The sequence below is a fragment of the Shewanella hafniensis genome (assembly GCF_019655335.1).
Taxonomy (GTDB): Bacteria; Pseudomonadota; Gammaproteobacteria; order Enterobacterales; family Shewanellaceae; genus Shewanella; species Shewanella hafniensis.
In genome coordinates this window covers 1-48,052 of the sequence record NZ_BPFD01000033.1, presented here as the reverse complement: position 1 = coordinate 48,052, position 48,052 = coordinate 1, and the positions used below count along the sequence as shown (strand labels likewise).

43 protein-coding genes, 2 pseudogenes and 1 riboswitch are annotated in these 48,052 nt (G+C 46.2%); of the genes and pseudogenes, 24 read left to right on the top strand and 21 right to left on the bottom strand.

Annotated elements, in window-relative coordinates; genetic code table 11:
* Positions 1-364 precede the first annotated feature (364 nt).
* Entirely contained in the window at positions 365-928 is a 564-nt protein-coding gene (locus tag K5Q99_RS11130; RefSeq protein ID WP_220776907.1) for a porin family protein, read from the top strand.
* A 143-nt stretch (positions 929-1,071) separates the two neighbouring features.
* On the opposite strand, the gene glnG is transcribed toward K5Q99_RS11130, so the two are convergent.
* The 8 genes from glnG to ppnP all read right to left on the bottom strand — a co-directional run bounded on the left by glnG (position 1,072) and on the right by ppnP (position 8,473).
* Positions 1,072-2,484, bottom strand: coding sequence for a nitrogen regulation protein NR(I) (gene glnG, locus K5Q99_RS11125; RefSeq protein WP_006079736.1), 1,413 nt, complete (start codon positions 2,482-2,484; stop codon positions 1,072-1,074).
* Positions 2,485-2,511: 27 nt separating this feature from the next.
* Positions 2,512-3,558: a nitrogen regulation protein NR(II) gene (gene glnL, locus K5Q99_RS11120; RefSeq protein ID WP_063884937.1), complete on the bottom strand. Its 1,047-nt coding sequence runs from the start codon at positions 3,556-3,558 to the stop codon at positions 2,512-2,514.
* Positions 3,559-3,711: 153 nt separating this feature from the next.
* Entirely contained in the window at positions 3,712-4,218 is a 507-nt protein-coding gene (locus tag K5Q99_RS11115) for a DUF4124 domain-containing protein (protein WP_220776906.1), read from the bottom strand.
* 192 nt (positions 4,219-4,410) lie between these two features.
* Positions 4,411-5,037: a glutathione S-transferase family protein gene (locus K5Q99_RS11110; RefSeq protein ID WP_220776905.1), complete on the bottom strand. Its 627-nt coding sequence runs from the start codon at positions 5,035-5,037 to the stop codon at positions 4,411-4,413.
* Positions 5,038-5,171: 134 nt separating this feature from the next.
* Positions 5,172-5,864: a type 1 glutamine amidotransferase domain-containing protein gene (locus tag K5Q99_RS11105; protein ID WP_220776904.1), complete on the bottom strand. Its 693-nt coding sequence runs from the start codon at positions 5,862-5,864 to the stop codon at positions 5,172-5,174.
* Positions 5,865-5,935: 71 nt separating this feature from the next.
* Positions 5,936-7,093: an iron-containing alcohol dehydrogenase gene (locus K5Q99_RS11100; protein ID WP_220776903.1), complete on the bottom strand. Its 1,158-nt coding sequence runs from the start codon at positions 7,091-7,093 to the stop codon at positions 5,936-5,938.
* A gap of 183 nt (positions 7,094-7,276) precedes the next feature.
* Positions 7,277-7,873: a TetR/AcrR family transcriptional regulator gene (locus K5Q99_RS11095; RefSeq protein ID WP_220776902.1), complete on the bottom strand. Its 597-nt coding sequence runs from the start codon at positions 7,871-7,873 to the stop codon at positions 7,277-7,279.
* 288 nt (positions 7,874-8,161) lie between these two features.
* On the bottom strand, positions 8,162-8,473 hold the full coding sequence (gene ppnP / locus K5Q99_RS11090) for a pyrimidine/purine nucleoside phosphorylase (RefSeq protein WP_063884943.1): 312 nt from the start codon (positions 8,471-8,473) through the stop codon (positions 8,162-8,164).
* Positions 8,474-8,833: 360 nt separating this feature from the next.
* On the opposite strand from ppnP, the gene K5Q99_RS11085 reads away from it, so the two are divergent.
* Complete coding sequence (locus K5Q99_RS11085) at positions 8,834-10,789, top strand: methyl-accepting chemotaxis protein (RefSeq protein WP_220776901.1); 1,956 nt, start codon at positions 8,834-8,836, stop codon at positions 10,787-10,789.
* Between the two features lie 139 nt (positions 10,790-10,928).
* On the opposite strand, the gene ovoA is transcribed toward K5Q99_RS11085, so the two are convergent.
* Complete coding sequence (gene ovoA, locus K5Q99_RS11080) at positions 10,929-13,043, bottom strand: 5-histidylcysteine sulfoxide synthase (protein WP_220776900.1); 2,115 nt, start codon at positions 13,041-13,043, stop codon at positions 10,929-10,931.
* A gap of 353 nt (positions 13,044-13,396) precedes the next feature.
* On the opposite strand from ovoA, the gene K5Q99_RS11075 reads away from it, so the two are divergent.
* Positions 13,397-13,792 carry a hypothetical protein gene (locus K5Q99_RS11075; RefSeq protein WP_011845532.1) on the top strand — a complete coding sequence of 132 codons (396 nt, stop codon included), beginning with the start codon at positions 13,397-13,399 and terminating at the stop codon, positions 13,790-13,792.
* Between the two features lie 40 nt (positions 13,793-13,832).
* Here the strand turns inward: K5Q99_RS11075 and K5Q99_RS11070 are convergent, their stop codons facing one another.
* A complete protein-coding gene (locus K5Q99_RS11070; protein WP_006079747.1) occupies positions 13,833-14,015 on the bottom strand; it encodes a hypothetical protein in 183 nt (60 codons plus the stop codon).
* 359 nt (positions 14,016-14,374) lie between these two features.
* On the opposite strand from K5Q99_RS11070, the gene K5Q99_RS11065 reads away from it, so the two are divergent.
* The 4 genes from K5Q99_RS11065 (at position 14,375) to K5Q99_RS11050 (ending at position 18,495) form a co-directional block, all read left to right on the top strand.
* Positions 14,375-15,226, top strand: a complete 852-nt coding sequence (locus K5Q99_RS11065) for a PfkB family carbohydrate kinase (RefSeq protein WP_220776899.1) — start codon at positions 14,375-14,377, stop codon at positions 15,224-15,226.
* A 317-nt stretch (positions 15,227-15,543) separates the two neighbouring features.
* The gene (locus tag K5Q99_RS11060) at positions 15,544-17,004 is read left to right on the top strand and encodes a sensor domain-containing diguanylate cyclase (RefSeq protein WP_220776898.1); all 1,461 of its coding nucleotides are present in this window, start codon (positions 15,544-15,546) and stop codon (positions 17,002-17,004) included.
* 135 nt (positions 17,005-17,139) lie between these two features.
* Positions 17,140-17,829: an MOSC domain-containing protein gene (locus K5Q99_RS11055; protein ID WP_220776897.1), complete on the top strand. Its 690-nt coding sequence runs from the start codon at positions 17,140-17,142 to the stop codon at positions 17,827-17,829.
* A gap of 309 nt (positions 17,830-18,138) precedes the next feature.
* Entirely contained in the window at positions 18,139-18,495 is a 357-nt protein-coding gene (locus tag K5Q99_RS11050; protein WP_006079751.1) for a DUF4870 domain-containing protein, read from the top strand.
* Between the two features lie 76 nt (positions 18,496-18,571).
* On the opposite strand, the pseudogene K5Q99_RS11045 reads toward K5Q99_RS11050, so the two are convergent.
* Positions 18,572-20,477: pseudogene (locus tag K5Q99_RS11045) on the bottom strand (methyl-accepting chemotaxis protein).
* A 348-nt stretch (positions 20,478-20,825) separates the two neighbouring features.
* Positions 20,826-22,475: an electron transfer flavoprotein-ubiquinone oxidoreductase gene (locus tag K5Q99_RS11040; RefSeq protein WP_220776896.1), complete on the bottom strand. Its 1,650-nt coding sequence runs from the start codon at positions 22,473-22,475 to the stop codon at positions 20,826-20,828.
* A gap of 247 nt (positions 22,476-22,722) precedes the next feature.
* Positions 22,723-22,856, top strand: a riboswitch (molybdenum cofactor riboswitch).
* Here K5Q99_RS11040 and moaA point away from each other — a divergent pair.
* From moaA to K5Q99_RS10985, 11 genes are all read left to right on the top strand, one after another.
* Positions 22,844-23,824 (top strand): GTP 3',8-cyclase MoaA, encoded by a 981-nt coding sequence (gene moaA / locus K5Q99_RS11035; protein ID WP_220776895.1) that lies wholly within the window; start codon positions 22,844-22,846, stop codon positions 23,822-23,824. (Overlaps the previous riboswitch by 13 nt.)
* Before the next feature lie 141 nt (positions 23,825-23,965).
* A complete protein-coding gene (gene moaC, locus K5Q99_RS11030; protein WP_373317054.1) occupies positions 23,966-24,397 on the top strand; it encodes a cyclic pyranopterin monophosphate synthase MoaC in 432 nt (143 codons plus the stop codon).
* A 23-nt stretch (positions 24,398-24,420) separates the two neighbouring features.
* The gene (gene moaD, locus K5Q99_RS11025; protein ID WP_220776893.1) at positions 24,421-24,672 is read left to right on the top strand and encodes a molybdopterin synthase sulfur carrier subunit; all 252 of its coding nucleotides are present in this window, start codon (positions 24,421-24,423) and stop codon (positions 24,670-24,672) included.
* A 1-nt stretch (position 24,673) separates the two neighbouring features.
* Positions 24,674-25,141, top strand: coding sequence for a molybdopterin synthase catalytic subunit MoaE (moaE, locus tag K5Q99_RS11020; RefSeq protein WP_212600243.1), 468 nt, complete (start codon positions 24,674-24,676; stop codon positions 25,139-25,141).
* Between the two features lie 79 nt (positions 25,142-25,220).
* Positions 25,221-26,024 carry a molybdate ABC transporter substrate-binding protein gene (gene modA / locus K5Q99_RS11015; protein WP_220776892.1) on the top strand — a complete coding sequence of 268 codons (804 nt, stop codon included), beginning with the start codon at positions 25,221-25,223 and terminating at the stop codon, positions 26,022-26,024.
* On the top strand, positions 26,024-26,704 hold the full coding sequence (modB, locus tag K5Q99_RS11010) for a molybdate ABC transporter permease subunit (RefSeq protein ID WP_105251087.1): 681 nt from the start codon (positions 26,024-26,026) through the stop codon (positions 26,702-26,704). Before modA ends, modB begins: the two co-directional genes overlap by 1 nt.
* Positions 26,685-27,797, top strand: a complete 1,113-nt coding sequence (locus K5Q99_RS11005; protein WP_220776891.1) for an ABC transporter ATP-binding protein — start codon at positions 26,685-26,687, stop codon at positions 27,795-27,797. The genes modB and K5Q99_RS11005 overlap by 20 nt, the downstream gene beginning before the upstream one ends.
* A gap of 294 nt (positions 27,798-28,091) precedes the next feature.
* The gene (locus tag K5Q99_RS11000; protein ID WP_006079762.1) at positions 28,092-28,613 is read left to right on the top strand and encodes a hypothetical protein; all 522 of its coding nucleotides are present in this window, start codon (positions 28,092-28,094) and stop codon (positions 28,611-28,613) included.
* 60 nt (positions 28,614-28,673) lie between these two features.
* A complete protein-coding gene (locus tag K5Q99_RS10995) occupies positions 28,674-29,351 on the top strand; it encodes a response regulator transcription factor (RefSeq protein ID WP_006079763.1) in 678 nt (225 codons plus the stop codon).
* Between the two features lie 49 nt (positions 29,352-29,400).
* On the top strand, positions 29,401-30,657 hold the full coding sequence (locus tag K5Q99_RS10990) for a sensor histidine kinase (protein ID WP_106648404.1): 1,257 nt from the start codon (positions 29,401-29,403) through the stop codon (positions 30,655-30,657).
* Positions 30,658-30,691: 34 nt separating this feature from the next.
* Positions 30,692-31,384: a TIGR01621 family pseudouridine synthase gene (locus K5Q99_RS10985; RefSeq protein ID WP_220776890.1), complete on the top strand. Its 693-nt coding sequence runs from the start codon at positions 30,692-30,694 to the stop codon at positions 31,382-31,384.
* Between the two features lie 49 nt (positions 31,385-31,433).
* On the opposite strand, the pseudogene K5Q99_RS22830 reads toward K5Q99_RS10985, so the two are convergent.
* Positions 31,434-32,603, bottom strand: a pseudogene (locus K5Q99_RS22830) (GGDEF domain-containing protein).
* A gap of 263 nt (positions 32,604-32,866) precedes the next feature.
* On the opposite strand from K5Q99_RS22830, the gene K5Q99_RS10975 reads away from it, so the two are divergent.
* Positions 32,867-33,034, top strand: coding sequence for a YqaE/Pmp3 family membrane protein (locus K5Q99_RS10975; RefSeq protein ID WP_006079767.1), 168 nt, complete (start codon positions 32,867-32,869; stop codon positions 33,032-33,034).
* Between the two features lie 70 nt (positions 33,035-33,104).
* Here K5Q99_RS10975 and K5Q99_RS10970 read toward each other — a convergent pair whose 3' ends face one another.
* A complete protein-coding gene (locus tag K5Q99_RS10970; RefSeq protein WP_220776889.1) occupies positions 33,105-35,279 on the bottom strand; it encodes a TonB-dependent receptor in 2,175 nt (724 codons plus the stop codon).
* Positions 35,280-35,731: 452 nt separating this feature from the next.
* Between K5Q99_RS10970 and K5Q99_RS10965 the strand changes: the two genes are divergently transcribed.
* Positions 35,732-35,935 (top strand): DUF2986 domain-containing protein, encoded by a 204-nt coding sequence (locus K5Q99_RS10965; protein ID WP_220776888.1) that lies wholly within the window; start codon positions 35,732-35,734, stop codon positions 35,933-35,935.
* Here the strand turns inward: K5Q99_RS10965 and K5Q99_RS22725 are convergent.
* From K5Q99_RS22725 to K5Q99_RS10950, 4 genes are all read right to left on the bottom strand, one after another.
* Positions 35,930-36,058 (bottom strand): hypothetical protein, encoded by a 129-nt coding sequence (locus K5Q99_RS22725; protein ID WP_259511837.1) that lies wholly within the window; start codon positions 36,056-36,058, stop codon positions 35,930-35,932. The genes K5Q99_RS10965 and K5Q99_RS22725 overlap by 6 nt on opposite strands.
* 10 nt (positions 36,059-36,068) lie before the next feature.
* Entirely contained in the window at positions 36,069-36,581 is a 513-nt protein-coding gene (locus K5Q99_RS10960) for a M23 family metallopeptidase (protein WP_220591757.1), read from the bottom strand.
* Positions 36,582-36,620: 39 nt separating this feature from the next.
* Positions 36,621-37,211, bottom strand: coding sequence for a hypothetical protein (locus K5Q99_RS10955; RefSeq protein ID WP_220776887.1), 591 nt, complete (start codon positions 37,209-37,211; stop codon positions 36,621-36,623).
* Between the two features lie 345 nt (positions 37,212-37,556).
* Positions 37,557-38,642 (bottom strand): MBL fold metallo-hydrolase, encoded by a 1,086-nt coding sequence (locus tag K5Q99_RS10950; protein WP_220776886.1) that lies wholly within the window; start codon positions 38,640-38,642, stop codon positions 37,557-37,559.
* A gap of 167 nt (positions 38,643-38,809) precedes the next feature.
* Between K5Q99_RS10950 and K5Q99_RS10945 the strand changes: the two genes are divergently transcribed.
* On the top strand, positions 38,810-39,421 hold the full coding sequence (locus K5Q99_RS10945; protein WP_106648398.1) for a TetR/AcrR family transcriptional regulator: 612 nt from the start codon (positions 38,810-38,812) through the stop codon (positions 39,419-39,421).
* A 67-nt stretch (positions 39,422-39,488) separates the two neighbouring features.
* On the opposite strand, the gene K5Q99_RS10940 is transcribed toward K5Q99_RS10945, so the two are convergent.
* On the bottom strand, positions 39,489-40,832 hold the full coding sequence (locus K5Q99_RS10940) for an anaerobic C4-dicarboxylate transporter (RefSeq protein WP_220776885.1): 1,344 nt from the start codon (positions 40,830-40,832) through the stop codon (positions 39,489-39,491).
* 264 nt (positions 40,833-41,096) lie between these two features.
* On the opposite strand from K5Q99_RS10940, the gene K5Q99_RS10935 reads away from it, so the two are divergent.
* Positions 41,097-42,275 (top strand): PrnB family protein, encoded by a 1,179-nt coding sequence (locus K5Q99_RS10935; protein ID WP_106648396.1) that lies wholly within the window; start codon positions 41,097-41,099, stop codon positions 42,273-42,275.
* Positions 42,276-42,279: 4 nt separating this feature from the next.
* Positions 42,280-43,401: an aminotransferase class V-fold PLP-dependent enzyme gene (locus K5Q99_RS10930; protein WP_220776884.1), complete on the top strand. Its 1,122-nt coding sequence runs from the start codon at positions 42,280-42,282 to the stop codon at positions 43,399-43,401.
* A 179-nt stretch (positions 43,402-43,580) separates the two neighbouring features.
* Here the strand turns inward: K5Q99_RS10930 and K5Q99_RS22480 are convergent, their stop codons facing one another.
* Positions 43,581-43,838, bottom strand: coding sequence for a YceK/YidQ family lipoprotein (locus K5Q99_RS22480; RefSeq protein ID WP_251068942.1), 258 nt, complete (start codon positions 43,836-43,838; stop codon positions 43,581-43,583).
* A gap of 593 nt (positions 43,839-44,431) precedes the next feature.
* Between K5Q99_RS22480 and K5Q99_RS10920 the strand changes: the two genes are divergently transcribed.
* Positions 44,432-45,436 (top strand): TIR domain-containing protein, encoded by a 1,005-nt coding sequence (locus K5Q99_RS10920; RefSeq protein WP_220776882.1) that lies wholly within the window; start codon positions 44,432-44,434, stop codon positions 45,434-45,436.
* A gap of 253 nt (positions 45,437-45,689) precedes the next feature.
* Here K5Q99_RS10920 and glnA read toward each other — a convergent pair whose 3' ends face one another.
* Positions 45,690-47,099: a glutamate--ammonia ligase gene (gene glnA, locus K5Q99_RS10915; RefSeq protein WP_106648392.1), complete on the bottom strand. Its 1,410-nt coding sequence runs from the start codon at positions 47,097-47,099 to the stop codon at positions 45,690-45,692.
* Positions 47,100-48,052 lie beyond the last annotated feature (953 nt).

Below are 48,052 nucleotides of genomic sequence, written 5' to 3'. Positions count from 1 at the left end.
TCAATCAGTGCCTTAGAGGCCAGCATCAAGCTGTTTAATCGTTTTAGGTGAAGTTCTGGGCAGTATTGGTGTAAAGAATGTTGTAGGATATTGGCTTCGCGCATCTTGTTGTCCAAGTGTAGTTTTTGGCGAAACCATTTGATCATGCAACAAGATGCGCTTCCACCCTAATTTGATGATTTATTTGTAAATCATCAGGGGATTCTTCAGTACATAACGAATAACTATAACTTCCATTTTTCGACTCAAGCTGAATCAATGCTGTATGGTTTGTACTTTGATAATTTAAACAATGACACTTATTAATCGCTTATTGTAATATCCGCGCCATCTAATACTTACGTTAAATCCTTATGGAAATATGATGAATAAATTATCAATTGTTGCTATCTCTTTACTATCTGCATTAGCGACAGCTCAAGCTTCTGCTGCAAATGACACCACAGGTTTCTATGTGGGCGGAGCCCTGAATAAAGTAACGCTTGATGGCGATGACGTTACTGACTCACGCTCTGGTACTGGCTTAGGTGCTTACGGTGGCTATAACTTCAACGAGTGGTTTGGTTTAGAAGCTAACCTATTCGCCACAGGTGACTTAGGCGATAAGGATATTGATGTTAGCGCTGGCGCATTAAGCTTTACACCTAAATTTACTGCACAAATCAATGATATTTTCTCTGCCTATGCCAAAGTGGGTATCGCATCTATGGCGATAGTACTTGATGGAAATGGTATTGATGAAGACTTGACTGGTTTTGGTTGGACTTACGGTGTAGGTGTAAACGCCGCAGTAACAGAGCACCTAAATATCCGCGTAAGTTACGATGTGACTACGGGTAAGTTAGATGCTGATGATAACTATCTAGGATTGAAAGATATTGACACTGATATTAAGCAATTCGCTGTAGGTGTGCATTATCAATTCTAATTTTTTGATTTGGCATATTTAATTAATGCCAATGAAAATAAAATCAGCTGCAAATAAAAAGGGATATGAAGATATCCCTTTTTATTATTTGGTTATGAATGAGCTTGTATTGATATAACGAGTAGTAACGTTATTTTATTTACTCAATCCATCGACAGTTCTTTTAATTTCCGCGTTAAGGTATTTCGTCCCCAGCCTAAACGTTTCGCCGCTTCTTGTTTATGGCCTTGAGTATGGCGCAGCGCAGTTTCTAGCAGTATGCGTTCGAATGCGGGTTGCACCTCAGTTAACAGATCGCTGTTTCCTTCCGAGAGTTTTTGATCTATCCACTCAGTCAGTGCCGATTGCCAATCTTGGCTGCCTTTCGCCGTGTGGGTGACACTTACAGGATCTTTCAGTAATTCTGGCGGTAAATCTTGGGGTAAAATTTCTTGCCCCGATGCCATTACGGTTAACCAACGACAGGTGTTTTCGAGTTGCCTGACATTACCGGGCCAAGGTAATTGGGAGAGTTTTACCGCAGTCTCCTTGGTCATGATCTTAGTTTCCACGCCAATTTCCTTTGCTGCAGAGGCGAGGAAATGGGTAGCGAGCTGGGGAATGTCTTCCCGTCTTTGTGACAGTGGCGGCAAGTGCACGCGGATTACGTTGAGGCGATGGAACAAGTCCTCCCTAAAGCCACCTTTTTGCACCAATAATTCAAGATCTTGGTGGGTCGCCGCTATGATGCGCACATCCACTTGCACCGCATTATGACCACCGACGCGGTAGAACTGACCATCGGCAAGTACTCTGAGTAACCGTGTTTGTACGTCTAACGGCATATCGCCGATTTCATCTAAAAAGAGCGTGCCACCGTTTGCTTGCTCGAAGCGACCTTGGCGGACATTGGCTGCGCCAGTGAAGGCGCCTTTTTCGTGGCCGAATAGCTCAGATTCGATCAAATCCTTAGGGATCGCTGCCATGTTCAGCGCGATAAACGGCTTATCTTTACGTGGGCTGTGCTTGTGTAACGCGCCAGCCACTAACTCTTTACCCGTTCCCGATTGACCATTAATCAGCACGCTGATGGATGAGCGTGAAAGCCTGCCTATGGCGCGAAATACTTCCTGCATCGCTGGCGCTTCACCTATGATTTCGGGTGTTTTTACTTGGGCTTCCTGCGCGGGTGCTGGGCTTTGTTCAGTGGCGTGTGTCAGTGCGCGCTCGACCAGAGAGATAGCCTCATCGATATCGAAGGGTTTAGGCAGATACTCAAATGCGCCCGCTTGATAGGCACTGACTGCGCTGTCTAAGTCTGAGTGCGCCGTCATAATGATCACGGGAATATGGGGATAATGCACCTGCAATCGTTCTAGCAGGCTTAACCCGTCCGTGCCGGGCATACGGATGTCCGACACTATCACGTGCGGTTGCGATATTTCTAAGGCCTGCCACAGGGATTCGGCGGCGGCAAAGCTGGCGGTACTGAGCTTGGCACCTTGAAGTGCCTTTTCGAGTACCCAACGTATCGAGCTGTCATCGTCGAGGATCCACACTTGTTCACTAATTCGCATCTTGCTTCCTCATACGGTATGTCGAAATTATTTCGCGCCTAAAATAGGTAATGAAATGATGAATTCGGTGTGCCCAGCGCTGGAGAGGCAATCGATTCTTCCCGAGTGTAAACGGGCAATATTATGGGCAATTGAGAGGCCTAAACCTGAACCTTGCTCACGACCTGTCACCATGGGATAAAATAAGGTGTCCATTAGCTCGGGCGGTATGCCGGGGCCGTTGTCGATAATCGATAGGGTTAACACTAGCTTGTGGCGCTGTGAACCTATGGTGACTTGGTGCTGAGTACGAGTGCGGATCAAAATCTCGCCGCCCGTATGCTCAAGCGCCTGCACCGCATTTTGTAAAATGTTCAGCACTGCTTGCTGCATTTGGTCAGGGTCCATCTCGATATCGGGAATGGATGGATCGTAATCCCGTTTAAGCTGAATGTTAGCGGGCAGCGCCATTTCAACTAACTTATAGACCTTCTGCACCACTTGATGGATGTTGTGCAGGCTATGCTGTGTCGGTCTTTGAGGGCCGAGCAGACGGTCTACTAAATTACGCAGCCGATCGGCCTGCTCTATGATGAGGGTAGTGAATTCCTTTAGCGCCGGATCATCCAGCTCCCGCGATAACAACTGCGCCGCACCACGCAGGCCGCCTAAAGGATTTTTGATTTCATGGGCTAAGTTGCGCACTAAAAACTGTGCCGCTTGCTGCTGGGCATCTTGACTCAGTTGCTGATGAATGCGTCTTTGTTGGTCGACTTGGCGCAGTTCGAGCAGGCTGAGTTCAGCCTCATCATCGAGGGGAATAAGCGTTAAATCAACGGTATGGTGCTGACCATCGAGCGTGACTAGGGCCGCTGTATTGACCGTTAAGCCTTGGCCAGCGGTTACTGCATCCATCAATAACTGGGCTTCGACACCGAGGATTTGATAATGTTCAGGTAAAGTTTGTTCAACGAGTCTATGGCTGCCAACACCTAATAATTGCTCTGCTGCTGCGTTGGCATAACAAGGTTTAAGATCCTTATCTATGACAAGTACGGCGGTAACTAAATGATTGAGCAGTGTCTCTTTATCCATCGACCGTTCCTAGAAATAGGGTTGCACCACTATGGTGCACCAATCTGGTGCAAGCTGCAACTTGTCTTCATCAAACGGTTTAGTCTGGTGCGGTTAATCTAACTCTATGTATTTAAAGTTTTAATACTAACTTTATCTATGCAATGAGTGGCCTTAACGCTTAGCTGCTTGATGAAGAAATATCTTTCTTGGTGAACTTGATGCAAAGACTTTGCCGTTTTGAGTCAAAGCGTCAACGACTAAGGTATGTTCACCTCGGTCGATGTTTTTGAGTTTAAAGGTACCGCCAATTTGCGGTTGACCTATGGGGTTGCCATCGAGTTTGAGGGCCATTAAATACTGGCTTTTTAGCTCAGGGGTGATAGTCGCAACGACGTCGAAATCGCCATTATTATCTCTGACGGTTTCTTCTTCTGCTGGGGAAGTGATATTAACTTGATATTGAATGGATTCAATTGCTTGGTTTGCGTTATTTGACTCTGTTTTGGGCAGAGGAAGGGCAATTTGATTTAAGGTCTTCTCTTTGAGCTCAACGACTTGGGCATTGGGCTGCGGTTCATCTGAGTAATGGACTTTGCCATCCTTATCGACCCATTTATAAACAGTCGCTTGCGCTAACATGCTAAATAGCACTAAGCCGATGAGTGTGAGTGAACGCATGCTAAAGTCCCTGTAGCCTTGAGATAGAGTTAATCAAGATTAGTCTCTTTTACATCAAAAATCATGGTGTTTGTTATGCGGCGTCGCCACTTGGAAGGCGTAAAACGCGACAGGAAAGGGGAGCTAGAAACTGGACTGAGTTGAACGAGCTGAAGTTCGGGCACACTAATGTGCCCGAACTCGAGTTGCAAATTACACGCTTGCGTCGAGTTGTTTCTCGATCTCACTCGCTTTAACCCAAGCGGCATGCTGGGATAATTGAGTAGCATAGCGTTGAATGTGTTCGAATTTTTCAAGGTCGCCACTGTTCGCCAGTAGCTCAACTACGAAGGACATCATGATATCCGCGCCTGTGAGCTTGTCTGCAACCAGATAGGTTTTATCGGCCAACCTATCATTGAAGTAGTGGCTTATCTTACTGACTTCTATCGCCGCATAACCTTCAAGGAAGTTGGTTTTGCAGCCGTCCTTTTGCACGAACATACGCAGTAACAAAGGTAGCATGGCTGAACTTTCGGCAAAGTGTAGCCATTGTAGATAATCGACGTAGTCAGCGCTGTCTCTTGCTGGCGCTAAGGTGTCTGCCGCATATTTTTCAATCAGATACTCAGTGATCGCGCCTGACTCGGCAATCACTTGACCGTCCATTTCGATAACGGGTGATTTGCCCAATGGATGAATTTGCTTGAGTTCGGGTGGCGCGAGAAAAGTCTGGCTATCACGCTGATAACTCTTAATTTGATAAGGTTGACCGAGTTCTTCTAGCAACCAGATGATACGTTTAGAGCGTGATTTATTGAGATGGTGCAAGGTGATCATTGGCTTCCCTTTTGCTGTGAGAGTACATTTTTAGCTATCGCACCATTATGGTGCGATAGCTATTTCTACCGTATTTAGCACACTCGCGCTTGTCATTATGTACTTCAAGCTGAGTATGTTACGTCATTTATCGCTTAGCCTCTGGCGTTCAATTGCGCGACTATGGCCTGCGCAACGGCTTCGGATGATCCTGGGTTTTGACCTGTGATCAAATGGCCATCTGCGACAACAAAGCTTGTCCAATCATCACCTTTGACATAAGTGCCGCCGTTTTTCTGCAGCATGTCTTCGACTAGAAATGGCACGACATGAGTGAGTTGCACGGCTTCTTCTTCAGAATTACTGAAACCGGTAACGCGCTTGCCGCTGACCAATGGCTTACCATCACTGGCTTTAGGGTGCAGCAGTGCCGCAGGCGCATGACAGACAAGTCCTAGGGGTTTATTCGCTTGATAGAACTGTTCAATCAAGGCGATAGAATGTTTATCTTCGGCAAGATCCCACAGTGGGCCGTGGCCGCCTGGATAGAAAACCGCATCATAATCCGCTGCGTTAATTTCACTTAAGCAAGTGGTATTTGCTAGCCGTGCTTGTGCCTCAGGATCTTTGCTAAAGCGCGCAGTGGCTTCAGTTTGAAAGTCTGGCTCATCACTTTTAGGGTCGAGCGGGGGTTGACCGCCCAATGGCGAGGCTAAGGTAATGTCAAAACCTTTATCTTTAAACTCATAAAAAGGTGAGGCGAATTCTTCGAGCCAAAAGCCGGTTTTTAAACCTGTGTCGCCGAGTTTATCGTGTGAAGTTAGTACCATTAATATATTAATTTTCATACCTTTACCTTAGTTGCTCACATCTATACGTGTGAGCTTTGGGTTTAGTTCAATCAGGATACGGTTTGGCGTTATAGGGCTAAGGTCAAAATGTCACGACTCATTGCTGGGTCAATATTGCCGTGTTCGCCAAGAGCCACCATGCCGTGCAGTTCAAGCTGTTTTACTAGGATATCAACGTGGCTGGCATCGAGATCATAGGCAGATAAATGTGTCGCTATGCCCATGGCTTCGAAGAAATCCTTGGTTTTTGCAATAGCGGCATCGATGCGCTCGTCATCTGTACCTGTGTTGATGTGCCACACACGGTCGGCGTACTGGAGTAACTTTTCGCGCTTAGCTTCTTTGGTACATTGCAGCAGAGCAGGCAGTACGATTGCCAATGTACGCGCATGGTCGATGTCGTAAAGTGCAGTCAGTTCATGGCCTATCATGTGGGTTGCCCAATCGTGCGGAACGCCTACGCCAATCGTGCCGTTGAGTGCCATAGTGGCGACCCACATTAAGTTCGCGCGAATGTCGTAGTCTTCGGGTTGAACTAGCACTTGTGGACCAAGCTCAATCAAGGTTTGTAACAGACCTTCGGCAAATCTGTCCTGTACGGCGGCGTTGACTGGGTAAGTGAGGTATTGCTCTGTGATATGTACAAAAGCATCGACGACACCGTTGGCCACTTGGCGTTCTGGCAGGGTGAAGGTTTTCGTCGGGTCGAGTATTGAGAATTGTGGATAAACCAAGTCATTACGGAATGGCAGCTTAGCTTGCAGTGATTTACGGGTCACTACGCTGGCGTTGTTCATTTCTGAACCCGTCGCAGGCAAGGTTAATACAGAGCCAAAAGGCATAGCTTGAGTCACTTTTGCGCCCCAGCTAGTGAGGATGTCCCAAGGCTCGCCTTCGAATACCGCAGCCGCGGCAACAAATTTAGTGCCATCGATAACTGAACCACCACCCACTGCGAGGAGAAAATCGATATTCTGCTCACGCACTTGGGCGACGGCTTTCATTAAGGTTTCATAGGTTGGGTTGGGCTCAATGCCATCGAACTCGACGACGACACGGTTGCCCAATGACTGTTTAACTTCATCTAGCGTGCCGGTTTTTCTGGCGCTGCTGCCACCAAAGAGGATCATGACTTTAGCATCGCTCGGTACTAAAGCATCAATTTCGGCGATAGTGTCTTTACCAAAACGGATACGGGTTGGGTTGTAATAGTTAAAATTTAGCATGGATGATTTATCCCTTATTACTTTAAGTGAGTTACTTTAAATTAGCAGTGTTAAATGCGCTGCGTTAATTAATCGCCTATCAAATTAGTAGACCAGTCGTCTAATTTTGGGGCGTGAGAATGTATTCTTTAAAAATCTGGGCTGACTGATATCAGCCAATATTAGTTTTGAGTCGGTATTAGGTTAAAGGGCCGTTTTAGGCGTTAAAATGGCTTTAGTCGTCACTAGAGCGCGTTCGAGTGCCGCAGGGCTGTGGCCTAATTTATTCATTAAGCTGGCGCCTAACCACATGTGATACAACATTTCTGCGGTCGATTGCGGATCTTGCTCGGCGATTGAACTGTCGTTTATGCCAACTTGAACACAAGTGGTTAACCTGTCTATGATGCCGGCGGAACCTTTAAGTAAGGCAACTCGCATGGCTTCGGATAAATCGGCCACTTCAGCGCTGAGTTTCACGACTAGGCACTTTTGATCTACGCAGCCATCGGCTTGTACGTGCAACCATTGTTGCCAGTACTGCATCAAGCGTTGATAGCCCGTCAGCGTCGAGTTATTGAATAATGCGTCTAAATCTAATTGATATTTTTCAAAATAATCAATTATGAGCGCTTCGCCAAATTGTTCTTTGGATTTGAAGTAATGATAAAACGAGCCTTTAGGCACTTCGGCGGCTTGCAGCAGTAGCGATAAGCCGACGCTGGAGAAGCCTTTACGTACGATCAGCTTGTAGCCGATGTCGAGAATGTGCTGGCGAGTGGATTGAGTTTCAATTTTCATGTGAGTTAGGATAAAACAAATTAGACCGGTCGTCTAGTGTTGTTTTTATCGGCGATTTTCAACACGCCCAATTTAGTCTTCTTTAAATCGCGAGGTTTAAACTGTCTTGGATCTGCCTAATAAAGCTATCAAATTGATAAAAAGCCAGACGGATAAAGTGTTCCGATACTGAAAATGTGGCAAGGAGAAATGGTTCGGTAGGACAAAATACCCACAGTGTTGAGATAAACCGTCACAGTGGGCATTAGATTCATCATCGATATTGAAACTTTTACTCAATCAAGATGATTAGAGATAGCTGCAACAATATTCAGCAATGGCTGTGTTACGAATTTTAAAGCTGACATTTGCAGCCAGTTCAAATTGAGTTCCTTCGCTAAATTCTTGCCAAGTTGTTGTTTCTGGCAGTAACACCTCAAAACGGCCGCTAGTCACTTCCATGATTTCGCCTTGAGAAGTCGAGAACTCATATTCTCCTGGTAATACAACACCTAAGGTTTGCTTGCTGCCATCTGCAAAAAATACGCTACGGCTAGCCACTTTGCCATCAAAGTAAATATTGGCTTTTTTAGATACTGACACTTGCTCGAGTAAACTCATTATTAATCCTCTTTAAATTGGCTTGAGGTGAATTTATATGCATATTTAATAATTTTCAATGCGTCATTTGTGGTGTGCATGTGCGTATTGAATATAAGTTGATGCTAACGTTCAGTTTATAAAGTGTTTTCCACTCTATCATTTTGTTTGAAATGGTCGGTATGGCTTGGCTGTCATTTAAAGTTATTAATCATTTTTCTATTTAAAAATAATGAGCTAGCAGCATTTAGGTGAACTTTTGATTAAAATAGTCTGCGCTGCTTTGTTTAGCTGAGATTCTTCTCCTATAGTTTTAGGGCAGATTTAATTTTGCAAGAAAAGTGAATGAATGGAATTAGAAGCGCGACAAGGAGTCTCCCCATGGGTTTTACTCGTAAAATTCAGCTGATCAGTTTATTGATTGTCCTATTACCCCTCATATTTGCAACCGCGATAGTCACTTACATTGCTCGGGATGAATTGTTTGCCGAGGCTCAGTCTCGTTTAGTGGCTGTGCGTGAGATCAAGCAACGGCAGATTGTTGGCATGTTTCAGGACTTTTCCGATAACCTGCAGGCCGTCAGCGCCGTAATTGCTAGCCAAAAAAGCCTCGATACTCTTACTGACATAGATCAAACCTTGCAGTCATTAAATAAATCCCTCGGTTTTTATGACCTATTTATTATTAGTGACGATGGCACCGTTTTATATACAGTGGCGAAGGAGTCTGATTTCGGCACCAATTTGCGTACTGGACCCTTCCATGATTCGGGATTAGCACAGTTATTCAATAAGGCATTGGGATCGGCGGGCACAGTATTACTACAAGATTTTTCCGCATACGCGCCTTCAAATGGTCAACCTGCGGCATTTATTGGCCAGTCGATTCAGTTCAATCAGCAAAGATTGGTGGTGGCAGCTCAAGTATCAATTGATCGCATCAATAGAGTTATGCAAATTCGTGAGGGTATGGGGCAAAGTGGCGAGACCTATTTAATTGGCCCCAATAATCGCATGCGTTCCGATTCTTTTCTTGACCCGATTAATCGCACAGTGACCGCTTCCTTTGCTGGAACGGTTGCACAGAATGGTGTTGATACGCTGGCGGTAAAGGAGGCGCTGGCTGGTAAATCGGGTGTGATGCAAGTGAATGACTATAACAATAATCCCGTTTTATCCGCTTATTCTCCTGTCGTTGAGCTCGGTTTACGTTGGGGTTTGATGGCTGAAATTGATGTGAGTGAAATAGCAGCTCCCGCCTACCGTATGATGTTTATCGGTTTATCTGTTTGTGCAGCAGCCTTAGTGTTGGCGTTCGCTGCCGCTAAGTTAGTTACAGGGTTTGTATTAAAGCCGATCGGCGGTGAGCCTGAGGACATGTGTAACTTGACCAGTATGATCGCCTCTGGCGATTTAACTCATAATTTACCGCATGTTCAAACGGATAATCACCTGATGAGTTGGTTGGCGCGGATGCAAACTAAGCTCAAAGAAATCATCAGTCAGCTGGTGGGCGTTGGGCATGAACTTGAATCAGCCGCCGAACAAAACTCTGCCGCTATGACACAAGCCGATTGCAGTATTCAGATGCAGGCCAAAGAAACCGATATGTTGGCCACTGCAGTTGAAGAAATGAGCTATGCCGCAGCTGAAATCAGCACGAATACGATGAGATCCTCCGATGAAGTGTCCGCCTGTACCCATTCGAGTGAAATTCTTTCGCAAAACTTGGCCAGTACTCGTAAAAGCTTAAAAGTGACCTTGAGCAGTTTTGCAACTATTCATCAACAGGTGGGCAGTCTTGAGGCGGATAGTCAGAAAATCGGCTCAGTATTAGCTGTGATAAATGCGATTGCGGAACAAACTAATCTCTTGTCTCTTAATGCGGCGATTGAAGCTGCGAGAGCTGGCGAGCATGGTCGTGGATTTGCTGTGGTTGCCGATGAGGTGCGTCAGTTAGCGGTGAAGGTTCAATTAGCAACTCAGGACATTGGCCAAGTACTAAAAGGCATTCAGCAGCAGTCTGGTGTGCTGGCGCTGCATAGTGTGACTTGTACTACTGAAGCCTCTAAAACCGCAGAAGATGCCGATGGCATGCAAACCGCAGTGGATGACATAGCTTTGCGTTTGGAAACCTTAAAAGCACTAATGATCCAAACCGCCACCGCCGCTGAGGAGCAAACAACAGTTTCGGCAACGATTGCACAGGGGATTGCGGACTTGAGCGTGGCGGCGGAAGAAAATAGCGCGGCGATCAGCCAAGTGGCGGCGAGTACGCGCAGTTTGTTAGGGTTAGCGAATCAGCTTGGTTTAACTACGGCACAGTTTAAGGTGTAGGTATTTGCGCGGTATTTGCCGTATTCAACCTTAGTTGATGCTGCAAATATGACTGAGCTGGATGTTACACATCCGCCAGAAATGGATTTCTGGCGGATATTTTTATTGAGACTTCAGCTGGTTATCCCATGAGTGACAATTAGCGCTTACGCCAAATGGTCATTTCTGAGATGGAATGTTGGAATTTACGTTTTGTCTCGCGGATGACGAAGGGAATCTCCTTCACTGCGACTAGCTCAAATTGGCCGATCAAGGTTTCGGTCAGGCCATCTAAGGTGGTGAAGTTCTCTCCTTTGACTTTAACGCCACCGAGCCATTTATCCTTGGGCGTATAATCCTCTAGCCAAGTATAGGGCGAAGCAATCACAAGGTATCCACCTTGATTAATCCGCTGGGCAATACTGGTTAAAAAGTGCTTAGGTTCGTTCAGTCTGTCGATAAGATTAGAGGCATAAACCAAGTCATAACCTGTGTACATTGGCTTTAAATTACAGGCATCACCCTGCATAAAGTTGACCTTTTTCGCCTCAAGCTCATATCCCAGTTTCGCGAGACTCGCACTCTTAAATTCTTGTAAGTCGCCTTCGGTACGTATGGTGTAACGTTTTTCACCTTGTTCGGTCAGCGCATAGGCCTGTTGAATAAAGCGCGCCGAAAAGTCGATACCATCAACATGATCAAACACTTTTGCCAGTTCAAAACTCGCTCGGCCTACGGAGCAGCCGATGTCGAGGGCTTTGGCGGTATGGGTAAGCTGAATTTCACTGAGCGCTTGTTGCACGCCATTGACGCAGAAGTTAGCCACCCCGAAATATTCGGCACCATAGTGAAACTCAAGGTATTGGGAAATCAGTTCATCGGTTTCGTACACATTGACCTCGGCCATTTGGGCAGGATTTTGCGTGGATTCCACATAGCGGAAGCCAGCGTGTTGATAAAAATGTCGACGAAACGCATAGCGAGACGAAGCAATGGCTTCATTACCCGTGGAGATCCACGAGCCACCTTTGATGAGATTATGTTTACCATCGAAGGTTGGGGTCGAAAAATCATCGTAGAGTGGATGTACGGCAAAACCGTTAAAGCCGTCGATTGCGGTTTCTGTCCATTGCCAAACATTACCGACAATATCGAAAAAGCCATTATGCTCGAAGCGATTGACTGGGCAGGAAGAGGCGTAATAAGCCAAACCAATATTGCCCGGCACTTCATGCCAGTCTGGCGCATCGGCAGGTACATTCTCACGTAATATGTACCATTCGGCTTCCGTCAGTAGGCGAATATTGCTTTGCTTTTGCTCGGCTTTCCAATTGCAGAAGGCTTTAGCTTCGAGCTGATTCACTTCTACTGGCCAGTTTAATGGCAGCGGGATTTCTTCGGTTAAGTTACGTTGCCACCATTTGTCTTGCTTTAAGCGCCAAAAACGTGGCATTTGAGCTTGGGTATAAGCGAGCCAAGCTTGGCCTTCTTCATTCCAAAATTTGGGGGAGCGATAACCGCCTGCCTCGACGAATGCGAGATACTCTTGATTCGAGACTAAGAATTTAGAGGCCTTAAAGTCGGCAACATTAAAGATTTTATGGCCGTATTCGTTGTCCCAGCCGTAGGTTTGATCTTGTTCAGTTTTACCTAAGGTCACTTTTTGCCCTTTTACAGCTAATAAACTGTTGGTCTCGGCAGGGGCGGTGTCTTGGCAAGCAGGCCAGTAGCTGTTAGGTGCGACAAGTTCCAGTGGCAGTTGGCGGATGATCACCGATGAGGTTTCTAAGTGAATACGCTCATGTTCAATGCCCATTAAAATGATCCAAGCTGGGCTGTCTTGAGTGATCGGCAGCGCCAGCGGCATTTCATCAATCACGCGATTGACGACAGCGTTAACTTGCTGGCGATAGCTGCGCACTTCTGTCACGTTCGGCCATGGATAATGTTGCTCGTTCAGATCGTCCCAAGACATTTCATCGACACCAATGGCAAACATGGATTCGAAGTTATCGTTTACCCGTTCGTCGAGAAATTTGCCGAGTTTGAGCTTGTTGATATAGAAAGTGGCCGTATGGCCAAAATAAAAGATCAACGGATGACGCAGCGGCTCGGCTTTGAGGTAATAGGCGCTATCTTCTTGGATCAAATCAAACAGTGACTCGTACAGAGCCCATGTCTGATTAAAGTACTGCTTCAGCTCTTGACGCTTTCCTGCCTCAGTTTCACCAATGAGCTTAAGGGTTTGAGGGGGTTGCGTTATGGGCTTATCCATAGGCAAGTAAACTCCGTATTTATCGGCCTGCGCTGCAAGCATGGGGACATGAATCTATCGTGTGTGACTCTATACGCGATTACTGGGCTCAGGATCACTTTGTCAGCTTAATGTGTCGATTTGATTTACAAACTAACAGAAACACGAATTGAGTCCAACATCAGCCACTGGCGCTAAAACATCTCGGATATGACCTTTAGAGTTAAGATTATCTTACAAAGGAAGTGAGCACTGCGTTTTGTGATGCCAGCCTTTTTAGGATTAAAATTATTTTATCCCTGAAGAGTATTTTCTCTGTCGGGGTTAAGGCAGAATGATCCCGTCCGTAAAAATATTATGCAGGATATAACGGGATGACAATTAACGCATTATGGATACCCGCCTGGTACGAACTTGATCAATCGATCGTAGTAGGTGTGACTGAGGAGTTTGTCTTTCATAAGACTGTCGCAAACGAGGCGTTAACGTTTTACAGCGGTGCAAAGGGGAGCGATGCCGCTAAGGCAACGGGAACCATTTCGGCCATTAAACATAATGTCTTGGGGGACATTGAAAGTGTCGATGCACAGGGGCTCGATTATACGCTGGTATTGCAAGATGGACGGCGTTTGTTAGTCAATGCTGAGGAAAATCCAGGATTGATTTATGAGTGGGTTGATGACAGTTGGCAGCCGTCAGATATGGTCATCACAGATTGGACGTTGGCAGTACAATTTGCGTCTTTATCACCATTGACGCCAATAAAGTAATTGAAGATTTATCGTTAAGTGACTAAATAGGTAAGTGCAGTTAGCGCTCGGGATCCGACGTTGACTGCACTTTTACTAGTTCTGCAAGTTGTTGGTATTCTTTTTTAATTTCTGCGACATATACATCGTGAAAATCCAGCTCATTAAACTCATCAAGGCAGAGCTGGTAACGGCGTAGCTGCTCAGCTTTTTCTTCAGCGGTATCCCATCTTTCCATTAGCATAGCGTTTGATTCCATTCATAAATTCAATCAACATCTCTAGCGCATATTTTAACGACAGTTATTGCTATTTAACTGAGCTGGTTTGAAGTTTGTTGTATGCATTTATGCCGTTGGGCGTCATGCAATATAGAAATCTATTTAAAACAGGTGGTTGAAGTTAAGTTGTTGGTTTTACCGTATGGCTGCGCACTTTTTTCCTTATCTTATTCGGGACAAATGCTTACACAGGCGTCAGCCATAGCCCGATTGTGCTGCTATCTTGATGATTGGATTGTACCTGTGAGCATTTTGCTCTAGATTGATATTTCTTTGTTTTTATCTTCTGGCCTTGAGTCTTTTTTGTCCTTTGGAGCCGCGTAATGGCGAATATTCTGTTAGTTGCCAATCTCAACTGTGATCGGATCTTATTGCTTGATAAACCTTTAAAAACAGGTGGGCGTTTCCATTATCAAGATGGTGGGCAAAGGCTAGGTGGTGGCGGGGCAAATACTGGATTAGGTTTAGTTTGGGCAGGGCATAGCGTCGCATTGGTGAGTCAAGTTGGCCGTGATGACATGGGAGATTGGCTCATTGCAGAAGCTAGCACTCAAGGGCTCGATTGCCGTTTAGTGCAGCGCCGTGCCGGTAACACTTGCGAAATGCTGCTCGTAATGACGCCAGATGGTGAACGAACAATTATTCGGCCACAAAGACCCATATTTGAATTATCGGTACCGCCGAAATGGCAACCATGGGATGCGTTATATTTTAATACTTCCGCAGAAGGCACTGTTAGTTGGGCAAAAACAGCTTTAGAACATTGCCTAGTGGTCGCGCAATTAGCCAAGGATGATAGGCAGAGACCTTGTCATATTTTGCTGGCCTCTATGAGCGATATGCAGGGGAGGTGTGAAGCGGCATTCTGGGAGTATGGTGTGAGTATTGCTGGCATTTCATTAGGTTATTTTATTGTCACCGATGGCATCAATGGGGCTAAGGTTTACACGCACGATCAAGTGCAGCATGTTGCGGCTATCCCTGCCACTGTAGTTGATACTACAGGCGCTGGCGATGCCTATGCCGCAGGGCTTATCCATAGTCTATGCACAGGCCAGTCGATTACTGAGGCAATGGCAGAAGGCGCAGTGTGGGCGGCGTTTGCAGTGGCAACCGATAGTTCTATTCCTGGTGAGGCACTAAAACAGTATTTAGAGGCGAAGCAAATCGCATGAAAAATCTGTGGGCGAGCCGTTTGAGTCATCTTTCTGTCATACACCCTTGCTAGAGTATGTCTTGTGGCGCATAGCTCTTGTCCCTTAACGTTTTCTTGTGCTTTTCTCCCATTTATTGGTTAGTATGTTTTTTGCCTCGTTTCCCCAACGAGGCATTTTTTTGCTCAAAATAAAGTTATTCCATCGCAGAACATTCATAAGGTTGAAATGTTGTGCGGCCATGGCGCAATTGCGTTAACATTTATTCAACTAAAATAGTTATCGTGACATTAAAATAATAAGCCACTCAAGGTGTTCTGTAGTCTTTGGAGTTGAGAATGGGCAATAACGCTTGGAATGATAAGAATAAATTTATTTGGCTGCTCTCTGTTCTGCTTTTGGTCGCCTTTTTAGTGACCAGTGGTATCAGTTACAAGGTGGCCCATGACTCACTGAGTCAACAAATCGAGAGTAATACCCTACCACTCACAAGTGACAATATTTACTCTGAAATTCAGCAGGATTTGCTGCGACCTATCTTTATTTCATCCTTGATGGCGCAGGATACCTTTGTTCGCGATTGGACATTAAGTCACGAGCAAGAGCCAGAAAAGCTGATCCGTTACCTTAAGGAAATCCAAGAAAAATACGATACTGTCACCAGTTTTTTTGTGTCAGAAAAGAGCCGAAATTATTACCACTCCACGGGGATTTTAAAACAAATCCAAGATGTTGAGCCTGATGATGCTTGGTACTTTCGAGTGCGATCTTTACCCGAATCTGAGCATTATGAGGTTAATATCGATGCCGATACGGCGGACCGCAGTAAAACAACCGTTTTCGTGAACTATAAAGTTTTTGATTTTGAAGGCAAATTTATAGGCGTTACCGGTGTGGGTTTGGCGGTTGAAAAGGTTAAGTCCCTCATCGAACTTTATCAAAAACGTTATAACCGCCGAGTGTTCTTTACCGATAGGCAGGGCAATGTCACCTTGCATGGCGATGAATATGATGGTGCAGATTCGCTGCAAACCAGCTTAGGGCTTGAAAATTTAGCGACGCGTATTTTAACGAGTCCAAGTGCGGCTTTTAGCTACCAGAGAAATGGTAAAACCGTTTATCTCAATAGCCGTCTAGTCCCCGAATTTAAGTGGTATTTGATTGTTGAGCAGGAAGATGCGCCACAGGAACGCGAGTTACTGAATACTTTTTGGGGCAACTTGGGCTTAAGCCTAATGGTGACTCTAGGGATTTTATTTATCTCTAACATGACCTTAGGTCGTTATCAGCGCAAATTAGAAGTAATGGCGTCTACCGATAAGCTCACTGGCGCCGCTAACCGTCAGGTGTTTGATGGGTACTTTAGGCAGGCATTAGATAAAGCTAAGCTGACACAATCGCCGATTTCAATACTCTTGCTGGACATCGACCATTTTAAAAAAGTGAACGACAGCTATGGGCATGGGATTGGTGACTTAGTATTAAAAACCATGACAAATATGCTACGGAGCGCACTGCAGCAACAGGATATCTTATGCCGTTGGGGCGGCGAGGAGTTCTTGATTTTACTTCCGGGGATGGATTTAACCCAAGCGGCAGAACTGGCTGAGCAGATCCGTGAGCTTATTTTTCAGCGGGAAATTAAAGTGAATGGCTTACACATTTCTATTACTGCCAGTATTGGCGTTGCTGAGCATCAGGCGCAAGAGCCTGCGGAAGATCTGATCAAGCGTGCCGATCTGGCCTTGTATCAGGCTAAAGAAGCCGGTCGAAATCAAGTGGTGTTAAATCATTCATAGATTTAGCCCCGTGCTTACTGGCGGCAAGATGTCGTCTACATTTATGAGTTATTGAGTGAGTTGATTGTGTTATTGGCGCATCGCTGTTTACACTCTGGCGGTAATGCGAGATGGGTTATGGATTGGGAGTGACGGATGTCAAAGTTGTTGATCAATAAGTTATCAGGATTGTACTTAGGAACCCATCTTCAAGACATGTCCGGTGTTGCTACTGGGATTGATGGCAAGCAAGCGGCTCAACAACTGTTAGTGCATATCGACCATGTAGACGGGGACGCACAGGCCGATCCTAAACACCATGGCGGCCTTGATCGCGTGCTACATCATTTTCCCCGCGAGCATTACGGCCAATATCGTCGTTGGGATTTAATCACTCAACTCGAAGATGCGCCCAGCATGGGAGAGAACATCAGTACCGTTGGGCTAAACGAAACCCAAGTTAATATTGGTGATATCTTACAAATTGGCGCCGTAACAGTGCAGGTCACTCAGCCGCGTTCACCTTGCTTTAAGTTGAATCTGCAATTTGGGCACAATGAATTTGCCCTCGCTATGCAGCAGAGCCAATTATGTGGTTGGTTTTATCGAGTATTAACGCCTGGGATTATTCAGTTAAACGATAAGATTGAACTGGTTGAGCGCCGTACGGACATTAGCCTCGCCGAGGCTATGGCACTCTATTTTTCACCCACCTTTAATGCCAGCGGCTATGATCGTTTAGCTTCCTGCGAGGGATTAGCGCAGAGTTGGGTGAATAGCCTACAACGCCGCTTAGCATCACAAACAGTAGAAGATTGGCAAATGCGCTTATACCAATCGTATTAAATATCTGTTCATTCAGCGGGAGTTCAACGCGCTTTAGGCAAGGCGAAGGCTTGAAGGCATAGTGGTGCTCTGTCTAAAGCCTTGAACGCAGTATAAAGCGCATTGAAACCCGCCCTTCGGGAGCCTCACAGGCATCCCACTCCCGTGTTGCATTGCCTTAAAAGGGAATAACCATTTCTGCGTCAATGCGCCTTGGATTGAGATGCCTGTGAGGCTCTGAACTGATTAGATATTTAATGTGATTGGTATTATGTGGGCCGAGCGGTAAATAAGTATTTATATTCATAATGATAAAACAGGGATGACCTTATGATTGAACCCGTTACAAAAAGTGATAAAGATTTTGGCTTGTTGGTATACGCCTCAAGCTTTGTTGGATACCTAGTGCCGCTGGGCTCGATTCTTGGTCCTTTGATTATCTGGCTGATGAAGCGTGAAGAGTCCGCATTTGTCGATCAATGTGGCCGTAGTTGTTTGAACTTTAAATTGAGCCTGCTGATTTATGTAATCATCAGTGGCGTATTAGCTTTGGTCGGGATAGGGTTCATCTTTTTAGCCATACTCGGCATATTCGATTTGGTGTGCACTGTGCTGGCGATTATTAAAGCCAGCGAGGGTAAGGTATATAAATATCCATTAACGATTAAATTCATTGCTATGGATTAATCGCTTTTTCGAATTAAAGAAAAACGCCTTAGATGTTTCCATCTAAGGCGTTTTTTTATGGCGTAAGTTTAAGGTGTTACACCTTAAACTTGGCCACTAAGGTATCTAAGCGGTGTGACAGTTGATTCAAGGCTAAACTCGCCTGTGCTGCCGCTTGTGCAGTATTGGCAGTACGTTGAGTAATGTCATTGATTTCTGTGACGTTACGGTTGATGTCCTCAACTACAGTGGATTGTTCTTCCGTTGCCGCAGCAACTTGGATGTTCATGTCGCTGATAAGACCAATGCGATCGCTAATACCAATCAACGATTTGCTAGCTTCATCGACGGCCACAACACCTTCGTGGGAGCGAGTACGACTCTGGGCCATCGCATTAACCGCGCGGCTGGCTTCCGATTGCAGCTTGTCGATCATGCCTTGCACTTCATTGGTCGATGCTGCTGTGCGTGATGCTAAGTTACGTACTTCATCGGCGACGACAGCAAAACCGCGCCCAGCTTCACCGGCACGTGCCGCTTCGATGGCCGCGTTGAGGGCTAACAAGTTGGTTTGTTCAGAGATAGCGCGGATCACATCTAAAATCCCACCAATGGATTTAGTGTGGGTCGCGAGGGACTCAATCACTTCACCTACTTGGCCAACGTCCTTCGACAATTGGTTAATGGTATCACGGGCACGGGTCACGACCACTTGACCGCTGCTGGCTTCAGTGTCGGCATCTCTTGCCGCAACCGCTGCTTGGGCGGCATTACTGGCGATTTCGTTAACCGTCGCGCCCATTTCATTAATGGCTGTGACCACCATCATAGTGCGATCTTTCTGCTCGTGGCTGTCTTCTAAGGTTTGTTGTGCCTGATTCGATACATCCTTAGCCGAGAAGCCGAGTTGTTCGCTGGTTTGCGCCACTTCGATGACCGAATCTTGGATCTTGCTGATAAAGCTGTTAAATCCCTTAGCGAGCTGCGCAATTTCATCTTCACCATTGACGGGTAAGCGTTGGCGTAAGTCACCTTCACCTTCGCCTATGTCGCGGAACATAGCGGCAACTTGGGCTATGGGGCGACTCACAGAGCCTGCAACAGCGATAGCGAGGACAATAAAGCCCGCAGCAATAATCAGCGTCCAGATTAAGATCTGATAAGCCGCTTCGGTTAATAGTGCGAATACTTCGGCCTCTGGCACCTGTGCGACTAAGTACCAATCCATAGATGCGATATAACTACTGGCAACCAGCATGTTTTCGCCATTGATTTTGGTATTGATCAGATTGAAATCACTGCGGTTTAATAATGAGCTTGAACTCGCATCCTTGTATAAGTTGCTTAGGCTGCTCTTACCAATTTGGCTCGTATCTGGGTGGAGTTTTACCTCACCTTTAGCATCCACTAAGTAGACTAAACCAGTTTCTTCAATCTTAAACGAGCTCAGCAAACGCACCATGTCATCGAGTGATTTAGCGAGTCCGACCATTGGGTTGTTGGTAGTTGATGAAGAGTTTGACTTCGCCGTTGGCCTCAGTAAATACGTTCAACATACGTTCTTGGCCACTGTCTCGGTAACCAAAAAACCAGCCATCCTGCGCAGGAGTGAGCACGCGCAGAAAACCATCCTGAGTGTAGTAGGCGGCAGTTTGTCTATCAGCGTAGGAAGCTTGCGCTAGCTTATACTGACGAGTGATGTCTTTGAGTTGGGCTACGACTTGGGTTTCTTGGGCCTGTGGTCTACCGTCTTCGAGCCATTGCAGTAACATGCGGCTACTGGCCAATTGCTCTGCAGCATTCATCAAAGTGGAAATGTCGAGATCGATCTTATTGCGAATTTGCATCATTAAGCTCGGTAATTCCGAGCCTAACATCCTTTGTTGTACGACATTTTTCGCGCTACGTTGGCTTAATACGCCGACGAGTATGGTCGACAACAGTACTGCAAATGTCACTGTTAACAGAATTTTCTGCTTAATGGTGAGGTTATTAAATATCATAAATATCAATATGCCTGTGTTGGACTGTTTTGCGTTATCGGTCAACGCACTCTTGTACGGTAAAAGATTATCGGACAGGAATGTGAAAAGTTAACCTTAGTCTAGGCCGAATGCCGAATAAAACAGCGTATAAAAAACTTATTTGGCTTAACCCGTTGGTCTTGCATTAGATCTAATTATGTAGAGTATAGATGGAAATGAGATGGTGATTGAAAACGAACTCTTTTTTGTGTGGCAATTGTGGCTAATGTCGTAGCTAAGGGCAAGCAAAAAAAGTGAGATATTTGTGTCAAAGGTGAAAAAAAGGCGCTCTATTGAGCGCCGTTATTAACATTTGTTGGCAACTAATTACATGTTGGGATAGTTAGGACCACCACCGCCTTCCGGCGTAACCCAAGTGATGTTTTGGCTAGGATCTTTAATATCGCAGGTTTTGCAGTGAATGCAGTTTTGCGCATTGATTACAAATTTAGGCTGACCCGCCTCTTCGACAATTTCATACACACCAGCTGGACAGTAACGTTGTGCTGGCTCATTAAACTGAGTCAGGTTGATGCCCAGTGGAATGCTGCTGTCTTTAAGACGTAAATGGCAAGGCTGGTCTTCTTCATGATAAGTGCTCGACAGATACACTGAGGACAGTTTATCGAAGCTAAGCTTGCCATCCGGTTTTGGGTAATCAATCTTGCTGTAAGCGCTCACTGAGGCCATTTGTGCATAGTCTGGGTGTTCATCACGTAGCGTGATCGGGAACTTTCCACCAAACCAGTTTTGATCTATGTAATTGAATGCGCCGCCTAAATAGGTGCCAAATTTATGCATCGCTGGGCCAAAGTTGCGCGATTTATACAGCTCCTCATGTAGCCAGCTTTCTTCGATATGAGTCTGGTAACAGTCGAGATCTTTACCGCCTTCAACACCCGCCATCATGGCTTTGCCTAAGGTTTCTGCCGCAACGATACCGCTCTTCATCGCAGTGTGAGTGCCTTTGATTTTAGCGAAGTTCAACGTACCTGCGTTACAGCCGATGATCAGGCCGCCGGGGAAGCTCATCTTAGGAAGCGAGTTCAAGCCGCCTTTAGTGATAGCACGGGCGCCGTAACTGAGACGTTCGCCACCGGTTAAATACTTAGCAATCACAGGATGGTTTTTATAGCGCTGGAATTCGTCAAATGGGCTCAGATGCGGATTTTTGTAGTTCAAATCAATAATAAGGCCGACCGCAATTTGGTTATCTTCCATGTGATAAAGGAAGCCGCCACCCGATGCGCCCTCGGTTAATGGCCAGCCACCTGTGTGAACGACTTTGCCTTGTTCGTGTTGCTCGGCGGGGACTTTCCAAATTTCTTTGAAGCCTAAACCATAATGCTGTGGTGTTTTACCATTATCTAAATGGTATTTTTCGATAAGTTGCTTGCCTAAGTGGCCGCGGCAACCCTCGGAGAAAACGGTATATTTAGCATGCAACTCCATGCCTGGCATAAAGCTGTCTTTGGGTTCGCCATCGGCACCCACTCCCATATCGCCAATTAAAATACCTTTAACGCTGTTATCGGCGTTAAATAGCAGTTCGCTGGCGGCAAAGCCGGGGAATATTTCGACACCGAGTTCTTCTGCGCGATTGGCAAGCCAGCGGGACAGATTACCGACGCTGATAATAAAATTGCCGTCGTTGTGCATGGTTTTTGGTACAAAAGCATTAGGCATGACTCGGCCGTCGGTGGCTGAGCTGAGTAGGTAGATTTCGTCGTGGGTGACAGCGGTTTTTATTGGGGCATCTTTTTCACGCCAGTCGCTGAATAGCTCGTCTAGCACTTTTGTCTCGAACACTGCGCCTGACAGAATATGCGCGCCCACTTCTGAGCCTTTTTCGACCACACAGACGGTAATTTCTTTACCTGAATCCTGTGATATTTGCATTAATCGACACGCGGTGGCCAAGCCAGCTGGACCAGCACCGACGATAACAACATCGAATTCCATTGATTCGCGTTCCATCAGTTCACCTCTTCCTTCACGTTTCCCCGATTTTTATCGAGTGTTGTAGTTTGTAAACGGGCGTTTTATTGCTTGTACCACCTTACCTGAAAATAAGATAAGGTCACAGTGGATTACGCTGCTGTTTAGTCTAATTCAATACAAATCTTTAGGTGAGGACTGTCACAGATTATTCACGCTAGCGTGATCTAGGTTAAGAAATACCTGTTTAGGGGTATAGCTAGTGAGTACTTTCGGCCTATAATCACCGACGACGGTTCTCCGAGCTTGCCTACCTAAGTCGAAAGATATGGAGGTGTAGCCGTGGTAATAATGCCACCGGGGTGGGATAAGAAATGCTCTCACCTCCCACACTTGGAAAGGTGATCATGTCTCAATTACAAGACAGCTTTGGTCGAAAATTTCACTATTTACGGATGTCAGTCACTGACGTTTGTAACTTCAAATGCAGTTACTGCCTCCCTGATGGTTATCATCCTGAAGGTAAACCAAAATTCTTATCTCTCAATGAGATAGAAAACTTAGTCTCTGCATTTAGCCAAGTCGGCACCCAAAAAATCCGCATTACAGGCGGTGAACCCACCCTGCGTAAAGACTTTACCGACATCATACGTGTCATTGCCGATAACCCGCGCATTCACACCATAGCGACAACCACTAATGGCTATAGACTCGAAAAGCATGCTAAAGAATGGTTCGATGCGGGCTTGCGCCGTATCAATGTGTCCGTGGATAGTTTAGATCCCAAAATGTTTTACCAGATCACTGGCGAGAATAAATTCGATGAAGTGATGCGGGGGATTGATGCCGCCTTGTCGGCGGGTTTTGAGCGCGTAAAAATCAACGCCGTCCTGCTTAAAGGTTTAAACGATAAAGATTTGCCACGTTTTTTACACTGGATTAAACACACGCCAATCGACCTGCGTTTTATCGAGCTGATGGAAACGGGTCTTGGTCGTGAGTATTTTGAAGCACACCATTTAGCGGGCGCCGACATTAAAGCGCAGTTATTGGCAGATGGCTGGCAATTAGATACGCCAAGTGCCTCCGATGGCCCAGCGCAAAATTTTAGCCGCAGCGATTATCAGGGCCGTATCGGTTTAATCATGCCTTACGCCAATAATTTTTGTGCTACCTGTAACCGTTTACGGGTATCTGCTAAGGGTAAGTTGCACTTGTGCCTCTTTACCGAATCCGGTGTCGATTTACGTGATCTGCTACAGCATTCCAGTCAACAAGCGGAATTGATTGAGCGTTTGCACGGTCAATTAGCCCAGAAGAAAGAAACCCATTATTTGCATCAAGGCATCACAGGTGTCACTCAGCATCTTGCCTCTATTGGCGGCTAGACCAGGTTTTAGGTCTGTTGCCATAGCCAATTTAGCGCGAGTATAAGCACAATTTCCCTTGTACCTTGTTTTGACCTCAATTAAAGGATCGCTCCAATGAGCAATGTATTTACCCATATTAATGCCGATGGCAATGCCCACATGGTCGATGTCACTGAAAAAGCTGTTACCGAGCGCGAAGCCCGTGCAGAAGCTTTTATCGAGATGGCGAGCACGACACTTGAGATGATCATTAGTGGCAGCCACCACAAGGGTGATGTGTTTGCGACCGCGCGTATTGCGGGCATTCAAGCCGCGAAAAAAACCTCAGACCTTATCCCTCTCTGCCATCCGCTAATGCTGACTAAGGTTGAAGTCGATTTAGAGGCACAACCTGAACATAACCGCGTGCGTATCACCAGTCTGTGCAAATTGTCTGGCAAAACAGGTGTTGAGATGGAAGCGTTAACTGCGGCTTCAGTGGCGGCATTAACTATCTACGATATGTGTAAAGCCGTGCAAAAAGATATGGTGATCTCCCAAGTCCGTTTGTTGGAGAAGCGTGGCGGCAAGTCGGGACATTTTAAGGTTTAGCGGATCTAAAACGAGAGAAGACTATGATTAACGTGTTGTTTTTTGCTCAAGTTCGAGAATTGTTGGGCACAGCTAAATTAAGCCTTGAGGCGAGCGAGCAGACACAAACTGCCGAAGCATTACGTGCGACGCTGGCTGCCACCGACGATAAATGGGCCAAAGTATTAAGCTCTGACAAATTGCTGGTGGCGGTAAATCAGACCATTAGCCAATGGGATACGCCTGTAAACGATGGTGATGAAGTCGCCTTTTTCCCACCCGTTACCGGAGGTTAATATGCGCTTATTAGCCGCAGTTCGAGTTCAAGAGGTCGATTTTAGTGTGGCTGACGAATATCGCCAGCTAGCTCAAGATGATAGCGATGGCGCCGTAGTCACTTTTGTCGGCAAAGTGCGTGATTTTAACGATGGCGCCGCGGTGACAGACTTAACCTTAGAGCACTATCCTGGCATGACCGAAGCCGTGTTAGAACAAATCGTTGCCGAGGCGCGTAGCCGCTGGCCGCTCAATAAAGTGACGGTTATTCACCGTGTCGGTACTATGGCTTTGGGTGAGCAGATTGTGTTTATCGGCGTAACCAGCGCCCATCGCAAGGCCGCTTTTGCTGCTTGTGAATTCTTAATCGACTTTTTAAAAACCAAAGCGCCATTCTGGAAATTAGAAGCGGGCGAGCAAGGTAAAAGTTGGGTTGAAGCGAAAGATGCCGATGAACAAGCGGCTAAGCTATGGCAACACAAAGACTAGTCGCGTGGCAGAGATACTCATAGTCGTAACGCAGCTTGCCAGTTTAAGACCCGCGCGAATATTGCACTAAGGTGACCCAATGCAGAGTTTGACCCGTTTCTTCCATACCTGTGTTTTTGCATTACTCTGGTGCTTGGCGGTCGCGCCATCTAGCTGCCGAGCGGCTGATAATACAGCGATTCCCGCAATTGCCGCTGCCTCAGATTTACGTTTTGCCCTCGATGATATTAGCCAAAAATTTACCAATGAAACTGGGCTAAAAGTAAAAATATCCTATGGGTCATCGGGCAATTTTGCTACTCAAATCCAAAACGGTGCGCCCTATGAATTATTTTTATCTGCGGATGAAAAATATATTCAGCAATTGCATAGTGCTGGCATTGCCCGCGATGCCGGCGTTCTTTATGCCCAAGGGCAACTCGCTATTGTTGTACCTAAAACCGGTCGTTTGTCCGTTGATCCTGAACTTAAGGGGCTAGCCGAAGCACTCGCTGCAGGAAAAATTACCCGTTTTGCTATTGCTAACCCTGATCACGCTCCCTATGGCGAAAAGGCCAAAGAAGCATTGCAGTTTGTGCAGTTGTGGGATGCGATTCAACCTAAATTGATCCTCGGGGAAAATGTGTCCCAAGCAGGGCAGTTTGCGATTAGTGGTTCAACCCAGGGCGGGATTATTGCGCTCTCTTTAGCTATGTCTCCTACTTTTGCTAAACATAGTGATTACGCCATAGTGCCAGCAAAAATGCATAGCCCACTGTTTCAGCGTATGGCATTAATGGCCAAGGCGGGTGAAACTGCTCAGCATTTTTACGATTATTTAAGAGCCGATAGTGCTCGTCGTGTTTTGGCCGATTATGGTTTTTCATTGCCAGAGCAACCATGATGGATTGGCAGGCACTTTGGTTATCGGTCAAGCTGAGTGGCATCACAGTTTTAGTGTTGATTCCTTTAGCTATTTTGGCTGGACGAGCATTAGCCTATCGTCAATTTGTCGGCAAATCTTGGGTCGAGGCGCTGATCATGGTGCCCTTAGTATTACCGCCGACTGTGATTGGTTATTACTTGCTGGTGGGGCTTGGCAGTCAAAGTTGGCTCGGACAATGGATTGAGCAAGTCATGGGTCAGCAACTCGTGTTTCACTTTTCTGGTCTGGTTATCGCCTCCGTTTTAGTCAATATTCCCTTCGCGGTGCAGCCGATACAACGCGCCTTTGAAACTGTACCTAATGATGTTCGCGACGCAGCGGCTTGTTGCGGTATGAGTCGACTTAAAATTCTACTTAAAATTGAATTGCCTATGGTGTGGCCGGGTGTGCTAACGGCATTAGTTCTGTGCTTCTCCCATGTGCTTGGGGAGTTTGGCGTTGTGCTGATGATGGGCGGCAATATTGCTGGCGAGACTAAGACGATTTCGATTGCAATTTATGACAGTGTGCAATCATTCGATTTTAATGCCGCAGGCACTATGTCATTAGTCTTATTGCTGTTTGCCGTGACGGCGTTAGCACTAACAACCAGTCTATCGCGGCGTTTAGGAGGTCAGCGTGGCGCAAATCATCGCTGATCTGCAGTGTCAGATCCAAAATCATAAACACATTAAACTCAACGCCGATTTTCGCTGTAAAGCGGGTGAAGTACTTGCTGTGGTAGGGCCGTCTGGCGGTGGAAAAACCACGCTGCTACGGATGATCGCTGGGTTAAATCATCCCGATACGGGACAAATCCACTTTGGCGATCGGCCTTGGTTTGATGATAAAGCGCGTATCGCCTTAAGCCCGCAGCAACGCCATATCGGTTATATGCCGCAGCATTTTGGCTTATTTCCGAATCTCACTGCCTTAGAAAACGTAGTCGCTGGACTTGACCATATCCCCAAATCGGAGCGCATACCGCGCGCGAAAGATTGGCTCGAACGGGTCAATCTACAGGGATTACCCGATAGATTACCGGCGCATTTATCGGGCGGCCAGCGCCAGCGCGTTGCGCTTGCCAGAGCGCTTGCCCGTGAACCGTCGGTTTTGTTGCTGGATGAGCCTTTTTCTGCGGTGGACAGGGAAACTCGCGAGCGTTTATACCTTGAACTGGCGCGCCTCAAAGAGCAGTTACTCTGCCCAGTGATCATGGTTACCCATGACTTAAATGAAGCCTTGTTGCTGGCTGATTCGATGATTTTGATCAGCCAAGGTCAGATGTTACAGCAGGGTGCACCTTTCGAAGTGTTGTCGCGGCCACGTAATGAAGCGGTAGCGCGGCAGATGGGGCTAAGGAATATTTTCGATGGTGAAGTGGTATTTCAAGACAGCACTAAAAATCTCACTTGGCTTAAATTTGGTGAGCAGCTAATTGCCTGCGACTATGGCAAAGATCGCCCTGTGGGAAGTCGAGTTCGTTGGGTTATCCCCAACCAAGGTATTCGGTTTAATTCGATTTCCAAAGGGCGTTTATGCCGCAGTTTTAATAAGTTAGATGTCACGATCGACGCCATGCTGGTGATGGGTGAGTCGGTTCGCCTTATCTGCTATGTCACGGGGACTCAGTTACAACTTAACACCGAAGTCTCGCTGCATTTTGCCCAAAAGCTTGCACTCACTAAAGGAATGCAAACCACAGTGGCACTCAAATCCGAGCAAATTCATATTTTGGAATCCCCCAGATGATCAAAGCTTAATCTTGTTTCCATCGGTGTTTCAGCTGGTATTAGGTAGACTTAACAGATTAGCCACAAGATGATTGAGTGTTTGGCTTAAAAGCTAATAACTTAGGTGATGTTCAAAGGTTTTTTTGATCCATTTATGACCCAATCTGAGTGAATGCTTATGTAAGGTGATGCTGTATCCAGTGGTACATTATGGGGGACTAGCTTGGAATCGCGCCCAGGGACAATTGGTCCCATCGACTTCTAACTGATTGTCTCATAAGATACAAACTTAGCTGATTTATATGGAGGAGCCATGAGACTATGGTTGCTAGGATTCATGTTGGTATCTGGCGTCGCAACTGCGGCTCAGAGCATGTATTCGATGTTTGCGGGTGGAGACTATGTACCGCCGCTGAGCGTTATGCAGCAGATCGAAAAAGGGTTCTCCGGCGTGATTGCCGAATTTAATATGGAAGAGCAAGAGGGTGAATTAGTCTACCAATTTGAGTTGATTAATCCCTTGGCCAATTCTATAACACGGTTTGAATATCGTGCCCGTGATGGTAAGTTGCTGAAACAAAAGGCGAGTAAAGTAAGCGCGGATGATCTCGGTGAGGTTGAGGCGACACGTTTGATCGCAGCAAAAGATCAAACATTTTCAGGCTTAATCGCTAAGGCCACTAAAGATCACAAAGCCTTCTTAACCGAGGCAAAGTTAGATCACGACTTAGGTATCAGTTATTTAGAGCTTAAGCTGCTAGACGATACGGGTAAGTTTAAATTGGCTTTTGATGTCGAAAATTTACGCCCGTTACCTTTACTCAAGTGGGATTGAAATATCTAAGTTAATCGAGTGCTCAAACGAGTATTTAGGATTGAGGAGCGCAACATACAGATGAAAATACTTTTAGTTGAAGATGATGCGACAACAATTGATTACATCGTCAAAGGATTTCTTGAGCAGGGCCACAATATCGAAACGGCGAGCGATGGCCACCAAGGTTTGTCACTCGCCACAAGTAGTCAGTACGATCTCGTGATCCTCGACCGCATGTTACCCCAGCTTGATGGCTTAAAATTATTGGCCGCCTTAAGGGCAACGGGCAATCAAACTCCAGTGCTGATTTTATCTGCCTTAGCGCACGTTGATGAGCGAGTAAAAGGCCTGCGCGCGGGCGGCGACGATTATATGACTAAGCCGTTTGCCTTCTCAGAGTTATTAGTGCGCGCCGAAAAACTCATGCACCGTGGCCAATCTGTACCAGTCACTACTGATCTTGTTGTTGGCGGCTTGAAGATGGAATTACTGACCCGTAATGTGACCTTAGACGGGCAGGAGTTAATGCTGCAGCCGAAAGAGTTTCAGTTACTTAAGTATTTGATGGAACATGCGAATCAAGTGATTAGTCGCACCTTGTTGTTTGAAGCTGTGTGGGATTATCACTTCGATCCACGCACGAATGTTATCGATGTGCATATCGCAAAATTACGCCGTAAATTTGAAGAGTTAGGCCATGGCGAGCTTATCGAAACCGTGAGGGGAGCGGGTTATCGCTTACGACAAAGGCATTAAGCCTTACCAAAGCAGCGCCTGGCGCATCACAATTGTCTTTTCGACCTTAGTGACTGTGATCATTGGGGCGCTGCTATTTGCCCTCTATCGACAGTTGATCATCGAGCAACAGTATCAAGTGACTCAATATTTAGAGTCAGAGACCCAACGTTATCAGCAACTTGCCCTAACGGTTGATCGCCGTAGTTTTGCCGCTCAAATCCGCGCCGCCGATCCACAAACGGCGCTCATCGCTTGGCGCAACAGTTATGACATGGTTGGCGCCTTGAGCTTTATGCCCGAAGGCATGCCCATGCTGCCGCAAACGCGGGACTTCCCCATCTTAACCGGCGGTCCAGATAAGCTGCACATTCTTACCGGCGGGCTAGTGATGACCCGCTACGGCCCTGTGTTAATTGCGACCCGTACCGATAACTTAGCGACGTTAATCGATAAGTTTATCAGCGCTGCGGCGACAGCCGTGATGCTTACGATAGTGTTGACCTTAGCGCTCGGCTATCTATTTTCTAAGGCGATTTTACGTCGATTAGTGCAATACAACCGCTTGAGTGAACAGATTGAACGCGGTCATTATGACACCCGCTTACCCTTGAGTTGGCGTCAGGACGAGTTCGATATGTTGGCGCTGCAGTTTAATAATGTGCTGGATATCCTCGAAAATAACCTGATGGCAGTGCGTGGTGCGACCGATAATATCGCCCACGATTTACGTACTCCATTGTCACATATCCGTATTGGGCTTGAAGAGTTAGCGAGTAAACCCAGCGATGAGATTAGCGAGGGTTGCGCGATTTTGACCGAGGAGCTCGACCATTGTTTAGCGACATTTGATGCCATGTTGTCGCTCACGCGTATCGAAGAAGGTCAGCAGACGCTCGATTTGCAGGAGTTAAGCCTAGCGCAACTGTGTACCGATTTGTTGGATATGGCCGATGCTGTGGCGGAATCTAACGAGCAAACCTTAAGTTTGTCGCTGCTGGCTGATCATAAGGTTTTTGGTGATAAATACTTATTATTCCAAGCTTTATATAATCTCGTCGATAACGCGATGAAGTATTCTGGTCAAGGTGCGCGGATTGAAATTATCCAGTCAGGCCCACAAATTCAGATCCGCGATAATGGCCCAGGTATTCCCGACGACAGTAAAGAAAGAGTGTTCGAACGTTTAGTCCGCCTCGACCCTAGCCGGCATTTACAGGGCACAGGTTTAGGATTATCTATGGTCAAAGCGATTCTCTCACGGCACAATGCCAAAATTAATCTCACGGATAATCATCCTGGCTTAGTCGTCACTATTCAGTTTTAAGTCGATGATCCGCATTACCAACGCCGAGTACTCCATGTATCGAATCATAGCCGATGAGGCTGATTTTATTGTTATTTCTAAATCAGCCAAAGTGCATTTCCACAGTCAGGATGGGACGGCAGGCGTGGTGGCGCAGGCTGAGCAAGATTTAGGGATTAAGCTTTTTGCCGTACATAGATTAGACACGCCCACCTCAGGTCTGTTGATTTTGGCCAAGAGCGCGGTCGCCGCCAAGCAATTTACTGAGCTATTTACCGCCCATAAAGTGCAGAAATATTACCTCGCCCTCGCGAAGGGCAAGCCGAAGAAGAAACAAGGCTGGGTGATTGGTGACATGGCAAAGTCGCGTCGTAGCATGTTTAAGTTGCTGCGCACTAAAGAGAATCCTGCGATTACGCAGTTTTTCTCCTTGAGTGTCGGCGAGGGATTACGTTTATATTTGCTGAAACCTCACTCAGGTAAAACCCATCAATTAAGAGTCGCCTTGGCCAGTTTAGGCGTACCGATTTTAGGGGATGATTTATACGGTGGTGCGGCAGCGGATCGGTGTTATTTGCATGCCTACTGTCTGCATTTTCGTTATGGTGACGAAGTCACTGGCTGGCGTGATTACGCGTATAGGGATGTGCCGACTCAAGGTGAGCATTTTGGCACTGCAGGCGTGATTGAGGCGCTGGTCGAATGGCGTGAGCCCGATACTTTGGCTTGGCCAGCGAAAGGGGATTAATACGGGCAGCATTATTTTTGCGTAAGGCTAGCAAGATTTTTGCAAAAGCCTAGCAAGCTTGGCAAATACGGTCTCGACCTTCGGATTTGGCGCGGTACATGGCTTGGTCTGCTTGAATAAGTAGTTTGTCAGGCTGGCATCCTTGATAAATCGTGGCGTAACCTAAACTGGCATGAATGTTTATCGTAATGCCTTGCCAGATAATCGAATTTTCTTTAAGTACTTGATGTAATTTCTCGGCGACGGCTCTGGCTGCGGGGGCATCGGTCGCGGGTAAAATCACCAGAAACTCTTCTCCACCGTGACGACATAATGCGTCATTTTCTCGCAATACCGATCCAAACAGTCTCGCCGCCGTCAATAGGGTGAGATCGCCCGCATCGTGACCATATTGATCGTTAATCTCTTTAAAATGGTCAAGATCCAATAAAATCATACTGTAAGGCACATTATCCTTTAGCTAGCGTTGATGGATATTGTTGAGAAACTTATGCATAGCCCGCCGATTCCACAGGCCTGTGAGTTGATCCCGCTCCGCTAACATACGGATTTTGCTGACGAGTCGCGTCATGGCATTTCCTATCATCACGATATTGATTAATAGGGTTAGAAATACATAAAACCACAGCACAGGTAACGCTTCTTGGGTGTGCATGGCGATAAATATCGGGCTTTCTTCGGGGGACAACAGGGCGATAAAGATACGAATGGTAAAAATACCGACCATGGCGACTAAAGGCATAACCATAGCGATGGCGACTCGATTACCTGTATCGCGTTTGATGGCCTGATAGTTATCCCGCGTCAGCATGATAAAAATCAGTGCGGCGCAGGCGGAGAAAGCAACGGCTAAGGTGCGTTCGGAGCTGAAGTTGGGGGGAACCGAGAGCATCACACCGGCTGTGATTGCTAAGAGAATAAGGTCAGATTTAACGCTGGGACTCAGTCTGAAGAGTGCCTTAGTGCCCCAGCGTAATAGGATGAATCCAAACAAAATCGCCATATCGGAGCAGAACCAAAAAAGGTAACTAGAGGCTTCGGAGCGTTGGCTGTTGAGTATGATACCAAGGAGGACGAACAAGTTCGCCAGAGAAAAACGCATACTGGCTTGAGTCGCAATCGCTAAAGGTTTGGCAATGAGTCCCCATGCCACGGCTGCGGTGCTGGCCAGTAGGCAAATAAATTTGATGAGTAATAGGGCTTGGGGATCAAATATCATTCTTTTAGTTCATATTTTTCTTTAACTATAGATGCTTTTAGGCATTTTCGGTTGAAGTTTATAGGATATCTTAACCTGTATTTAACGGCATGAGGCGGGCTACATCTTCCTTTAAATTTATAGCGATATTAAGTGCTTTGGTTTAGAGAATCACTTGGAGTATTTATCATTCTGTAAGCTAAAAAGTTTGCAAATTCTGAGTCTTCCTGCGAAGTTAGACCTTGTTGATTTGCCTACCATCTCCGTTTTAAGGATGCCCTGTTATGGATACAAATAAATTACTCTTAGTCATTATTGCGATTCTATTGCCTCCTGTTGCTGTATTTTTGAAGGCAGGAGCGGGTAAAGATCTGCTGATAAACATAGTCTTGTGTTTACTGTTCTGGTTCCCCGGTTTATTACATGCTCTCTGGGTCGTGACCAAGGCATAATTGTCTTTCTTCAGCACAATAAAAAAGCGCAATGTAATTGCGCTTTTTTATGTTTCAAATGGGCTTTCACTTAGAAAGGCAAGGTGTAGCCTATTGTCGCAGTACGTCCCATACCTTTGAAATAACGATCATTTGTACCCATGGTTTGTGAGTAATAATTGAAATAATCCTTATTAAACAGGTTTTGCAGACCTAAGCTCAGGGTGCCAGTGTAAAGCGGCATAGAGAAGGAAGCATCGACTGTGGTATAGCCATCAAATTCTGCATACTTGTTACCCGCCGCATTTTTAAAGTCGCGGTCCATGTAGTAGTTGGCTTGAACACGAGTCGACATGTCATTATCGAAGTTATGGGTCCAGAACAGGTTGATACGGTTGGGGGAAATATTCGCGCCATCGAGATCGGTATCGACTTGGTTATCACCATTTGAATCGTATTCGCCCTGCTGAATGGCGATGTTCATACCGAGATCATCATTGCTGGTGAGGTAGGCGGTGACATTGGCTTCGATCCCATCGATCACACTTTTTTCCCGCTTCACGTCGTAGAAACCATCACTATTTAAGGCCAAACGTGAGCCAAAATCAGTGGCGGAACGATAGTAAGCTAGCTTAGCGCTTAAGTATTTACCTTGGTAATCGGCGCCGACTTCAACGTTATCTGTGACGAGCGGCGTGAGTGCCAATGAGTCATCTATGCTGGGATTGTCGCCGGGAAAGCTTTTACCATCACGCAGAATACGGCCGATATCTGGCATACCAAAACCTTGGTTATAGCTGGTATAAACGCGAATGTCTGGGGTGATTTTGTAGGAGATACCGACGTTGAATAAGGTTTCATCGAAGGTGGCTGAGCCACCTGCAATTTGCTTATTACCCGCACCCCATAGGGTTTTGTAGTCGTCGACACTTAACTCGGCATGTTCGTAACGAACACCGGTCGATAAGGTTAGATTTTCAATTAGATCATAATCTAACTGTAAGTATGGCGCGACGTTGTCATAGGTGCTTTCAGGCACCCATGAGAAGCCCGTTGTCACTAAATCTTGCTCTGTGGTATCGCGGAAAAGGTCCACACCGTAGGCGGCATCAATGCCTGAGCCGGCAATATCCTTAGCAATCAATGAGCTTTTTAAACCCCATTTAACTGAAGAATTACGGGATTGCTCGTAGTACAAGCTTTCGCCTTTACTGCCGACACCGCACTGGATCACTTGGTCGCTACCTTCGAAGGAGGGGTCGTAGAAACTGTCGAAACAACCGCCACCATAAACCGCTTTAAAATCTTGATTAAAGAGTTGCAGGCTAAGTTGTTGGCCGCCAATATTGGCATGGGTATACGTTAAACTAGTCGTGGTCACTTGATTGTTGGCCGCTTCCCATGGCTGAGTTTCCTTAACTGCGCCCGTGGGCACGCCATTAGGCTTATCACCAGCGACAGGCATCCAATCGCCATTGTTGTCTGCATTGTAATGGTTAACCATTAATTCAAGGCGAGACTCATCGAAGTTATGGCCAAGCTTGATGAAGAAGTCTTTGCTTTGACTGTCCATCGACTCGCCTTGAGTCGTGTCTACGCCCACAACGTCGTGGTTGGCATCGTAGTACACACCATTATTGCGATAGCTAACCGAGCCTATCATATCGATAAATTCAGACTCGCCAGAAAACGCATAGCTGGCACCAAAGCTTAAGCCGTTGGATTTCATCGAATCAGGAACTGTCACATCGAAACTCGCAACCTGTTCGCTGTCGCCAGTGGGCTTTTTAGTGATGTAGTTGATGATGCCGCCTTGGGCACCGAGACCGTGCATCGCATTGGCACCGTGAATGATTTCAATACGCTCTATCATGGCAGGATCGATAGTTTGACCCGAACGCCCTCCACTGCGAAGTGGGTTCGATTGCGGTACGCCGTCGATCATAATCAATGGTGGACGACCACGCAGGGTTTCGCCTGTGTTACTCATCTTCTGGCGACTTGGTGAAAAGCTAGGCGCTAAGTTACCGATAATGGTCGATAAATCTTTAGTGGTGCGGAACTGTTCTTCTAACTGGGCGCGGTCAATGATAGTGACGGTATTAGGGATCGAGCTTGGGGATTTATCCATCCGACTCGCGGTGACAGTTATTCTTTCAATATCTTTGTTTTTATTCGTTCCCGCATCGGATGTTTCTTGTGCCACAGCGGATTGGGTGAGTGCCGCAAAGACGGCGAGAGCAACAAACGAGGTTTTGAACGTCATATAACTTCCTGCTAAGGGGTGGATTTGCTACACCGAATTCCTTGGCATTAGATTCTTCCGTTAAACAACATTGCAAATGATAGTGATTTTTATTCTGACGCGATTTTAGGGCAGGAATTACGGCTTGTCTAGTTGTGTATTCGCGGAAATTGCGCAATTTGACGGCAGTATTCAAAAATTGCGACACAGCACTCGGTATCGAGATTTAACCTCAAGGGTTACCCGGTGCGAGTTCATGCCGGTAAGCCCGCGCCTTACTTAGCGTTTGGCATAGCTTTCGCGATCTGATGGTTTGGGCGCAGGCTTGATGACTTGGGACTTATTAACTGAGTTAGCGTTGGGCGTGGGTTTGATGGTCTGAGACGATCTGACTTAGTGCTTTCGATTGTCTGGCGTGCAGCTGGAGGGCTATAATCGCGCCCCCTTTATTACTAATCCGCATTGGTGCCCTGATGAACCGCAAAAAGAAGATAAACCAAACCTTGAAAAGCAAGGCGAAAAAGGCCAATGCCAAACTGCAATCGAGCAATAAACCTAAATATATTGCGAAGGCGGATAGGGAAGCATTAGCTGCAGGGGCCGGTATCGAGTCGCAGACTGTGGATGCTACGGCAGTTAACGCTGTGACTCTTGATACTGCATCTATTGAATCATAAGTCTTCGTTGATTTCTTCGTATAATCTGACGGCTGTGCTGGCATTCATTGCGTCTGCCGACATGGCGAGTTGCTGAACTCTCATTTGTAGTTGATATTGCCGCGAAGCTGCTATGTTACTCATCACCTAAGTCTTAGTGCGTTTCTAAGTAGCTGATGGGGTTTTGATAAAAGGCCTTTTTATATCCTTGGGTTGAAGTATCCATCAGCCAAGGTTTCGGCAATAAGCTCAAAATGGAATAATGCAAATGGGGCGGTTTACCTTGCGCATTACCCGTATCGCCGACTGTACCCAGCGTTTCACCTTGGTGGACCATTAATCCCGTGGTCGATTCAATTTGCGCTAAATGGGCAAAGTAATGAATTTGCCATTTAGGGCCTAGACCAACCACCACATTGCCTCCTTTAAAGAAGTCGCCTCGATATAAGATCAACATAGGCGTTGGCGCAATCGCGGCGGTATTTTTGGCAGCGAAAATATCTATCCCCTTGTGCACGCCCGATGAACCCCAAGGTTCATACCAAAAGGTTTGGCTATTCCAGTCTTTACTGCTGGCGCCTTTTACCGGGATCACAGGTGACTCAGGGATCAAGTAACCGCCAAGTAGTAGTAACGCCAGTGCTAATCCAACAGATGTTAATTTCATTTTTTATCCTGCATTAAGCCTTAGTGCTTCTTTCAAACCTTAATGGAAATCACTGAATTGCTGCCAATTTACTGGGTACTGTAAACGCTCAGCTGTTGAGAGTGATAACCAATAGGGTTGCCAAAAATAGTTGCACCAAAAATCGATATTACCTTGAAGACTGCCAAGGGAATCGGGATCGACATCGGGAAAGCTTTCCCAAGGGTGAGGTAAAGTCGATTTGAACGCAATCAGTTGTTCTAATAGCGCTTTGTCGTTGGTTATTAAACTGACGCAGATCCCCGCAAAATCGGCATATTGGTGGAGCTGCAAGCTGGTCGCTTGGCTCGGATGGGTTATCAGGCCATTAAAGTTGGCGGCATGTTCGGGCAATATCCCAAAACCTGCATTGCCGATTAACGAATCTAAGGTTTGCTTGCCTTCTAAGGTCAGTAAGCAGTGAACTTGATAGGCGTAGATATCAGTCTGCACAATTGATGTCACTAGCGGATAGGCTTGGTTTGTCGGCAAGTCGATGTCTGGCATTTGCGCGGGATGAAAAATGGCGGTTAAGTTATCCTGTTGCTCTAGTGGGCTGTTGCCATAAAAAGTGCGATGAAGTTGTTTCTTAAGCCAAGTGAGCACCGACATGAGCGCGACCTTTAGGGAAATGTTAAGTGATCATGGTGTATCCAAAGATTAAAATCACCAGTCTTGTTCTTGTGCCCGCTATTTTAATATGGTCAGTTAGAAGCATTAATACCATTAATTCAGTTGGGTATAAAAAATGACAAGGCAAGTGATCTTATGCCCAAAATCAAGCAGGCGTCTAGAATTTAGTGTTTGCAGGAGGAGGCTTAATACTGAAGTTGTAAGCTTTTGAGCGCCGACGAGTGAGACTCTGTTGAATGGTAATCCGCAGTGGCTCTCCTGTGTTGGAGAGCCAATGATTTAACGTTTTTTAGTGTATTAATAAAGCTCAGATAAGAGTTCTGACTAGAGCTTATCTGAACTCATACGCGCTGGAATGATTTCAAACACGGTTCTGTCTTTGGGCAAATAGGTTTTCCACCAAGCGTGATTCAAAGCAGGGCTATGGGCTAAATCGCTTAGGTTGATGCCTTGACCAAATTCCGGCGTTAGCAGCGGCACGCAATAGGCTTTAGCGGCTACAGAGATTCGTTCCAATGGTTCGTACCAACTATGTAGCGCGAGATCGAAGCTGCTGTTATGTATCGGAATTAAGTGTCGTCCACGAAGATCTAAATGCGCCCGCAGTGATTGCTCTGGCTGCATGTGGATATCTGCCCACATCTCATCGTAGGCACCCGTTTCGATTAAGGTTAAATCGAAAGGCCCGAGTTTGTCGCCAATCGTTTTGAAGCCGCTGAAGTAACCAGAATCACCGCTGAAAAACAGTTTTAGTTCAGGGGACTGAATAACCCAAGATGCCCACAGGGTTTGGTTTTTGTCCGAGATACCACGGCCTGAAAAGTGCTGTGCTGGCGTCGCGGTAAAACTCAGACCCGCATGTTGGGTTGCTTGCCACCAATCGAGCGCGACTATCTTGCTGGCAGGCACGCCCCACGCGAGCAAATGTTTATCCACACCCAGTGGCACGATAAATTTTTGCGTGCGCTCGGCGAGAGCTAAAATGCTGTGTTTATCTAAATGATCATAATGATCGTGGGACAAAATAATCCCTGCGAGCGCTGGAATATTATCGAGTTCGATTGGTAACTCGTGGAATCGTTTTGGCCCAAACATTTGGCTTGGCGAGGCGCGTTTCGAAAAAACAGGATCGGTTAACCAATATTGACCGTTGAGTTGCAACAGCACTGTCGAATGACTGATTTTATACAGCATAGGTGTTGCATCCGCAGTGGGGTTTAGCTGCATTTTTTGGATTGGCAGTGCTTGGTTTGGACTCTTATCAGGAATGCTTTCGGTCACGTAACGCCATAAAATAGAAAGTAAATTACCTTCACCACTGTGGGTATTGGGAGCTTCATTGCTGAATGTGTCACCCTTAACATGGGCCGAAGTCTTAGTATTTGCGTCAGTTTTTGTTTGAGTGGCCATGATAAAGCTCCCGAGTCGTAGTAAGGTCAAGACAATCTTCAATCGCATTTATAATTGCATGTACAATATTAAAAAGTAAACTACACAGTGTAGTTTACATGCGACGGTGTAAAAGTAAACTGGATAGTGTAAAATGTCGACAAATGATTTTTATGGTGTAGGAAAACATGGCAGACAAACCCATTAAATTGACAAACACTCAGCAGAAACGTGTGGCAATTCTGCGTGCCTCACGGGAAGAGTTTATGGTTAATGGCTTTGTGGGGGCCAGTATGGACAGGATCGCCCAGCGGGCTAATGTTTCTAAACGTACTGTGTATAACCATTTTCCGAGTAAGGAAGTGCTGTTTGATACCACAACCACAGAGTTGTGGGCGCGAACGAAAGAGGCGGCGACCTTAGTTTACAATCCTGCGCAGAGTCTTGAAGATCAGTTGCAGCAAATTGCGCATCGATGCTGGGCTTTGTATCAGCAGCCTGAGTTTCTCGATGTGGCGCGGGTGGTGATGGCAGAGTTTATTCGCTCGCCTGTCCAAGCGACTGAAGCGATGGAGAAGCTTGCGAAGCAAGAAGGTGGACTCGAAGCTTGGCTTGCGGGAGCGGTAGAACACAAGGCGCTGAATATCGATGATATTGCAATGGCATCGACTCAGTTTTGGGGCATGTTTAAGGCGTTTGCATTCTGGCCTAAGCTGTTCCATATGAAAAATAATGATGATAATCAGCAAGCGATTATCGACGCCAATATTAAGATGTTTTTGGCTATGTATCGCGCTTAAATCTAGCGTTTAATCCTATTCAAAACAAAGGCCGCATCAGCGGCCTTTGTTATTTGTGAAATACAGCCTAGAGCAAGGCTGTCGCCAGCAGATAACCGATGATCGATGCGGTACCTACACCGATAAAACCTGGAATAATAAAGCTGTGGTTAATAATGAACTTACCTATTTTAGTTGTGCCTGAACGGTCAAAGCCGATACAGGCCAGATCGCTTGGATAAGTAGGGAGCACAAAATAACCGTAGCTTGCAGGAAGGAAAGCGATCAAGAGTTTTGGATCGACCCCCAAAGCGAGGCCCATAGGCGCAATGGCAGTCAGCGCCGCCGCTTGGCTATTAACAAGCTTAGAGATAAGAAACAGCACTAAGGCATAGGTCCAAGGCTGGCTTTGCACCACGTGGGAGAGGTTTTCCTTGAGCACATCCATATGGCTGATAAAGTACGTATCGCTCATCCAAGCCACGCCAAATACGGAGAAAATCGCCACCATGCCAGCTTTAAAAACTGGACCATTGGCAATCTCAGTCGGTTTGACTTTGCAGGTCATCAGAATAAAAGCTCCTGCAATTAACATCATCATCTGGATGACTAAGTTCATCGATAATAAGGTTGTTTTCCCTTTAACTTCAAATGCAGGGCGCAGTTCACTAAAAGAACCTAGTAGCACCACAGCAGCAATAGCCGCAAAGAAAATCCCCGTTGCCCAGTAAGCTTCCTTAGTAAAACGTTGATTAAGCAGGGTTTCGCTTTTGTCATAGATAAAGGCTCTTTGGACTGGATCTTTAATGCGTTCTTGAAATTCTTCATCTTTATCTAAATCTTTACCACGACGCAGACTCCAAAGTGCTGCAGCCATGACACCGCAAAGCGATGCTGGCACTGACACCATTAAAATTTCGAGCAGATTGTAAGCGCGGCCTACACCCTGTTGTGATGCCAGAATCGACACCATAGACACCACAGCTACCGACACAGGCGAAGCGCAAATCGCCATTTGTGAGGCGACAGATGCCACTGCCATTGGACGCTCTGGGCGAATATTTTTCTTCAGCGCGATATCGGAAATAATCGGGAACATAGTGTAAACCACATGGCCAGTACCGCACAAAAAGGTGAGTGTCCAAGTGGTTAGCGGCGCTAGAATGGTGATGTATTGTGGATGGCGGCGCAGTAGGCGCTCGGCAAACTGCATCATCACATCTAATCCGCCCGCGGTTTGCAATACGGCCGCACAGCCGATCACCGCAAGAATCGTTAGCATAACTTGTACTGGCGGTTGTCCCGGCGCTAAACCGAAGACAAATATCAGTAAAAATAATCCAATACCACTTATCAGTCCGAGTCCCATACCACCGTAGCGGGTACCCAGCAGCAAGCAGCCGAGTACGACAATAAATTCCATTAAAATCATTTTGATTTACCCCTGCGGAACCTGCCGCGCTATTTGTATTAGGACTATCTGTATTTGGCGTTATTTTGCGAGGCGATTGATTTTGATAACTTGCGCTGGAGCAAGGTGTAAATAAAAAGTGGCATTAGAATTTTCATAAATTTGAGCTAGCGCTAGAAACGCATGGCGATAAGTTGCATTCTGGTTAACGAGTTTTGCGGAAAGGGCTAAGACTTAGCGCTCGCTCCGTTTACAAGAACGATAACAATACTCAAGGATAAGCCCGTGAAACCTGCCACCTTTAATACCGAAGCCTTCGATGATTGGATCCGCAGTCGCTTTGTGGAACTCAACTCAGAGCTAGAACAGCTTTATTATCAACAAACGGACCGAGCCAATGTGCTCGATATCGGCGCAGAAGCTAAGTTGGCGCTAGAGAGCGAAGGCCGAGGATTGATTAAGGCCTTGCTCGATGAGGGGAATACCGATGAAGGGTTCGACAGTGCCTTTGATTTACTCGGTAACGTGGGCCTATACATGGCAGCTTGTCGACGCCATGAAATTACTGAGCCCTCACGGGAAACCACCTCACCATTAGCCGAAGCCTCCGCGCTAGCCATGCACATTGGCGCTTCAATAGGTGTCACGCCGCGCTTTGCCACCGCGCATTTAACTACCCATAATCGTGCCCACAATGGCATTTATAAACGCTTTACCGATCTGAGCGCTGAAAAGCTGTTTGTGGATTACAACACTAAGGGCATTTTGGCCTATAAACGCGCCGCCGATGCGTTATTGAAAATCCAGCCTTTGGGCATTTCCCATCCTATCAGTCACGATTTACTGCGGGTCGCCAAACAGGCATTGCAGGATGTGATTGAGTCGAATACTCAATTATTCAATCGATTAGATACGGATCGTTTCTTTTACTGTGTTCGCCCTTACTACAAACCTTATCGGGTGGGCTCGGTTATTTATCGCGGCGCCAATGCAGGGGATTTTGCGGGGATTAATGTCATCGATTTAACGCTAGGTCTTTGTTTCGCCAATGAAGCTTCCTACTCGCAAATGCTGGTGGACAAGTTTTTGTACATGATGCCGGAGGATCAACAGATATTGCGTGAATGCATGCGTCGGCCGAATTTGATGGATGACTTCCTGCAGGCAAAAGATTGCTCAACCCAAGATTGGTATCAAGAAAACTTGCGACTCTTTATTGAAGTCTGCGAATTACATGGCGAGACTGCGATTCAGCACCATAATGAGTTAGTGACTAAATATATTGCCGAGCCTTCGACAACGATGGAGCAGCAGCATTTAGCTAAGGTCACCGCCAGTGGTCCGCCACTGCATGTGCTACTCGGTTCATTGGAGCGACTCAGAGATAGGCGTGCCGCCGCTCAGCGCAGCGACATCCGGACGCGTTATGATGAGATTAAGAAACTGAAAGAGAGTTTGAGATAACACTATGTTTGCAGACTATAAAAAGGACTTTTACCTCGCGGGTCCAGGATATCTATTGAACCATTCCGTCGGTCGACCGTTAAAATCGACCGAACAGGTCTTCAAAGAAGCCTTTTTTGCGCCTTGGCAGGAGTCGGGGCGCGAACCTTGGGGTCAGTGGCTGAGTGTGATTGATGATTTTACTTTCGCCTTATCTAAACTGTTTAACGGCCACCAAAAGGACTTTTGCCCTCAGGTGAATCTCTCCAGTGCGCTGACTAAAATCGTCATGTCACTCGAGCGATTAAATCGCGAACACGCCGTTGTGTTAATGAGTGAGATTGATTTCCCCAGCATGGGTTTCGCCCTTAAAAAAGCACTGCCAGCCAGCTGCGAAGTACGTTTCATCCCTAAGGGGCTCGATGTCACTGACCCTAATGTGTGGGACGCGCATATCAGTCGTGATGTGGATCTGGTGTTTGTTAGTCATGCTTACTCGAATACTGGGCAGCAAGCGCCATTAGCCAATATTTTTACCATAGCCCGTGAGCGAGGCTGTTTGAGCTTAGTGGATGTGGCGCAATCGGCGGGGATTATTCCGCTAGATCTCGCGCGCCTACAACCTGACTTTTTAATCGGGTCGAGTGTGAAATGGCTCTGCGGCGGCCCTGGTGCAGCCTATCTTTGGATTAACCCTGCCATTTTGGATCGTTGCCAACCTAAGGATGTGGGGTGGTTTAGCCATGAGAATCCGTTCGAATTTGATATCCACGACTTTCGTTATCAGCACTCCGCAATGCGCTTCTGGGGTGGAACGCCTTCAATCGCCCCCTATGCCATTGCCGCTCACAGTATTCATTATCTGGCGGGTTTAGGTGTCCCCTTGCTGCGTAAATGTAATCAGCAGTTGATTGATGCTGTGGCGCAGGAGCTTGAGCATGAGTTTGTATCACCACGTGATGTTGAAAAGCGCAGCGGTACACTGATCTTACAGTTTGGTGAGCAACAACATAAAATCATGACGGCATTAGCGAACGCGAATATTAGTGTCGACGCCCGCAGCATGGGTATCCGGATTTCGCCGCATATTTATAACAATATGGCCGATATCAAGCTGTTACTAGATGTGATTAAAGCCAATCGCTAACTTAAATGATTTAAAATGGCTTGCTAGGCTAAGTTGTACTACGTAACTGCAACTAACAAGGCATAACTAACAAGACACAACACTCAGGGAGGCAAACCGCGACATGGTCGTTCCCGTATGCCGGCGTTAACTCACCGCCACACAGGCAACTTGAGGTTATTTATTGGGTGCGATCATGCTTAAATCTTATAGTCATAGCGGCAGACCATAGGTCGCGGGGTGTGGAGCTTGGGATCACTGGGCGTGATCGCTAAATCTGCAGGTAGCATAACAGTATCGATGATCAACGCACTGCTCATATCAACGAGTGTCAGCGGGATGGTAAAGAGCAGCAAGGGCGGGGCCGCCAACGCGGAGATAATCATACACTCCTCGCCATTATCAACAGCCGTTTGAACACTCGAGAAAGAATGACCCCAAGTTGAATCTTCTCCCATCCTCGACGTTATCGTTGCACATCCCGTGAGAGAACTGCACACGACCAACCAAGTCAACCAACGCATAACCACTCCATTGTTTATAGGTGAAAAACCGCATTGCTTCGGTATGATCTACTCACTTGATCAACTGAAAGCGTTAGTGATGTGGAACCAGATCTAGTTTCATTCGACGCCAACCTGTTCTGTTTCAACAGCTTGGCATTCTAACTATATGATTATATCTGTCAATTATTCATCAACAGAAACGAGATACAACCAAGCTCAATAACCTAGTTGTTAACGGCGACTATTGTTTTGGATAAGCATTAAACATGGAGGTTTGTATGCCTTGCCCTCGCAGAACTCAGATAAGTTTTGAACATACTCTTCAAAATCAGTCTCCACTTCCCTCACTGGCCATCTAGCTACTTTTATTACTTTCCTTAAAACTGCTTCAGTAAATATTCGCTTGAGGGTAGGCCGAGAGCATATTATGTTGCTGATTTAAAATGGATGGCTGGATTATTGTCTCTAGCATAAAAATCTGTGTGCTACCTAGTGGTGTAACTGTTTGATGGTGTTAGAATATCCCGCAGTTAAAAGGAGATTTTATGGCAAACTTGTCACGCAGAGATATATCTAGCTTAGAAAAATACTTACAGATGGAAGGTGGGCATCTGCTCGACTTCTCACATAAAACACTAGCTGATTTCTTCGATGATTATGGTATTGATATCAATGAGGAACAATACCAATTCGGGTCAGGTTCAAAGGCAAACAGAATGCGTGGCTTTTGGCACTTTAGTGATGAAGCAACAGTCGGGACAGTTCTCTTAGGTATAATTGATTACTACGATGAGAAGCGGGAGAACAGTTACTATGGCAGCCAAAATCATAGCGATGATTTACGTGCAAGATGTCTTGATATAGCTAATAGACTAGTAGCTGGCTCATACCGTGCTCAGAGTCATTTAAGTGCTCCACATCCACTGCCCTCGAGTACACATGCCTCAAATCCGACCAAACCATTCAGCCCTCCTCCTGTGCAACAACCGCATCAGCCATTCGTACCGTCCGCATCTGTCCAGCAACCTCCAAGTTCCCAGACACTGCTACAACCATCAATATTGTATCAGCAACCACAACAAGTGCTTCAACCGACCCAACAATTAAGCGATACACAGAAGGTATTTATTGTTCATGGTCATGATGATGTTTTGAGGTTGGAGGTTGAGAACTTTGTTCGAACTGTCGGATTAAAGCCCGTCGTGTTGATGAATCAAGCGAGCGGTGGTAATACTATCATCGAGAAGATTGAAGAGCATGGTGCAGTTGACTACGCAATAGTGCTATATACGCCTTGTGATGAAGGACGGAAAAAGGGCACTGAAGAACTGAATGGCCGCGCTCGCCAGAATGTTGTGTTTGAGCATGGCTACTTCATCGCTCGCCTAGGTCGGAAGAAAGTCTCAGCAATTGTTAAAACAGGTGTTGAGATTCAGAATGATATTCAAGGTGTTGTCTACATCAGTGCTGAACTTGATTGGCAGACACAATTGCTAAAAGAGTTTAAGAAAGCCCGCATAACATTCGATGCGGACGCTTTATTTGTTTAGGACAGCTAAGTTGGACACCCAACCTTAATGGCGTGGTCGTTACCTTTTTAGCCCTGCTTGGATTAAGCATTAAATAAGGAAGTTTGTATGCCACGTCCTCGCAGAATTCAGATAAGTCTCAAATTCTGTGTTACATCTATCGCCATGACCATTGTTATCTTCAAGATACAAAAAAGCCCCAACAGCAAAACTGTTGGGGCTTTTATACTTTACGCATGCATTTATACAGTAAGTAATTACATGTCGTTAGCCATTACAGGCTGTAGTACATTTCAAACTCAAGTGGGTGAGTTGTACGTGCTACGCGCTCAGCTTCTGCTGTTTTCAGTACGATATAAGATTGGATGAAATCTTCACTGAACACGCCGCCTTTAGTCAGGAACTCATGGTCAGCTTGCAGGTTTTCAAGGGCGTTTTCTAATGACGTTGCCACTTGTGGGATTTCAGCCGCTTCTTCTGGAGGCAGATCGTACAGATCTTTGTCCATCGCTTCGCCTGGGTGGATCTTGTTTTGGATACCGTCAAGACCCGCCATCAGCAGCGCTGCGAAACCTAAGTATGGGTTGGCATGTGGATCAGGGAAGCGTGCTTCGATACGACGGCCTTTAGGGCTTGGTACCACTGGAATACGGATTGATGCAGAGCGGTTACGGGCAGAGTAGGCCAACATAACAGGTGCTTCAAAGTGTGGCACTAAACGCTTGTAAGAGTTAGTGCTTGGGTTAGTGAAAGCGTTTAGCGCGCGAGCGTGCTTGATGATACCACCTATGTAGTACAGAGCCGTTTCACTTAAACCTGCGTATTTGTCGCCAGCGAACAAGTTAACACCGTCTTTCGCCAGAGATTGGTGAACGTGCATGCCGCTACCATTGTCACCAACGATAGGTTTAGGCATGAAAGTCGCCGTCTTGCCGTAAGCGTGTGCCATGTTGTGCACTACGTACTTCAGAATTTGGATTTCATCCGCTTTCTTAGTCAAGGTGTTGAAGCGAGTGGCGATTTCGTTTTGACCTGCAGTCGCCACTTCGTGGTGATGCGCTTCAACCACTTGGCCCATTTCTTCGAGCACTAAACACATAGCGCTACGTAGGTCTTGTGATGAATCAACCGGTGCAACTGGGAAGTAACCGCCTTTAACAAATGGACGGTGACCAGTGTTGCCGCCTTCGTAGCTAGTCGCTGAGTTCCAAGCCGCTTCTTTAGCGTCGATCTTAACGAAACAACCTGACATGTCAGTACCGAAACGGACATCGTCAAATAGGAAGAATTCTGGTTCTGGTCCTATCAATACAGTATCTGCGATACCAGTAGAGATCAGGTAAGCTTCTGCTTTTTTAGCGATTGAACGTGGGTCACGGTCGTACCCTGTCATTGTACCGGGTTCAAGAATGTCACAACGGATCAGCGCTGTAGTTTCTTCGGTGAAAGGATCCAGTACGAATGTCGTTGGATCTGGCATCAGTACCATGTCTGATTCGTTAATACCCTTCCAACCTGCGATAGAAGAACCGTCAAACATTTTGCCGTCTTCGAAGAAATCAGCATCTACCTGATGAGAAGGAATAGATACGTGCTGCTCTTTACCTTTAGTGTCGGTAAAACGTAAATCAACGAACTTAACTTCTAATTCTTCAAGTTGCTTTAAAACTGATTCAACTGACATTCTCAAGCCTCCGGTAGGGTAAAGGGATGCCCCTTCTATAATCTTTTAACTCAAGTGATTTATCTTGAGCCAAACTTACGAGCTATATAGCGATATCCATGCCAATAATTTAAATTACTGATTAACATGGTTTAAAATCTTTGCTGCACTTAATTGGATTCCAGTTTGCACCACTTTGGTGCTATTGGTTGAGGCATTTTGGTGCATTCATCCATTTTGGTGCGCACTGAATTGATTCATGCAAAGCTAAGTTTCAAAGCATAAGGTTCAAAGCACTAGTATGCATCGCTTATGTGGCAGTGAGATGGCAATCGCGCCTTGGCTCACAGGGACTACATAAGGATAGCGGCACTGAATCCAGTACCTATTTCAGCACTATTCTGGACTATTTTCTCTGGGCGATTTCACCGCCGCATAGTTGTCATAAAACCACGCTAGTCTGTTCAACTATGCCATGCATTCTCAATTCAATAGTGGTTTATTATCATATTATTAGGAAAGAGTTCGTTCTCATGTGCGAAATGTCTTTGCTGTTCACAGGCCAAGTGAAATCAGTGATGCGTAATAAAGGTATTGCGTGACAATGAAGTGAGTCTTAAAGGCATTCAGTTTTCGCGGTCATAAATGCCAATATCAACGCCCAGTTAAATCTGCGCTAGAAATTATTGCTGTTTCACGTCGAGATGATTTTGTCGCGGGAACATCAATTTGATTGATGTTTAAATCAGCAGAAATACTTTGCGCTGAAGAATCCCCTGATGATTTACAAATAAATCATCAAATTAGGGTGGAAGCGCATCTTGTTGCATGATCAAATGGTTTCGCCAAAAACTACACTTGGACAACAAGATGCGCGAAGCCAATATCCTACAACATTCTTTACACCAATACTGCCCAGAACTTCACCTAAAACGATTAAACAGCTTGATGCTGGCCTCTAAGGCACTGATTGA

Bases quoted from the DNA above. Each gene is read 5' to 3' on its own strand.
- K5Q99_RS11130 (WP_220776907.1), top strand. From the start codon at position 365: ATGAATAAATTATCAATTGTTGCTATCTCTTTACTATCTGCATTAGCG.
- glnG (WP_006079736.1), bottom strand. From the start codon at position 2,484: ATGCGAATTAGTGAACAAGTGTGGATCCTCGACGATGACAGCTCGATA.
- glnL (WP_063884937.1), bottom strand. From the start codon at position 3,558: ATGGATAAAGAGACACTGCTCAATCATTTAGTTACCGCCGTACTTGTC.
- K5Q99_RS11115 (WP_220776906.1), bottom strand. From the start codon at position 4,218: ATGCGTTCACTCACACTCATCGGCTTAGTGCTATTTAGCATGTTAGCG.
- K5Q99_RS11110 (WP_220776905.1), bottom strand. From the start codon at position 5,037: ATGATCACCTTGCACCATCTCAATAAATCACGCTCTAAACGTATCATC.
- K5Q99_RS11105 (WP_220776904.1), bottom strand. From the start codon at position 5,864: ATGAAAATTAATATATTAATGGTACTAACTTCACACGATAAACTCGGC.
- K5Q99_RS11100 (WP_220776903.1), bottom strand. From the start codon at position 7,093: ATGCTAAATTTTAACTATTACAACCCAACCCGTATCCGTTTTGGTAAA.
- K5Q99_RS11095 (WP_220776902.1), bottom strand. From the start codon at position 7,873: ATGAAAATTGAAACTCAATCCACTCGCCAGCACATTCTCGACATCGGC.
- ppnP (WP_063884943.1), bottom strand. From the start codon at position 8,473: ATGAGTTTACTCGAGCAAGTGTCAGTATCTAAAAAAGCCAATATTTAC.
- K5Q99_RS11085 (WP_220776901.1), top strand. From the start codon at position 8,834: ATGGGTTTTACTCGTAAAATTCAGCTGATCAGTTTATTGATTGTCCTA.
- ovoA (WP_220776900.1), bottom strand. From the start codon at position 13,043: ATGGATAAGCCCATAACGCAACCCCCTCAAACCCTTAAGCTCATTGGT.
- K5Q99_RS11075 (WP_011845532.1), top strand. From the start codon at position 13,397: ATGACAATTAACGCATTATGGATACCCGCCTGGTACGAACTTGATCAA.
- K5Q99_RS11070 (WP_006079747.1), bottom strand. From the start codon at position 14,015: ATGCTAATGGAAAGATGGGATACCGCTGAAGAAAAAGCTGAGCAGCTA.
- K5Q99_RS11065 (WP_220776899.1), top strand. From the start codon at position 14,375: ATGGCGAATATTCTGTTAGTTGCCAATCTCAACTGTGATCGGATCTTA.
- K5Q99_RS11060 (WP_220776898.1), top strand. From the start codon at position 15,544: ATGGGCAATAACGCTTGGAATGATAAGAATAAATTTATTTGGCTGCTC.
- K5Q99_RS11055 (WP_220776897.1), top strand. From the start codon at position 17,140: ATGTCAAAGTTGTTGATCAATAAGTTATCAGGATTGTACTTAGGAACC.
- K5Q99_RS11050 (WP_006079751.1), top strand. From the start codon at position 18,139: ATGATTGAACCCGTTACAAAAAGTGATAAAGATTTTGGCTTGTTGGTA.
- K5Q99_RS11040 (WP_220776896.1), bottom strand. From the start codon at position 22,475: ATGGAACGCGAATCAATGGAATTCGATGTTGTTATCGTCGGTGCTGGT.
- moaA (WP_220776895.1), top strand. From the start codon at position 22,844: ATGTCTCAATTACAAGACAGCTTTGGTCGAAAATTTCACTATTTACGG.
- moaC (WP_373317054.1), top strand. From the start codon at position 23,966: ATGGTCGATGTCACTGAAAAAGCTGTTACCGAGCGCGAAGCCCGTGCA.
- moaD (WP_220776893.1), top strand. From the start codon at position 24,421: ATGATTAACGTGTTGTTTTTTGCTCAAGTTCGAGAATTGTTGGGCACA.
- moaE (WP_212600243.1), top strand. From the start codon at position 24,674: ATGCGCTTATTAGCCGCAGTTCGAGTTCAAGAGGTCGATTTTAGTGTG.
- modA (WP_220776892.1), top strand. From the start codon at position 25,221: ATGCAGAGTTTGACCCGTTTCTTCCATACCTGTGTTTTTGCATTACTC.
- modB (WP_105251087.1), top strand. From the start codon at position 26,024: ATGGATTGGCAGGCACTTTGGTTATCGGTCAAGCTGAGTGGCATCACA.
- K5Q99_RS11000 (WP_006079762.1), top strand. From the start codon at position 28,092: ATGAGACTATGGTTGCTAGGATTCATGTTGGTATCTGGCGTCGCAACT.
- K5Q99_RS10995 (WP_006079763.1), top strand. From the start codon at position 28,674: ATGAAAATACTTTTAGTTGAAGATGATGCGACAACAATTGATTACATC.
- K5Q99_RS10985 (WP_220776890.1), top strand. From the start codon at position 30,692: ATGTATCGAATCATAGCCGATGAGGCTGATTTTATTGTTATTTCTAAA.
- K5Q99_RS10975 (WP_006079767.1), top strand. From the start codon at position 32,867: ATGGATACAAATAAATTACTCTTAGTCATTATTGCGATTCTATTGCCT.
- K5Q99_RS10970 (WP_220776889.1), bottom strand. From the start codon at position 35,279: ATGACGTTCAAAACCTCGTTTGTTGCTCTCGCCGTCTTTGCGGCACTC.
- K5Q99_RS10965 (WP_220776888.1), top strand. From the start codon at position 35,732: ATGAACCGCAAAAAGAAGATAAACCAAACCTTGAAAAGCAAGGCGAAA.
- K5Q99_RS22725 (WP_259511837.1), bottom strand. From the start codon at position 36,058: ATGAGTAACATAGCAGCTTCGCGGCAATATCAACTACAAATGAGAGTT.
- K5Q99_RS10960 (WP_220591757.1), bottom strand. From the start codon at position 36,581: ATGAAATTAACATCTGTTGGATTAGCACTGGCGTTACTACTACTTGGC.
- K5Q99_RS10955 (WP_220776887.1), bottom strand. From the start codon at position 37,211: ATGTCGGTGCTCACTTGGCTTAAGAAACAACTTCATCGCACTTTTTAT.
- K5Q99_RS10950 (WP_220776886.1), bottom strand. From the start codon at position 38,642: ATGGCCACTCAAACAAAAACTGACGCAAATACTAAGACTTCGGCCCAT.
- K5Q99_RS10945 (WP_106648398.1), top strand. From the start codon at position 38,810: ATGGCAGACAAACCCATTAAATTGACAAACACTCAGCAGAAACGTGTG.
- K5Q99_RS10940 (WP_220776885.1), bottom strand. From the start codon at position 40,832: ATGATTTTAATGGAATTTATTGTCGTACTCGGCTGCTTGCTGCTGGGT.
- K5Q99_RS10930 (WP_220776884.1), top strand. From the start codon at position 42,280: ATGTTTGCAGACTATAAAAAGGACTTTTACCTCGCGGGTCCAGGATAT.
- K5Q99_RS22480 (WP_251068942.1), bottom strand. From the start codon at position 43,838: ATGGGAGAAGATTCAACTTGGGGTCATTCTTTCTCGAGTGTTCAAACG.
- K5Q99_RS10920 (WP_220776882.1), top strand. From the start codon at position 44,432: ATGGCAAACTTGTCACGCAGAGATATATCTAGCTTAGAAAAATACTTA.
- glnA (WP_106648392.1), bottom strand. From the start codon at position 47,099: ATGTCAGTTGAATCAGTTTTAAAGCAACTTGAAGAATTAGAAGTTAAG.